Here is a 49,369-nt window from a genome sequence, read left to right on the forward strand (position 1 = left end):
GTACCAGTTCCTTCTCTAGACGCTCAAGGATGTTACGTGAAGTCACGAACTTACCTTCTTTACCTGCGAATGGAGACGTGTTTACTTGGAATGTCATGGTTACTGTTGGTTCGTCAACAGACAGTGCTGGTAGCGCTTCCACTTCACCCTGCGCACAGATAGTGTCAGAGATTTTTAGCTCGCCAAGACCAGTGATTGCGATGATATCGCCTGCAGTTGCTTGCTGAACTTCGTGACGCTCAAGGCCTAGGTAACCTAAAACTGTACCTACTTTACCGTTACGAGTCTTACCATCAGCACCGATAACCGTTACTTGTTGGTTCGGCTTAACCGTACCACGAGTCACACGGCCTACACCGATAACACCAACGTAAGAGCTATAGTCTAGCTGAGAGATCTGCATTTGCAGTGCACCCTCAGGGTCAACAGCAGGTGCTTCAACGTTATCAACGATAGCTTGGAACAATGGTTCCATGTTCTCGCCTTCTTCGCCTTCTTCCAACGTTGCCCAACCGTTTAGCGCTGATGCGTAAACTACTTGGAAGTCTAATTGTTCGTCAGATGCACCTAGGTTGTCGAACAAGTCAAATACTTGGTCCATAACCCAATCAGGGCGAGCACCTGGGCGGTCGATTTTGTTGATAACAACAATAGGCTTAAGGCCATGTGCAAATGCTTTTTGCGTTACAAAGCGAGTTTGCGGCATCGGACCATCTACAGCGTCAACGATCAGCAGTACAGAGTCTACCATCGACATAATGCGCTCAACTTCACCACCGAAGTCCGCGTGTCCCGGAGTATCTACGATGTTGATGCGGTGATCATTCCAGTTGATCGCTGTGTTTTTAGCAAGGATCGTGATACCACGTTCCTTTTCGATATCATTCGAGTCCATAACTCGCTCTTCAGTTTCACCGCGAGACTCTAGAGTACCGGATTGCTGAAGTAGCTTGTCAACAAGGGTAGTTTTACCGTGGTCAACGTGCGCGATAATCGCAATGTTTCTTAACTTATCAATCTGTGGAGTTGACATAGATTTCTTTCACTCAGTCAAGAGTCGCCGCACGATAGCCGCTGACTCGATTAAAAAAACGCCCGCAATATACCAGAAATTACGAGAGTTGTGATCTTCTTCGTTGAAATCTTGCTTAAACATAGTCGGTTTAAGCTAGTTTTGCCGTAAATATCGGGCGCTAGCGCCAAATTCACTATTTTAGCGCAGTCGATCTGCGCATCGTAGGATTGCAGTTGACACCGATTCAAAAACCATGCTGAATGTATGGCATCATTGATTCAACTTGGTGCAGAAATTTAACATTGCACCATAAAAGTGCATTCAATGATCATTTTGGTGCATCATCTTGCTCCATTATGATGAGTAATTTTGTAACAACATGAAAAATAACGGATTTATTTTTTGGCACGGTTTTAGCTTTAGTAAAATCAGCATCGATTAACGCACTTCAATAAGCAGACGTTAATCAATGCCGATTAACACTAATCGAGTACTTAACCGCTTTAATAACACTGGAGGTTTTCCAAGATGTCAGTAGAAAATGTTCTATCGCTGATCCAAGAGAACGAAGTTAAATTCGTAGATCTACGCTTTACAGACACTAAGGGTAAAGAGCAGCACGTTTCTATCCCTGCACACCAAGTAGATGCAGACTTCTTTGAAGAAGGCAAAATGTTCGACGGTTCATCAGTTGCTGGTTGGAAAGGCATCAACGAATCAGACATGGTAATGATGCCTGACGCGGCAAGCGCAGTTCTAGACCCATTCACTGAAGATGCAACTCTGAACATTCGTTGTGACATCCTTGAGCCTGCAACAATGCAAGGCTACGACCGTGACCCACGTTCAATCGCTAAGCGCGCAGAAGACTACCTACGTTCTACTGGCATTGCAGATACTGTACTTGTTGGTCCAGAGCCAGAGTTCTTCCTATTTGACGATGTTAAATTCGCAACAGACATGTCTGGTTCATTCTTCAAGATTGACGACGTAGAAGCGGCTTGGAACACAGGCACTGACTTCGAAGGTGGTAACAAAGGTCACCGTCCAGGCGTTAAAGGTGGTTACTTCCCAGTAGCTCCAGTTGACTCTTCTCAAGATATCCGTTCTGCAATGTGTCTAGTTCTAGAAGAAATGGGTCAAGTTGTTGAAGCTCACCACCACGAAGTAGCAACAGCGGGTCAGAACGAAATCGCTACTCGTTTCAACACGCTAACGGCTAAAGCGGACGAAATCCAAGTTTACAAGTACGTTGTACACAACGTTGCTCACGCATTTGGTAAGACAGCGACATTCATGCCTAAGCCTCTAGTAGGTGATAACGGTTCTGGTATGCACGTTCACCAATCTCTAGCGAAAGACGGTGTTAACCTATTCGCTGGCGACAAGTACGGCGGCCTATCTGAAATGGCGCTTTACTACATCGGTGGTGTTATCAAGCACGCTAAAGCAATCAACGCATTTGCCAACGCATCAACTAACTCGTACAAGCGTCTTGTACCAGGCTTCGAAGCACCAGTTATGCTTGCTTACTCTGCACGTAACCGTTCTGCTTCTATCCGTATCCCAGTGGTACCAAGCCCGAAAGCGCGTCGTATCGAGCTACGTTTCGGTGACCCATCAGCAAACCCATACCTATGCTTTGCTGCAATGCTTATGGCTGGTCTTGACGGTATCAAGAACAAGATTCACCCAGGTGAAGCAATGGACAAAGACCTTTACGATCTACCAGCTGAAGAAGCTGCAGAGATCCCAACAGTGGCTTACTCACTAAAAGAAGCGCTAGAGTGTCTAGACGCTGACCGTGAGTTCCTAACTTCTGGCGGTGTATTCTCTGATGACTTTATCGATTCTTACATCGATCTTAAGTCTCAAGACGTAGAGAAAGTAAACATGACAACTCACCCACTTGAGTTCGAACTATACTACTCAGTATAATTCAAAGGTTTACAACCAATTATTAGGCTCGCCTCGCAGGCGGGCCTTTTTTATGTCCGTGTTATTTCTTGCAGCATTACCATCAGGACTCTTAAGTAACGCAAGGTTCCGCTAACATGAAATCTGCCCTGATATTGATACTGTGTATCCTGAGTCCCCTATCTTGGAGTATAGAGATCTACACCTGGGTCGATGAAAAAGGTGTGCAGCACTTCAGTGATCATCCTACTAACCCTCAATCGTCGTTAATTGTGTTGCCTGAGCCTCCCGCCCCTTACCCCAGCAATGAAGTTTCCCCAGCAACAAGTTCTTTCTCAGAAACTCCAACACCCAAGCCTATCAGGCTAAAAGTCAGCATCCGCACTCCCACTCACGATGCCACCATTCGCAACAACGCTGGTAATTTCGATGTTATTGGTCACATAGATGGCAGACTTCACGTCGCAGCCAAGCTGCAACTTCTTCTCGATGGCAAGGTATATGGTGCACCGAAAACTACTCCTTATTGGTCATTAACCGCAATTGACCGAGGAACTCACACCCTAACCATTCAAGCGCAACAAAACGGCAAGGTTATTGCATCGTCCAATACGATAACAGTGCATTTACATCGTGCATCGGTGCAATCGCCATAGCCATCAGCGTTTACGCTTTTACTCTATAAAAAATTGCGCCATACTTGGAATTATCAATGCACCATTTTAGTGCATAAACAAAAGACATTGCGTGCAACGCACCATAATAAAGCAACGCAATGCAAAACCGATTAAGGATAGCGTGTGGCAAACTGTGAACTCACCAGTGCAATACTCAATAATGTGGTAACGGCGACCTTAATGCTCAATGAGGGATTAACAGTTCAATACGCTAACCCTGCCGCAGAGCAATTGTTCTCGCAAAGTTCCAAGAGACTGCTTAATTGCCACCTTTCTCAATTTATTCAACACGCTTCTCTAGACTTGGCTTTACTTACTCAGCCTCTACAAAGTGGCCAAAGTATTACCGATAGTGATGTCACTTTAGTTGTTGATGGCAAACCGCTGTTATTAGAGGTGACTGTTAGCCCCTTATCTTGGAATAAGGAACTGATGCTTTTGGTGGAAATGCGTAAGATTGGTCAGCAAAAAAGGCTGACTCAGGAGCTCAACCAGCATGCCCAACAACAAGCTGCAAAGTTGCTGGTAAGAGGCCTCGCTCATGAGATAAAGAACCCGCTTGGGGGCCTGCGAGGTGCGGCACAACTTTTATCAAAGATGTTGCCTGACCCCTCACTTAATGAGTACACCAATATCATCATTGAACAAGCAGACCGATTAAGAGCGCTGGTCGATAGGCTTCTTGGACCACAACGTCCAGGAACGAAAAAAGAAGAAAATCTACACCTCATTTTAGAAAAGGTACGTCAGTTGGTAGAGCTTGATGCAGGAACCAGCCTGACCATAGAGCGAGACTATGACCCTAGTCTACCGCCGATCTTGATGGATACCGACCAAATCGAACAAGCGTTATTGAACATTACCAGTAATGCCGCGCAAATATTAAAACAACAAGATAATGGGCAAATCACCTTGCGCACGCGCACTGTGCATCAAGCCAATATTCATGGACAGCGCCATAAACTCGCTGCTCGGATAGAGATTATTGACAATGGCCCCGGCATTCCGGCCGAACTCCAAGATACGCTGTTCTACCCCATGGTAAGTGGCAGAGAAGGCGGAACGGGTCTTGGGCTGTCCATTTCGCAAAATTTGATCGACCAACATAATGGAAAAATAGATGTAGAAAGTTGGCCCGGTCGCACCATTTTTACTATTTATCTGCCTATTTAGCCTCAAGGAGAAAGAGGACTTAATATGGCTTGCTGTAAGGAAGTTTGGCTATGAGTAAAGGATATGTATGGGTCGTCGACGACGACAGCTCAATACGATGGGTAATGGATAAAACCCTTTCATCAGCAAATATCAAATGCGAGACATTTGCCGATGCAGAAAGCGTGCTAATGGCATTGGAGCGGGAAACACCGGATGTATTGGTGTCCGATATCCGTATGCCCGGTATTGACGGCATTGAACTGCTAAATCGAGTTCAAGAAAGCGCCCCAGATTTACCAGTCATCATAATGACCGCACACTCTGATCTCGATGCGGCGGTAAACGCCTACCAAAAAGGCGCCTTTGAGTATCTACCTAAGCCTTTTGATATCGATGAGACCCTCACTCTGGTCGAGCGCGCTATTACTCACAGCCTAGAGCAGAAAAGTGCTCTTTCACAGGAAGAGGTGATCGCAGCTGATGCACCGGAAATTATTGGTGAAGCGCCCGCTATGCAAGAAGTGTTTCGAGCGATTGGCCGTTTATCTCGTTCCTCCATTTCTGTACTCATTAATGGTGAATCAGGTACGGGTAAAGAGCTTGTCGCGCACGCCTTACATCGCCACAGCCCTCGCTCTAGCAAACCTTTTATCGCACTCAATATGGCGGCAATTCCCAAAGACCTTATCGAGTCAGAGCTATTTGGCCATGAGAAAGGTGCATTTACTGGTGCAAATAGCGTGCGCCAAGGACGTTTTGAACAAGCCAACGGCGGGACCTTATTCTTAGATGAGATTGGTGACATGCCATTGGATATTCAGACTCGATTGCTACGCGTCTTAGCCGATGGGCAGTTCTATCGTGTCGGTGGGCACTCTGCAGTCAAAGTGGATGTACGTATCGTCGCCGCGACTCACCAAAACCTCGAAAAGCTGGTGACCGAAGGCGAATTCCGTGAGGATTTATTCCATCGTCTTAACGTCATTCGTATCCATATCCCATCTCTTCGAGAACGTAAACAGGATATTGAAAAGCTGACATTGCATTTCTTGTCTTTAGCAGCAGAAGAACTCGGTGTGGAGACCAAGTCTCTTAATCCGGACACAGTGGATATCTTAAATAAGCTCGACTGGCCGGGAAATGTGCGCCAGCTTGAGAATACCTGTCGATGGCTCACGGTGATGGCCAGCGGCAGTGAAATTCTACCAAGTGATTTGCCTACCGAGTTATTAGAAGAGCCAAGACGCATTACTGATATCGGTGCTGGGGATTGGCAGTCACTACTCTCTTCATGGGCTCAGCAGGCCCTTGAGTCTGGTGAGACAGAAATACTTAACCATGCACAACCGCAATTCGAGCGTATATTGCTTGAAGCAGCTCTTAGCCACACCAATGGCCATAAGCAAGATGCAGCGAAAGTGCTCGGCTGGGGACGGAATACTCTTACTAGAAAGCTAAAAGAACTCTACTAACAAAGTTCTTATTAGATCATCGACTTGCCTAACGCACCGCCATTATTTAGGTCATTTAGTCTCAAATGACCTAAATAATTCTATCAATCGGCCGATTTATAACTATTGATTATTAATACGTTACGGCAAAGCCTCAGGCCTATCTGCGAGCTCGTTGCCACACAACATCAGAGCATATGCCAGGTTTACTGAAAATCTCCTTCAAGAAAGCCCTAATCACACCATTTATTTTGGTGTTTCTGTGCTCGATCGGCACCATTTTATGGCTACAGAAAGAGCACTACGACGACCTTGCGTTGGAGATAAGTGAAAAGCAGCTTACTAGCTTAAGCTACAACGTGATTCAGAGCTTAGATATCTATCTTGAAAGGCCGATGGCAGTGGCCGACGCATTAGCTCATGCGATTGAATACCATCAGCTGTATTCCGCCAATGATGCTCTAGCTATCGAAGATTATTTGCTGTCCAGTTTTAAATCCCTTCATACTGAGTTTTCGCAAATTGACTTATTGGGTTTTGGCGGCGAGTTAGGTGAATTCCTTGCCATACGAGATGCAAAGTCCATTCATACCCCAAACGGTTACTCTTTGATGGTAAAGGACGCGAATACTGGTGAGCAGCTTAATATCTACCAAGGTGAAAACCGACAGTCTCAAGTCATCGATACCATAAAACCTTATGACCCAAGATTGCGCCCTTGGTACCAGCCGGTCAAAGAAAACCCCGTGGCTATGTGGTCAAAGCTGTATGCCAACGCCGACGCGGAACAAGAAGTGACAATTTCTGCTCTCGCTCCGGTATTTAGCTCAGACGGAGACATTCGAACCTTCGTTGGAGTGGCTGCTGTTGATGTACAGATCGATACTTTTAGTCTCTTTCTCAATGAATTAAAACACGCCCATAACGCGCAAGTCTTTATTATTGATAACCAGCGTCAGCTCATCGCACAAGCCGATGATGAATCGATTCTCGATGCTAACGGACAAAGGCTATCAATGGCTGACCGCTTGCATCCTGCTTTGACCTTTCTTGATCAAACTTTAGATAATACCGAACTGACTGAACCTCACTTATTCGCCTTTCCTTACCGGGGAGACACCCATTATGTGATGGTTAGTCATTATCAAACTAATACCAATTTAAGTTGGTACGTTGTGGTATCTATCTCCAATCACGCTCTGCTTGGCGATATACCCATGATTAGCAACCAAACGCTAATCGCGGGCTTGATTTTAGGCGTGCTGGGGTTACTTGTCGGTATCGTCATCATCAACCGACTGATTCTGCCTATGTCTGAAACCGCTGAGGCGGCAAAACAGATTTCTAATGGCTCTTGGGACTACCCATTACCCAAAAACAATCGTATCAAAGAGATCTCGCTGCTCGTAGAAAGCTTCTCCGCCATGCGCTCACACTTGCAAGCATCGTTTCATACTTTGCGAGAACAGCTCACCCGTGACAGCTTGACCAAGCTGTATAGCCGACAAGGCTTTATTGAGACCTGCAATGCAATGAAAAGCAACAGCGGCTGTATGATGCTGCTCGGTATTAATCAATTTAGAGATATCAATGACAGCTTAGGTCACCATCAAGGTGATATTTTACTCTCCGTCATTGCAGAGAGACTCAAAGCGTGGGTGTTGCTTGAAAATGGTGTGCTAGGGCGAGTTGCCGGTGACGAGTTTGCCATCTACCTACCTGATGTGAAGCCACAGCAACAGATGTGTTATCAACATCGAATTAGACAGATATTCAGCGCCCCCTTCGTGATGCAAGGTGAGCCATTAATGTTACAGGTCTCTATTGGTATCGCACCTATTACCGAAGAGGATACCACAGACACAACGCTGCGAAATGCAGGCATTGCCCATAGCCACGCAAAGTTTGATTGTCAGCGCTGCTGCATTTATACCCCCGACATGGCAGAGAGTTCGAAAAAGAAAACACGCTTGTTAGCGACATTACGTCATGCCATTGATAACAAGAAGTTTGAGGTGCATTTCCAACCCATTATTGAACTCGACAATGGCCAAATTTTAGGTGCTGAAGCTCTACTGCGACTTCGTGATGATGAAGGACAATTCATTTCACCTTTGGATTTCATTCCTATTGCTGAAGGTTCGGGACTGATTAGCAGTATTGGTCGGATTATGGCAGAGAAAAGCCTCGAAACCGTTGTCAAAGCCATCAAACAACAACAGTTACCTGCGCACTTTCAATTGCACATTAATGTCTCAGTCATTGAACTAGCGAGCGCAAGCTATGTGGATGAATTGTCAGGACTGCTCAAACGAGCAGGTTTTCCGGCAAGTCAGCTTACTGTCGAAGTGACGGAATCGCGACTGGCTGACAATGATCCAATCACCCTTGGCAACCTCAGCAAAATTAGAGCGCTTGGCGTTAATATTGCTATCGACGATTTTGGTACTGGCTATTCTTCCCTCGCCTATCTCCACAAGCTGCCATTTAATAGCCTGAAGGTCGATAAAGCCTTTGTAGATAGACTGACTCCAGACAATGCTGAGCAGAGTGTTGTTGCAGCAATCACTAAGCTATCAAGCAGCTTTAGGTTTACGCTTGTGGCTGAAGGGATAGAAACACCACTGCAAGCTAAGCTCGTTCATGACCTTGGCTGTCATCATGCACAGGGGTATTTGTATGGTCGACCGACACCGTTAGAACAATGGCCGCAGCTGGCTGCTGCGACCAATATGAAAAATACGGTAGATATTAAATAACGCGGGAGAACTGTTGCTGACGCGCTTTTTGACGCAGATATTTGTCAAAACACATGCAGATATTACGAATCAATAAACGACCACGCAGTGTCACTTCAATTGAATCGTCTGACACTGCAACTAATTCATCATCAATAAACGTTTGCAGCAATTTCATATCTTCAGCGAAATAGCTTGAGAAGCTAATGCCAAAGGTCTTTTCTATAAATGTTTTGTCGAGCTTGAAGTTACAGATAAGCTGCTTGATCACTTCACGGCGAATCAAGTCATCTTTATCAAGGACTACACCTTTCCACAGTGCATGTCTCAAATCATTCACTTGAGCGTAGTACTTTTTCAGCTCTTTCTGGTTTTGTGCGTAGCTGTCGCCAATCATAGAAATCGCAGAAACACCAAAACCAACTAGGTCGCAATCACCTTGCGTCGTGTAACCTTGGAAGTTTCGATGCAGCTCACCCGCACGCTGTGCAACCGCTAATTCATCTTCAGGAAGAGCGAAGTGGTCCATACCGATAAACTGATAGCCTGCGCCAGTCAACGTCGCAATAGTATCTTGCAAGATCGCCATTTTTTCTTCAGCTTGAGGAAGATCCTCGTCTTTAATCTTACGCTGCGCGGCAAATAAGTTTGGCATGTGAGCATAATTAAACACCGATAAACGCCCTGGACGCATGGTCAGAACCTGCTCAAGTGTCTCGGCAAAACGCTGTTTCGTTTGCTTCGGTAAACCATAGATAAGGTCGAGGTTGGTTGAACGGAAACCTAGTTGTTTGGCACGCTCAGCCATGGCAAAGATAAACTCTTCATCTTGCTCACGATTCACCAGCTTTTGCACTTCTTTATTGAAGTCTTGAACGCCGATACTCAGGCGGTTAAAGCCTTCTGAGCGCAGATGGTCCAACATATCCAACTCAATTTCACGCGGATCAACTTCGATACTAATCTCAGCACCTTCTTGGAAGAAGAACTCACCACGAAGAATTGCCATCAATCGACTGATCTGGCTTTTGGTTAGGAAGGTTGGCGTACCGCCACCAAAATGCAACTGAGTCACTTTACGACCCTGAAGCAATGATGCACGCTGACGAATTTCGTGTTCGATAACATCGAGATACTCATCGGCTTTGTGTGCATGACGGGTAATCACTTTATTACAGCCACAGTAATAGCAAAGCTTATGGCAGAACGGAATATGAACGTACAGCGATAGTGGACGTTCTGGATATTGAGTACACGCCATGTCGTAATCAGAGATGGTATAAGCTTCGTGGAACTCGACAGCGGTCGGATATGAGGTATAACGAGGACCCGAGTAGTTATACTTATCGAGAATCGCTTGATCCCAGACTATCTGTTGCTTAGTTTCTGATTGACTTTGAGACATGGTAATACTTCCAATAAACATGTGTTTCTTGACGCCCCAATCGCAACCTAACGAACGCAGATTGGCGGTGCGTCAACTAGGCGCTATTTTGCCACAGGAATATGACAGGGAGCGCCGTTAACTGCATTTTTGCTCAAATCGTCAACAAAAATGCTAGCTTGATCACTAGTCATGACCAACGAAACGAAAAGGCTATCCTACAAGCTTAATATCAATGGCATTGTTCAGTGGCTTAACCTTCTGCTGAAGGTTTTTGAGCTCTTCGATAATTGCGTCATTCAAACGCGCTTCTGCCTTCTGACGTGTAAGGTTATCCCGCATTCGGTCTTGCTTTTTCATCTCTTGTCGCGCATCACCGCGTGGCATATCTTTAACGATATGATATAGCTCAGAAGTCGCGGGGTAGCTCTCATCAAAATCGACACGGTCATTACCTTGAACGTAGTCCATGATGTTGTAGAGTCTAATCGCCGCTTCTGATACATCACATTGCCCTTGAATCGTCGCTAAACAAATCGTATCGACGCTTTCAAAAATGTTGGCATTTCGCTTTTGGATAGCCAAGTCGCGATGCTGCTGTTGCAACTCCTTTTGCTTTTTAAGTTGCAGTAGCAAATAGCCCGCATAACTAGCCAAGCCGACAATAATGATGGCACCAGCAATAGCTAACAGTGTGAAGGTATTCATCTACTCTACCCTTATTAATCCTTGAATTGGTCGATGTCTAGCTCTTCAAATTGAGACAACAAATCAGCATCGCTGCTTGCTTTGCCCTTTGTCTGACGAGGTTCTTCAGCCATAGATGATTCAAACTCATCTTCGATCTCTGGCTCCATTAGGCCAAGACGGTTCATCAGTACTTCAATTCGGTCAAGTTTCTCGTCAACGTATTTTTGCAGACCTGCACCCAAGTTTTCACCGCTTTCAATACGATCAAGCAATACGTTAAGCTGTGCATCATTTTCGAGCATTTCAAGTTCTTGCTCAGCAGATAAACGACGCTCTTGTTTACTTGGCTTTTTCTTATCATCAACGATAAGTGGGATTTTTTTCTTGCTACCTAAACGCGGGTCTAGCTTTGCTGCGCTGCCTGCCTGTTTGGTTTTTGAACCTTCTGAATGACGACTGCCAGACTTCTGGCCTTTGCGCTTTTTCAAACGCTTGCGTAAGCGACCTTCCACATCCGATTCAGTGCGGTTGCGTGTAACAATTACAGGCTCTGGATTCGCGCCTGGCTTTCTCGATTTTTTCTTACGACTCATTACGTAAGCTTCCTCAGTAAAATGACATCATTACCAATGAATTCTAACTCCAGCCCATCTCTTTGTGCCAAATACACAAAGGTGGCTCGACTAAAGAATACAACGTGGGTTTGGTCGTTCTTGTAGTGCCATTTGGCAAAGGCATCCACATCAACCACCATTTTAGTCATTAAGCCTAACCATCCCGCAGGCTTAATGAGCGATAACCATTGTTGCCAAACTAAGTCTGGCTCATACAAGTGCTCAATAACTTCCGTTGCTGTGACGAAGTCATAGCTATTATCTAATACCGAACTCTCTGGATAATAGTACAAATCATACAGCGACATGTCATAGCCTTGCTCTTCGAACATCAAAGACAAGGTTGGGCCCGGGCCACAGCCAAAATCGAGACCTTTTGAGCCTTGTGATAATCGTTCTTGTAGTGGTGAGACTAGTCGAGATAAAAAACGTCGATAGCCAGCATCACTAGGATCATTGATATGAAGGTCATAAATCGCTTTTTCCGCGCTCGCATCAAGTCGTTGCTGCCTTGGTACAAACACCAACTGACAGGAACCACATTGCAAGTAATCTCGCTTCTTATCGCTGTGATAATGGTGTACAGAAAGTCCCGCACACAGTGGGCAAGCTTCCACAATTTATCTCCTGAACGATACAAGGGTGCGAAACATACCAGAAAGTGAGCACGGTGGGGAGTGGAGACGGGTATTTTTTCTACAATTTCATCAAAAACGCGTAGAATTTAAGGCAGAGAAGTCGTTTGCTTATCTGCCTTAGTGCTATTACATCCAATCAGTGTTGCGAATAATACCAACCGCAACCCCTTCAATAGCAAGGTGCTGAGCAGTTAGATCGACTTCAATCGGAGAAAATTCTTCGTTTTCTGCATGCAGCAATACGGTCGCGCCTTTGCGCTCGAGTCGTTTTACCGTCACATCGTCATCGACACGTGCAACCACCACTTGTCCATCACGAACATCCTGCGTTTTATGTACTGCAAGTAGGTCGCCGTCCATAATACCGATGTCCTTCATACTTTCGCCATTAACACGCAGCAGAAAATCAGCTTGTGGTTTAAACATGCTCGGATCAACTTGGTAGTGTGCTTCAACATGCTCTTGCGCCAAAATAGGCTCACCCGCAGCAACTTGACCAATCAATGGCAGGCCAGCGTCTTCGTTCGCTGCATCTTCAAGCAGAATACGAATGCCTCGAGATGCACCAGGGATAATTTCAATGGCTTTTTTACGTGCTAGAGCTTTTAGGTGTTCTTCTGCCGCATTCGCAGAGCGGAAACCCAACTCTTTCGCGATCTCGGCACGAGTAGGTGGCATACCTACATCGTCTATTTTGCTTTTGATTAAATCAAAAACTTGCTGTTGTCGTGGCGTTAGCGGCTTCATAATTCACCTGTCTGTTTATACAGTTAACTGTGAGTATATCCAGTAATGGTTTAATTGCAAAGACAATTGGTTGTTTTTTTAGCGGCTTAACACCATATCTAACTCAGACAGAGCAAAAAACACCGAATTAGGATGTAACGAGTTTTTTCATTAAAAGGTAAGACCAGTTTCTGGTATGCTTGCACCGCTCTAAATATAGTGCCTAGGATTAACACACTACAATTCATAGTATGTGTGCTTCTCAGGCATTGTTTCTTTCGAACAAATTGAGGCTGTGAACCTTTATGTCTTCAGGACAATCACTGTTCCGTTCCTTTCTTAAACTGCCAATGTCGGTATTGGTAAAAGGGACGGCGATTCCATCTAACCCTATCGAAGACCACAATATCGATGCAACGAAACCTGTGGTGTACGCCCTTCCGTTTAGCTCCAATGTCGATCTGCTCGCATTACAAGAGCAAGCCTTGGCCGTTGGGTTACCGGATCCATTAGAGCCTATCGTGCTCAATGGAGAAGAGCGTAGTCGCTTTGTCTTCATCGCCTCAAGACCAACTCTCATTAGTAGCGACCAGAACGTTCCGAACGAATCCATCGCACTGTTTTCTGACTTGCTTAAAGAGCACGAGAAAGACCGTGAACTTGATGTTCAGGTTATTCCGACCACCGTTCTTTGGGGCCGTAAACCTGGTAAAGAAGAAACACCAAAGCCTTACCTGCAACCGATGAACGGTCTGCAAAAAGCCTTCGCGGTTATTGCTTCAGGTCGGGACTGCATGGTGCGCTTTAGCCCAGTAGTGTCGCTACGCTATATGGCAGATTCACATGGCACGGATGAATCTATCGCTCACAAACTGGCGCGTGTAGCCCGTATCCACTTCTCAAGACAGAAGTTCGCTGCCTCTGGTCCTAACCTGCCAAACCGCCAAGTACTATTCCATCGTTTACTCAACTCCCAAGTGATTGAGCAAGCGATCACAGACTACGCGAAAGCTAACGATATTAGTGAACAAAAAGCACGCAAAGAAGCTCATCAAATCATGGATGAAATTGCTGCTGACTTCTCATATAAGCTGATAAAAAGTGGCGACCATATCCTTCATTGGCTGTGGAACAAACTCTATCAAGGCATCAACGTCAATAACGCTTCTACCGTGCGCCGTTTAGCGCAAGACGGTCATGAAATTGTTTATGTACCTTGTCACCGTAGTCATATGGACTATCTATTATTGTCCTATGTTCTTTACCGTGAAGGCATGGTACCACCGCACATTGCTGCGGGTATTAACCTCAATTTCTTCCCAGCAGGGCCTATTTTCCGTCGTGGTGGCGCGTTCTTTATTCGCCGCAGTTTCAAGGGAAATAAGCTTTATTCGACGATTTTCCGCGAATATTTGGCAGAGTTATTTGCCAAAGGCTATTCCGTTGAATATTTCAGCGAAGGCGGTCGTTCACGTACTGGCCGTTTACTGCAAGCAAAAACCGGCATGCTGGCAATGACGATTCAAGCGATGTTGCGCGGCCTCAACCGCCCTGTCACTCTAGTTCCCGTGTACATTGGTTATGAACATGTGATGGAAGTGAGCACCTACGCCAAAGAGCTACGTGGTAAGCGCAAAGAAAAAGAGAATGCAGGCCAAGTAATCAAGACCATTCGTAAACTGCGCAACTTTGGTCAAGGCTATGTGAACTTTGGTGAGCCAATTCCACTCAATCAATATCTCAATGAAGCCGCGCCAAACTGGACGCAAGACATTGATCCAATGGGCACCAGTAAACCACAGTGGTTGGTACCTGCAGTAAACGATCTTGCGACCAAGATGATGACTAACATTAACGATGCTGCGGCAACTAATGCATTAACGCTGTGTGCCACAGCCTTGCTTGCCTCACGTCAACGGGCGTTATCTCGTGACAGCTTGGTGTCACAGATTGATTGTTATCTGTCGCTGCTTAAGCATGTTCCTTATTCACAAACTAGCACGCTGCCTAACGATTCAGCAGAAGAATTGGTAGCTCACGCCGAGTCATTGGACAAGTTTGTCATTGAATCTGATACCTTAGGTGACATTATTTCCCTAGATCGTCACCAGTCGATTCTGATGACCTACTATCGCAACAACATCATCCACTTGTTTGCATTGCCATCTTTGATCGCACAAATGTTAATCCGCCAACATAAATTGTCACTTGAAGCTATCAAGTACAATGTGGAAAAGCTTTATCCTTTCCTCAAGAAAGAGCTGTTCTTGAATCTAGACCAGGCAGAGTTGGAACAGGCCGTCGACGGCATCGTTGCAGAACTTGAGCGCCAGCAACTGGTCGTGGTGGAACAAGGTTTTGTCTCAATGAACCAATCCAACACTCAAACCTTGATGTTACTAGGTAGAACGATTTCCGAGACGCTTCAACGTTATGCGATTTCACTTAATCTACTGGCCAGCTACCCTGAACTAGGCAAGAGTGACTTGGAACAGAAGAGCCAAGAAATTGCCCAGCGTCTTGGTCGTCTTCATGGCATTAATGCTCCGGAGTTCTTTGATAAAGGAGCCTTTGCAGCTCTGTTCAGCACCCTGAAAGAACAAGGCTACCTTGATGTAGAAGGTAACTGTGATAGCGCCGCTACCGAAACGTTAGCTAGCCTACTATACAGCTTGCTCTACCCTGAGGTGAGATTAACTATTCAGGAGAGTGTGCATCAAAGCGATGTAGAAAATGCTATAGAACAAGCACCTACTTCTGAGTAAATCCCATAAATAACAAAGGCGCTATTCAATAGCGCCTTTGTTTTATTCTCTATCTTGCTACGGCCAAAATGCTACTAGCAAACCGATCGTCACCACCATGCCTACATAGTTGTTATTGAGGAAAGCTTGGAAGCACGGCATTCGCTCACGCTGTCTAATGAGCCATTGTTGATAAACAAACAATGCCCCAGCCACCAGCAAGCTCCAATAATAACTCGCACCGAGTTCATACCATCCACCCAATGTGTACAGCATAAGTAACGTGGCAAACTGCAATAAACCAATGATGAGTTTGTCACGGCGACCAAACAAGATTGCCGTCGATTTGATCCCTACTTTTAAGTCATCGTCACGATCAACCATGGCGTATTGAGTATCATAGCCAATGGTCCAAAGGGCATTAATCACAAAGACAAACCAAACCATAGGTGGCAGCTCATTTGCTTGTGCAGCCCACGCCATCGGAATAGACCAACTGAAAGCCAGTCCTAAAAACAATTGCGGTAGATGGGTATAGCGCTTCATAAATGGATAAATAAACGCTAAAAATAGTCCAACAAACGACAGCTGTATCGTCAGAGTATTCATCGTCAATACAAGGATAAACGACGCAATAGCGAGGAAAAGGAACAGCGCTATGGCTTCTCTTGATGACACCAAACCTGCTGGAAGCGGTCTAAGTTTGGTGCGTTCTACATGACCATCCACCTTGCGATCTGCAAAGTCGTTAATCACACAACCCGCACTGCGCATCATGATCACCCCCAATGAGAAAACCACTAATACATGCAAATCTGGTATCCCTTCGGCCGCAAGAATCAGTGCCCAAAGTGTTGGCCAGAGCAGCAGTAACGAGCCGATGGGTTTGTCCATTCGCATTAACTGCCAATAGGCTTTTGCCTTTGCCGAGGTCATTATTCACTCTCCATGTTATAGACCGGCGAATCGGGAAGAAAAAGCTCCGCGACCAATATTGGATGTCCTGAGACCCACAAACGAGAACGACGAGCAAACAAGTCCCCTTGCGGAGTCGAGATCATAGCCACTTGCAGTGCATCACGCTTAGTATCTGAGCTTGAAAACACGGTGACCCCAATAGGTACAGTTCCTTGTTGTGAAATGTCGTATTGGCTTCTATCCATGGCATCGAGCGACATCAATGTGCGACCGATGACCCAAGGCACATCATCGCCTGATAGCACCACCTCTCGTAGCCAGCAGGCTTCGTGATCAAGTAACTCCACTTCTTCATGTGACATGCATTGTGGAGTACTGGCTTCGTTGCGCACCACTTCTACTGCGAAGTGATCACAATGAGCACTTAATTTATGTGACAAAGAGCCCTGCTCTGTTAACCATTGCAAGACATTATCATTGGTAAATCGAAACTGTTCTGGAGATTGCCATTGAGCGTGGCTTAATACTTTCAGATAATCGAAAACTGAATCATTCATTTTGCTATTCAATAACACGCGCTTAAGGCGTACAATCATTATTCTTCTGAATGGCGTATTGTACCACTCGAAGAGGCCATAAACTCTAGTTGTATCGTGCTATTGTAACAAAATTAGGCTTATGGAATATCGGCTAAATGGAGTTAGAAAGAGAGAAATATGCGTAAACGTTACCTAAGCCAGTTTTTCCTTATCATGGGCTTGACTGTCACATTCCCTGCTCTTTCGGCAGATCCTACTGCTCCTAGCCTCGCTTATTTCACTTTAGAACCAGAGTTGACGACGAACTTTTATACTGAAGGCAAGCGACTCGGTTATGTTCAAGTACGAATCGACGTTATGGTCGCAGATGCCAGCGACCTTGTTATTATTGAACACCATCAACCACTTATTCGTGATGCGGTTGTAGAGCTACTCGGTCGTCAAAATGCAGATGTCATCAAATCTCTGGCTGGTCGAGAAGAAATTCGTCACGCCTTAGTTGAGAATCTCAATAACCTACTGTTAGCAGAAACCGGTAAGGCCGTCATCGCCGACCTTTTATTTACCAAATACTTATACCAATAGGAAGCGCAACCTAACGCGCTTTCAAACGCTGGCTGTCCACCAATCCTAATACGATACCGCTTACTAGACCAGTTAAGTGCGCCATATTGGCAATCGCCAAGAAAGGTTGAAAGAAACCGAGAATAAGCCAAACTAACATAAAGCCTACGATCGGCTTTTGAATGATGAGACCAAGCTCAGGTCGTTTCCAAGTGAGCATCCAAAGATATCCCACCAACGCATAAACTACGCCTGACAGACCGCCAAAGTTTGCTCCCTCAACCCAGTATTGTCCGGTTCCAGACACCGCAGCCGATATCAAAAATATCTCAATAAGCTTCACAGAGCCAAGACGTTTCTCAATATCGCCTCCGAGCTGCCACCACCACAATAAGTTAAAGATGATATGTAATGCCGAGAAATGCAGCAGTGCGTGAGTAAACCAACGCCAGATTTGCCATTGCTGTCCGTCGAGAGCAGGGAAATGCAAAGATGCAAAGATCGCTTCCCCCCAACCAAGCTGCTGCAAGATAAAAATCACTGAACAGATGAGCATGATACTCAAAGTCACCACGCCGGCTTTTGCCTTAAGCAGCGACATAAAGCTGGGTGTCTGATAATGGAATTTATTCTGACGCGTCTCTGCCATGTCCCAAGAAGAGGCTTGGTACTTCGGATGATTAGGTTCGGTCAGGAATTGCTTGAGTTCGGCCTCCGCCTCGACTTGGTCTTCACTATGTATCAGCCACAAGGCAAATTGACCACTTCCTTCAGGCATCATTTGTACATCAATCTTTCTCGATGCCATATAATCGATAAATGCCTGACCCATTCTCGGGTTTTGAATCGTGATCAATCTAATCATAGTTATTTCTCTATTGGTAATTCGGCGCGCTGCCAAGCCTCAAAGCCACCATCAACACTATATACCTGCTCAAAACCTTGGTTTAGCAAATATTGCGCCGCACCTTGGCTACTGATGCCGTGATAGCACATAACCAACACTGGCGACTCAAACTCCACTTGCTGCATGAAATCAACAATGCTGTCGTTGGTAAGATGAAATGCACCCGAGGCATGTGCCACGGTAAATGCCTGAATATCACGAATGTCCACCAATCGTGCTTCTGAGTCACTGCTCAGTAGTTGATGTGCGTTGACCACATCGATGTGTTGAAACTGCTCCATAGAGTCTAAACCTTCACTTTCTTTGTGCACCAATCAATATCAAATTTAGTTTGGATTCGATGCTTTTTATACGTTGTTATTTCACGTCTGATAGTATCACTATTCAGTGTTGTCAAAGTACCGATAATCAATAAGGTTATCCACTTAAGCTTAAAAAACCACCATCTGTGTGTAACTCTGTGGATTGCGTTGATAAGGTGCTTTTAGATCCAACGATCCACAACATCTAGGTATGATCTTGATCTATCTGTGTGTAAAGCAAAAGGTATCCCCAGTACCAAAAGCGCTTCAATCGACCGTTTATCGCTGCTTTCTGACAGTTGGTAAATAATTTTGTCACAGACTTATCCACAGACCACAAGTGAAAAATGTGATCACATAATTCGATCGTTTTGATTCTCAGATCAAAAGTAAAAAGGCCGAGATCTCTCGATCTCGGCCTTAATCATTTATTCTGCTTTAAATTAAGCTTAAAACTCGCCGACGGCTGCCTTAAGTTTCTTCATTGCGTTCTTTTCTAACTGGCGAATACGCTCCGCAGACACACCGTAGGTATCGGCTAAATCTTGCAACGTAGATTTGTTGTCATCCAACCAACGAGAACGCACGATATGTTGGCTACGCTCATCAAGCGTCGCAAGCGCGTGGCCTAAACGGTTATTGGTGTGAGTTTCCCAGTTCTGAGCTTCAAAGTCTTCTGCGAGATCTGAGCTCTTATCTTCAAGATAAAGCGCAGGTGCAGTGTATGAACCGGTATCGTCATCATCGTTTTGCATTTCAAACGTTGAATCTTGAGCCGCGAGACGTGATTCCATCTCTCTGACTTCTGATGGCTCGACTCCCAGCTCTTTTGCTACCGTTTCTACTTCACCATTGTTGAACCAACCTAAGCGTTTTTTCGACTTACGTAGGTTAAAAAACAGTTTGCGCTGAGCTTTAGTCGTCGCAATCTTCACGATACGCCAGTTACGTAATACGTATTCATGGATTTCCGCTTTAATCCAATGCACCGCGAAAGATACCAGTCTTACCCCTACTTCAGGGTTGAAGCGCTTCACAGCTTTCATCAGACCAATATTGCCTTCTTGAACTAAGTCAGCCATAGGAAGCCCATAGCCAGAATAGCCACGAGCAACATGAACAACAAATCGTAGATGAGACAAAATCAGCCCTTTCGCTGCCTCTATTTCACCATCATAGTGTAATCGCTCTGCTAGTTCACGCTCCTCATCAGCCGTCAGCATTGGGTAGCTGTTGACTGAGCGGATGTAGCCATCGAGGCTATCTTGTGTCACTAATGCCATTGGATACGCTTGGTTTGCCATTCACTTCCTCATTCGTGTCGAGTGGGATTAACGCCTTCTCAATCCATCAATACTGAACCTTAATAGGCTGAGATTCAAGAAGGGGTTTGTAATTATGCATAATCAATTGGTCTAAACAAGGGTAAATGCCGATTAAATTTCATTCATTAATAGGTATTTTCTGCCCAGATGGGACTGAGCTCCCAATATCTCACTGAATAACTACATAATTATTAATAGTAACGTACAAGCGAACAATTGTTACACTCTGCGTCAGGATTGAGCAGCTTTGCCGCTCAATCAATATTCTGACCTGAGTTTTCTAGACCGGTTCAATTTCTTTTAAGTGACGCTTAGCTGAAATTCTTGCTGCGCCTGTCCCCAAGAATAGTCCGAGCATCAGGATTAGCAAGGTCTCGTCCCAGCCGAGGCCAAGGAGTCGGAAATCACTATCATACAGAGTAGCAAGGTCGGTCACAGCGCTATTGAGTAGGACTGTAATCAACGCCGTCAACAACCAAGCAACAACCGCACCTAACAACCCAAACCACATACCTGAATAGAGATACGGCCTCAAAATATAAGCATCGGTCGCACCAATCAATTTCATGGTTTGAATGGCTTCTTTATTGGCTAATACGTTAAAGCGCAATGTATTGCCCACAATCAAAAATACAGAAACCAACATCAGCACCGATAACGTCACGACTAATGTTGAGGCTAAGGTTTTGATTGCATCAAATCGACTCAACCAATCTTCATCGCGGCGAATATCGGTAATCTCTTCTTGAGTACGCAGTTTAGCTACTAAGTCTCGGTCAGTCTGTACGTCGGCATTCACTGGAATAATGGTAAGCACCCCAGGAAGCGCATAACCGTCAAGCAAACTCAGAGCCTGATCCAGACCAGAGTGCTCACTGAGATCAGCTAAACCCTCTTGCGGCGTAATGTACTTAACCGAACTGACCTCTTCCCAACCTTCAATTGCGTCTTTAAGTACCAACACTCTTGCATCTGGCACACCGACGGAAATAAACGCGGTGACTTGCGATTGGCTCGCCACGTTAGAGGTCACTGCCACGACGTTCTTACCTAGCAGGTAAAGACAAGCTGGCATGGTTAGCGCCATAGAAATAACCGCCAGAGTTAGAATGTTACCCAATGGACGCTGCCACATCTCTACTAAAGACGCTTTTGCCTGCTTCCAATGCACAGTAAAGAAATTATCCGACTTTAAACGGTGCTTCTTTGGCTTGCTATTTTTACGCTTAAACACCATCACTGACCTCACTTAAGAATCCTTGGTTCAGTTCAAGGTAACGATATTGAGGTCTGGAGCGAACCAAATGGATATCGTGCGTCGCCAACAAAATGGACACGCCTGCGCGGTTAAACTCTTCAAATAGCTTTAACACTTTGTTGGACAATTCAGGGTCTAAGTTACCAGTAGGCTCATCTGCTAATAGCATAGTGGGTCGGTTCACAACCGCTCGCGCGATACCCACACGCTGCTGCTCACCACCGGACAACTGACTCGGCAGACATTTGGCCTTATCCAATAAACCCGTTTTATCTAGTGCTGCGGAAACTCGACGCTTGATTTCATTTTCAGAGATAGACTCGATACGCATTGGCAACGCCACGTTATCAAATACACTGCGATCCATTAGTAATCGATGATCTTGAAATACGATACCAATGTTACGACGAAGGAAAGGGATATCCTTTGATGGCAAACGGCTGATGTCGTGATCGTTAAATAGGATACGACCATCGGTTGGTCGTTCAATCGCACAGATCAGTTTTAGTAGCGTACTTTTACCTGCGCCAGAGTGGCCGCCTAAAAACGCCATTTCGCCGCGTCGAAGGTGAAAATCCACTTTTTGCAACGCTTGTCTACCACCGCGGTAAGCCTTGCTCACTTGCTCAAATTTGATCACCGAATCATTCCCCTGATTGGATGCCTATTTTTGACAAGGGATGCTGCGCATCCCTTGAGTTTTACTTAGTCTTCTCGGCTAAACAGTGCGTCGATAAAGTCTTGTGTTTCAAATGGTCTCAAATCGTCAATACCTTCGCCCACACCAATATAGCGGATTGGGATTTGGAACTGGTCAGCTAAGGCAAAGATAACCCCACCTTTCGCGGTTCCGTCTAGCTTCGTCAGCGTAATGCCCGTCAGCGGTGCTACGTCGCTAAACAGTTTCGCCTGGCTAATCGCATTTTGACCGGTGCCAGCATCTAGCGTTAGCATGATTTCATGCGGTGCCGACTCGTCAATCTTCTTCATAACACGGACGATCTTGCGCAATTCTTCCATTAGGTTGGCTTTGTTTTGTAAGCGACCTGCGGTGTCAGCAATCACAACGTCAACGCCGCGCGCTTTTGCGGCTTCAATAGCATCATAAATTACTGACGCACTATCCGCGCCAGTATGCTGAGCAATAACCGGTACGTCATTGCGCTCACCCCATACTTGAAGCTGCTCAACAGCTGCAGCACGGAAGGTATCACCCGCAGCCAGCATGACTTTCTTACCTTGGGCTTGATACTGCTTAGCAAGCTTACCAATGGTGGTTGTTTTGCCAACACCATTAACCCCTACCATCAGTATAACGAAAGGCATCTTAGTACTATCAACTTCAAGAGGCTTCTCTACATGGCTTAGAATCTCTGCCATTTCCTCTTTAAGCAGACCATACAGAGCTTCACCGTCTTTAAGATCAGCGCGAGAGGCTTTTTCAGTTAAGCTATCAATAATCTTAACCGTGGTGTTCATACCAACGTCAGCAATTAACAGCTGCTCTTCAAGCTCTTCAAACAGCTCATCGTCGATCTCTTTGCCTTTGAATAAGCCAAAGAAACCTGCACCAATATTGGCTTTTGTACGACTTAGGCTACGCTTTAGGCGCGCAAAGAAACTCTCAGTTGGCTTCTCTTGCTCTTGAACTCGAGCAATCACTTCTGCTTCTGCTTCTGCTTCTGCTTCTGCTTCTGCTTCTGCTTCTGCTTCTGCTTCTGCTTCTGCTTCTGCTTCTGCTTCTGCTTCTGCTTCTGCTTCTGCTTCTGCTTCTGCTTTTTCAGTGTTGATTTCCGCTTCAGGTATTGCAACCTCTTCCGCAGTTGTTGGTTCCTGCTCTACCGTTTCAGGGGCTGCTTCTGCGGTGACCTCAACATCACTACTTTCTTGCTGCGGTTGTTCGGTTTCAACGTCAGCAGATGTCTCTTGTTGTTTTTGCGGTGCTTGCTCTTCATCACCAAAGCCAAGCCACGAGAGTAACCCGCGTTTTTTCTTTTCTGTCATCTGAAACTATCCTGAATACTGTCTTTTCAAATGGTCTTAAATTCGGATTTGCTTAAAACGCTATCTATTTACGACAAGCGATGCAAAAAATAATTGCGACAAAGCAGTGAAAACTTTTGTCAGAGATTGGTACACTTCGTCACTTATCCAATTAAGCTCTTTAATGAGCCCGTTATAGTAACACTTAATTGTCGGTCAAAAAATCTATGGTTAGACGTCGCAAGCAAACTCCATCACAAAAACCGTCCCAGAAGACGACATCTCGTTCAGGCGCCACTCGCGGGGGTAAGGCACCAATGGGGAGTGTGCGCATTATTAGCGGACTGTGGCGCGGACGAAAACTGCCGGTTCACGATGCAGAAGGACTCCGTCCAACCACCGATCGAGTCAAAGAAACGGTGTTTAACTGGTTAGCGCAAGATATTCCACACGCTAAGGTATTAGATCTTTTTGCTGGCTCAGGCAGTTTAGGATTTGAAGCGGCTTCTCGGCAAGCCGCGCAAGTTACTATGATTGAGCTCAACGACAAAGCTTACCAACAAATTATCAGCAATGTAGCGCTTGTTAAGGCAGACAATATCGTCACCCATCACGGCAATGCACTTAGCTTTTTAGACCAACCAGGACAACCACACGATGTGGTGTTTATTGATCCTCCATTTCGTCAAGGCTTGCTACCAGAAGTGATTCAAAAACTTGAAGATAATGGTTGGCTTGCCGACAATGCGTTAATCTATATTGAAACGGAAAAAGAATTACAAATCGACGTCATCCCAGAGCACTGGGATCCATTAAAAGAAAAAACGGCGGGTCAGGTTTGTTATCGATTATTTGAGAGGGAAACAAAATGAAAGCACTGTTAATGCTGGCGAAGATCGCCTTTGGATTTGTTTGGTTTGTATTGATACTAAATATTTTCCATCCATTCCCAGGAAAAGGTGCGATAGCGCTGTATATCATGACAGCCTTTCTGTTCTTAATGCATGGTGTGCAGATGGCCATTTTCCTTGGCGCCTTTGGTGACAAGCTCAAGCTAGGCACATGGGAAAAATACTCTATTCTAGCGTTCGGTATTTTCGCTCTGCTCGATATTAGACAAAAACACATGATGGGACCTACTCCCGATAAAGCAGAAGATACTGAAAACAAATAAAAGAAAAGCCGCGAATGCGGCTTTTCTTTTTTAACTTCCCAAGTAGCTCTTTATCCCATCTAAGAACATCTGTGTCGAAATCATAACGAGCAGTAAGCCCATCAATCGCTCGACCGCTTTCAGACCTCTTTCTCCTAACAACTTATGGAAGAAGCTATAGAACATCAAAATAAAGAAAGTAGCGCCCCAAGCGATGAGAACTGCAAACGACAGGTCCGTCAGACTGTCGGGGTTTTGTGTTGATAACAACAGAATGGAGGCGATCACTGAAGGCCCAGCAATCATCGGGATAGCCATAGGAACAATAAACGGTTCGTCACCCGCCGCCAAGCCAGCCACACTGCCCGTCTGTGGGAAGATCATTCTTATCGCAATGATAAATAGAATGATACCACCAGAGATACTCAATGTTTCTGGTTTAACATGAAGGAAAGTCAGTATGCTCTGCCCCGCAAAAAGGAACAACATCAGAATGAGTAGAGCGAAGCATAACTCGCGTACTAGAACTTTCCGCCTTCGTTTCGGATCTAGATGTTTTAAGATGGAAAGAATAATAGGGAGATTGCCGAGCGGGTCCATGATGAGGAACAACATGGTCGCCGCGGAGAGTATATCCATGAATACAGCCTGCTAACGATAGATTTTCGTGAAGTATAGCAGGCTTAGTTGTCGTCTTTTAGTCGAAACAATCTCGTCTAATGAGAACAAACTCTCTCTATGTTTAGCTCCCATACTCCCTGATTCTCAATCACTTTCTGCTTTTCAACAAAAAAGGCCAACAGCGAATCAAGGTCAAAGCCTTCACGGCTGCAAGTGCGGAAACGAGCTTCAGTTCCAAATTGCTCGATAACGGTTTGTTCTAACTGTTCGCGTGTCATTGGTTGTTCACGTAACAGATTAAGCACTTTATGAGCATGGATAGCAGCGGTCATTTGGTAATCCTCATTAAATCAACGATTGAATATTAACGTTAAAGTGGTCCCTTCCGTGATGATCTACCTCAATCGCACACTTTTTTTGTGCTAGCTAATCGCAGAAGCCACGATTAACGCATGAGCTAAATAATAGCTGCCAGAGATGGCATAGCGCGCACGGCGCGAGTGAAAACGATATTTATCTAACGCCAATAACATGGCAGATAGGGCCATGGTGAGCGCTCCCAAGAAGCCTAATATAGATGACATGCCACTTTGTGCTAACCAGGCTTCACCTGCTGCACATACTAAATGCACTAAAGAAATGCCCATCACGGTCACTGGAACCAGAAATGAGTCAAGGCGAGGTAACAGTAGAAAAAAGGTGACTATAGCGATACATAGCATCAAAGCGGGCAACCACAGCACAAATTGGCTATTCACCTGTCCCCACATCGCCCAGCCATAGAGAGATTGAGCAATTAGATACCCAACAAAACTAAGCTTGGCAAACCGAGTGTATTGACCAGAAGCATCACTAAATAAGAAGACAACTAACCCCAGTAGCACCAAAAGCTCATACTTGGTTTCTAAACCTGAGGTCGCCAACAGCACAATTAGTAAACTATGAGTCAAAGCGCTAAAAAGCACACTTCGAGACTTATCGCCTTTTTCTACAGCAAAAATAAACAGCAAACACGATAAAGCTATCGCCAGCCAACTCCACATACACACACCTAATTCTTGTTATCCACGCCAGTGTATGGAGCTCACTTTTGCTGTCCAGTAGTAAGGTTGAAAAGTTGGACTTGCTTTAAATTAAATAAGATTGCCGTTGACAGTGGGCCAGATCATCGAAAATGAACTGACTCTTGTTAATCATTAGCTAAAAAACAAAAGCAAACGTTTTCCCTTTAACATAGAGATCGGAAGTCAGTTTCCACTAATGAACTAAAACCAGCGAAGAGAACTACGAAACAAAAAGTCACTAATATCTTTATATTTCAATACTTAAAAGATTACAACCAAGAGTCCACTGCACTTAGACTATAGTTCAAATTGCAACTTTTCTTCTCTTATACTAAGAATTTTTTGCCCCTCACTCTCACTGAACAAGATTTTCTTCAACATCCTGACCACTTACCAACACAAAGCTCACTTAGACCAAACAAAGCGATCGAAGACAATATAATCCAAAGCTTTAATAATAATCAATTTTGTGATCTATATTTTTTCTTTAATATCATTAAGTTAAAAACAACAAACCATCAAAAACACAACATTGAACAGATTTAAAGCTACGAAAATACACTGTTTTATTGACCATTAATCGCTAGTTAATGGAAAGAAAACTGCAAAAAATAGAAGATATTCACTTTCTAACTTGCCAAACATTAAAAAACAGTGCTATTCTGTTTAACAAGATAGGAATTCAAGAAAGGAGCAGTGTTATGATTTCATCTTCTCAGAAGCAGGGTCTAGTGATGATAGCCGTCGTGGTTGGATTAATGACACTGCCGATTCTTTACTAGCCAACGCTAGAAAGACAAAAAAAGGGACGCTTTCGCGTCCCTTTTTCATTTTAACTATTTACTTAGATAAGATATGGAGCACTTTTTCCCAGTGCACATAGTAAAAGCCCATCGCAAGCAATGTGATCAGTGCCATCAGCCACATGGCTGTGCGCCAAATAAATCGGCTGCTCCTCGGGGTTAACTCCTGTTCACACTCATCACAAGCTCTCATGAAACCAGATTTATCATCTAGCTCATAATCATCTTCATGGACTATTTTATTGCGGATAGTGGCAATATATCTCAGTTTGCTAATGACATCATGCGGCAGCCGTTCTTCACAGCTTGAGACAAGTTGATGCAAACCTTTTCCATCAGCACGATATTGCTGCCTCAATAACTTCTCTAAGCGTCTCGTTCGCAACACTACACTTTCAATGTCAGACATAAGCATCCCTCCCACAACCAGCAAAAATGTGAAAATAGGTGCGCTGGCTACTATCCAAAGATTTCATTCACTCCATTGTTAACTATCTGTATTAAGAATTCGACAATTGTTAGGTAAATTCAAGTAAAGATTTAAGCCTAAAAATGCGATTTTTTGTGTGATATGACCCTAAAATTGACTCGATGGTCGGGAGTTGCAGATTATTTTCTTCTGAATATGTGCGATCTTAGTTCCAGGCCACTTAGACATACGAGGTTTACATGCCTATATCACTGGTTATTATTCTCATCGTTTTGATCATCCTTGCTGGCTATCTTTTTGTTTATGTACAAAAAAAACACACTGTGGGTGTTAATGCTCCAGAGAGAAAAGCGGCAGTCACTATCTTAGATAAACAAGTCGTCGTTACCGACGATCCTACCCAAGAAGATGAATATTGGATTTACATCCAGAAAGGAACATTTGGTCCTAAACGCGAATTTCAAATTGGTGTTCATTACTATCACCACCTCAACCCAGGTGATAAAGGAGAGTTAACCTATCAAGGGGACAAATTCCTACACTTCTCACTAACTCGCTAATTTATTTAGCTTTGCTAGTAAGACTCATGCTAGCTTTAATTATCTAACTAAACATGGAAGTGACTCATGGATCTGCGAGTAAAGCTAGGTCAGCATTTATCTGTTGCGCTTATCACCATTTTGTCGGCTGGTTGCAGCGCAGCCTATCAAGGAAGAGTCAACGACGCTGAAGTCCATCTTGTCGACTACTTTCAGCGTTCAGAAGGCGCTCAAGCTCTGATAGATAACATGGATAAGCTAAATATCGATCACGCCTATGTTATGGGGCTACCTGTTATTAAGAAGTGGGATGCCTCTGCTCCTAAAGCACCGCGTTTTGTCTATGGCGATGATACCCCGGTCTACTATTATTCGCACACAGACGAATTGATTGCCCGCGAAGTTGAAGCGTTACCCGCGGTAAGCCAAGCCAGATTACATCCTTTCCTGAGCGGCTTTAATACTACCGATCTCAATGCCGCAGAGCTTATTGAAAAGGAACTCAAGTATCGACCTGGTTTCTGGCAAGGTATTGGCGAAGTGATTACTAGACATGATCATTTAACAGCTTTGACTGCCGACGAGAAACCGCGCGCTAATCACCCTGCGTTGCAAAAAGTGTATCACCTCGCCGCACAATACGACTTGCCCGTGCTGTTGCACACCAATATCACGTCGCAAAGAGAAGATAATCCACTTTATTTACAAGAACTCGAGCAAGCATTAAGCACCAATCCAGACACCCGCTTTCTATGGGCTCACGCAGGTACCACGTCCACTCTAACTCGCACTATTAAAATGAAGTTTCTCTATGAAACCGTCTCAGATTTACTCAGCGAGCATGACAATCTCTATATTTTGGCGTCGTGGACTCTGATCGACGTCATGATGCCAGAGGGCAAATTGGATCGACGCTGGCTAGCACTGATAGAGGCTTACCCAGATCGATTTATGGTTGGCAGCGACGTAGTTGGAGCATTTGGTTATCAGCAAACCGCACTAAGCACTTGGCATCCCATTTTGTCAGCGCTGCCTAAGAACATCGCAGACAAAATGGCCTACCAAAATATGTTGGACGTACTTCCCAAGACTCGCTAGCTAAGCGATTGCATTTTTTGACTCCAGCGCTGCGCATCTGCCAGCGCTGAGAACACCTCATTTTGCGACAAACCTAAATGCGCTCGATGACGCTCCACACCTTGCCAGTCTGCCATTTCAAAGCACTCTCCTAGAGACAATAAACAGCCATACGGACCTTCACGCTCCAAAAGTGCGCCTTTAATCTCATTAGAGAGAGGAAGCTGATGCAGCAACTTATCTAAGGAGAGGTCCATCAAAGCATCTAAGATAGAAAACAAACCAATCATAAAGGCTTGATCCCGGTGCTGTTTGAATTGAGGGTGTTTGGTCATCAAACGGCAAAATTGAGCTCGTTGCAATGAAAGTTCATACAGTGCCTTCGGCTTATTACTAGAAATAAAGGATGCAACCGTAAGAGAGACAAACAATTTAAGCTTCTCTTGACCGAGATAAATAAGTGCCTGGCGAAAAGAGGAAATTTCAGAATCTAAGCGAGGACTGAGCGTATTCACAAATTGCAGCAGCTTATAAGAGAGCGTCACGTCTTTAGAAACAATTTGCTCAACCTTATCAAAGTCGACTTCAGGTACACACACTTGCTGGAAAAGCTCCATGGCCACCAACTGCTCAGAGCTGATGTAAACTTGCTTCTCCATAATAGGCTTACTAAAAAAGAAACCTTGGAAAAACTTAAAGCCCGCTTGTTTAGTCAGTAGAAACTCTTCTTCAGTCTCAACACGTTCAGCAAGGTAGTGACGAGGGCTTCCTTTCGCCTTTTGTTGTATAACAAAAGCACACGCTTTCTCTACACCCATCGCCATAATGTCTAGCTTTACAATCTGCACAAACGGCAAGAATCGCTCCCAAGCCTCTCTGTAGACAAAATCATCAAGCGCTATCATATAGCCCAGTTGATGCAGTTCTTTGACAACCTGATAGAGCTCGTCGTTAGGCTGGCAAGTCTCTAGGATCTCAATCACCACGTTCTGCTTGGGCAAAATTAACGGCAAGCGACGTATAAGGCTCTGGTGTGGAAAGTTAATAAAACATCGCGACGCAGTGATGCTAGGGTTGGTCCCTAATGACAGATAGTTCTCTGCTATCAGTCGATAGGTCGCCCTATTCGCTTCAACGTGTGCAGGAAACGCGTTTTTTTCGCCGTCTCGAAAAAGAAGCTCGTAGCCTAGTGTATGACGACGAGCATTAAAAATGGGTTGGCGAGCAACGTAAGTAGCGTACATATCTAAGCCAATCAGGCTATGATTTTGCGGCGGCCAGCAGCGCACCACAACCGACAAACATCGAACCAAACACCTTGTTTATCTTCGCCATGATACGGTCAGAACGAATAAAACGCCCCATTTGTGACGCTAGGGAGGTATAGCCAAGCATGACCATTGCATCAATCGCCACCGTGGTCACACCCAGAATAGCTAGCTGTGTTACTTGATCACCATTCGGATCAATAAACTGAGGAAATAACGCCACCAAAAACACAATAGATTTGGGATTAGTCAGGTTGATAAAAACCGCACTGCGCATCAAATTCCATGCACTGCGATTATCCTGCTCTGCCATTGCGGTAACCGACGACGTATCACGCCATTTTTGAATGCCCAACCAAATCAAGTAGACCACGCCAATCCATTTAATCACGCTAAAGGCAATCGCCGATTGAGCCACTAGTGCTCCAATGCCCGCGCCAACGAGCACGATATGTATCGCCAAGCCTATCTGCAGTCCAGCAATCGCGGCTAACGACTTACGCGTCCCATAACTGATACCATTGCTAATCGAGTTCACCGTACCAGAGCCCGGCGCTAAACTAAAAACAATCGCAGTTACGACGTACGCTAACCAAACATGATAATCCATTGTATTTCCTTACCACTGATTTATTCGTATCCTAGTAATGAGGATAGTGGGCAAAAAGCATTCTATTCGATTCAAAAATATCGAAAAAACAGCATATTACACATAATGCACCAGATAGGCTAATTTATGAGCAAATTAAACGCTACCGATGTCACTTATACTCAAGAGCCACAATTTGAGCAAGCTATAAACTCACAAATTGCTCAATTATGGGAGAACCGACAGGAAGGTACGCTAAAAGCAAAAGACGGCACCAAGCTCTTTTGGTGTAAGCTAACTCGCCCGGAGCATCAAAAAGCACTCGTTGTTGTGAATGGCCGCATTGAATCGGCTTGGAAATACCAGGAGCTGTTCTATGACTTCTTTCAGCAAGGCTACGACATCTATTCCTTTGATCATCGTGGACAAGGACTCTCTACTCACCTAGCACCAAATCCTGAAATGGGCCATGTCCATGAGTTTGACGACTATCTTGACGATATGCAGATGATACTGGATACGTTCGAACTTGAGCGCTATCAGCAACGTCACCTACTTGCCCACTCAATGGGCGGAAACATCGCCACACGTTTTATTCAAACTCGCCCTCATCATTCATTCGATAAAATAGCGCTTAGCGCTCCTATGTATGGCGTGAGTGTGCCATGGTACCTCAAGCCCATAGCGACCATAGTCGCGCAGATTATGACGGCTATATACCCGAAACCAACGTTTGCACCAGGGTATCAAGGTTATGTCGCTAAACCCTTCGATATCAACCCTCTTTCACAAAGTGAAGTACGCTATCACTGGTTCCGAGACCTGTACGAGAAAATGCCAGAACTGAAGATTGGTGGACCAAGCACTCGCTGGGTTTGGCAGGGTTTAATGGCTGCAAAGCAGTGCATTCAACAAACTCGACAAGTAAAAATACCGCTTCTCCTCGTACAAGCAGGCGCGGATCAAATTGTTAGCAATCAGGACCAAAGTAAGTTCATCAATAAGCTTTCACGTACCAATCACCAAGCTCAAATGATCACGGTTCAAGGGGCTAAACACGAAGTACTATTTGAAAAAGATGAATATCGCAATCAAGCAATGGATGCAATTCGCCATTTCTTTAGCGCCGAGAAGCGATAACGCAATTGGTAACAGTTTGGGTAAATGAGGAAATATTTCTGTAACCCATTTACCCTCTTTTTCTGGTTTAATATCCCCTACAATAGAGCCATTCCACAATGCTGCGAATTCACCCTATCCTCCAATGACAAAGAGAGAACTATGACCCTTAACCGCGATTCCATCAAAATTGTTGCTTCTGATTTAGACGGTACACTGCTGGCAACAAACCACCAGCTTAGTGATAACTCCAAACAAACACTTAAGGAACTTCACGCGAAGGGATATACGTTTATTTTTGCCACTGGTCGTCACCATGTGGACGTGGCTGGGATTCGTGAATCAGTGGGTATTCCTGCTTACATGATCACATCAAATGGTGCGCGTGTTCACGACCAAAATGATCAATTGCTGTATAGCCAAAACGTGCCAGAGGAACTGGTACAACCGATTGTTGACGTGCTAAGCACAGACAGCGAACTATTTGTTCATATGTATCAGGATGAAAAGTGGCTACTCAATCAAGAAGATGAGTACTTACGTAAATTCCATACTGAAACTGGATTTACTTACCACTTGTTCGATGCGACCCAAGCACCAACTTCTGGTATTGCAAAAATCTTCATTACTCATCCAAAGCAAGACCATGAACATTTAGTGGAATTTGAAGATGCTTTACGCGCCAAGTTTGGTGATTCCCTAAACATCGCTTTCTCCACTCCTTGGTGTTTAGAAGTCATGGCAAAAGAGGTGTCGAAAGGTGACGCTCTGCAAGCCGTGGCAGAAAAACTTGGCTTTGGCTTAGAAAACTGCATCGCTTTTGGTGATGGGATGAACGATGTGGAAATGCTAACAATGGCAGGCCATGGTTACATTATGGAAAATGCGCACGACAAAGTGAAACGTGCTCTACCTAACAATGAAGTCATTGGTAGTAATGCCGATGATGCCGTCGCTGAGTTTTTAAAACAAAACCTTATCTAACGCGACGATTCCAACCGTCAAATACTCCCATTCTCATCCCTATGTAGCGCATATCCTAGCTATCGAGAATGGGAGTTTTGTTATCTGGCGACTCGGCTTAAGATGGCTTGCCATTCAGATTCAGTAACGGGCATCACAGAAAGTCGGTTACCTCTTTTCACCAAAGGCATCTCCATTAACTCCGGCATAGTTTTCAGTACGCTCAACGGCAACACGCGCTTAAACTTTTCGCCAAATTCAATGTCTACCATTAGCCAGCGAGGATTTTCGGGATCAGACTTCGCATCGTAATAATCGCTTTCAATATCAAACTGAAAATGATCGACATAAGCCTCTTTGGTGATCGTCGCTAAGCCAGCTATACCAATTTGCTTACATGAAGAGTGGTAGATCAATACCGAATCACCCACCTTCATCTCATCACGAATCATGTTTCGAGCTTGATAGTTGCGAACGCCCTCCCAACAGGCTGTACCTTTGACACGTAATGTATCAATCGAAAATTCGTCCGGCTCTGTTTTAAATAACCAATATGCCATAATGGTCCTTGTATCTGTGTTTCTTGTAACTTCGACTGACTAAGGAAGAGATTAATGAAAATGTCGCGTTTACCGCTCGCATTTGCTCCACTCATATTGCTTCAAGCGTGTTCTTCTTTCAACACTACTGATTCAAGCAAGGACAGTCAGGTTCCTCAAGCTGAACTGTCTCGCCCAGAAACTATCACACCGCAAACCTATGTGATGCGTGGCCAAGCGGTTATCGGGCACGAAACTCGCACTATTCAGCCGTGTGGTAGCCAACATCAATATTGGCTTCAATTACCGAAAGAAGTGCGAGAACAAGCAGAAAAACTCACACAAAGGCCCTACCAACCAGTTTATGCTGAAGTCATTGGTTATTTAGAACCACCAAGTCATCGTGGGTTTGATTCTGATTACACGGGTCGTTTTGTCGTGAAACAGGTCAATATGATCACTGCAGAAAACCCAAAACGCTGCGAGCAGCCACTTCGTTCCACGCAAGTGTTAGGGAACGAACCATTTTGGTCACTAAAGTTTGATAATGCGCAACAAGCCAGCTTCACCTTATTAGGTGAAGATAAGCAAACCCTAAAGCTGAAAGACACCGCCATTACTCAAACCACACGTCGCTATGAATTTGATAATGCTAATCTGCAAATGAGCAGTAAGCCGTGCAGCGATACCATGAGTGACACCATCTATGGATGGAGTGCGGCGCTCACCATGGGTGAACAGACAAGACAAGGCTGTGGCACCTTATCGAATAGTGACAACACCCTTAAATGGACAGGCGAGTATCTTGCGCAATCCACAGAGACCGCCGGTTTTACAGTCTCTATGACGCTACTTCCTGATCATACAGCCATTACCCGCTATGAATACCCAGACAACTCACCCGCAACGGAAGAACGCGGATTTTGGCAGCAACTCAACAACCAACAGGTTCAAGTCATCATGACTCGCCACCAACAGCAGTACCTTGTGTCACAGCGAATTTTCACGCTGTCAGATAACCAGTTAACAGCAACTCAAGAAAAAGTTGGTGATGTACTCTATCCGATCGCTAATGGCGGCTTGGTGTTGTTCAAGAGTAATTAACCATGACGCAAGTGTGCACAACTTGTGGTTTTATCCACAATTGCTACTGTGAAGCGATCCCGACGATCGCTTCAGATCTTTGTTTTACCCTACTAACTCATCCTAATGAATTTCAGCGAGAAACTAATACTGGCAAGCTTGTTGCGCGGGTAATCAAACAGGTCAATATCCGTGAATGGCAGCGTAAGCAGCCTGACCCATACTGCCTACCTGAAAGCAGTGTATTAACACCAGTCTTGGTGTTTCCTGATCAAGACAGCATGCCACTGACACAGTGGCAAACGCTGCATCCCTCAGCAAGTAATTTCATCGTACTGGACGGAACGTGGCAAGAAGCGAAGAAAATGTTGAATCGCAGCCAGTGGCTACAAAACTTACCTAAAGTTCATCTTGAAGCGACGCAAAGCTCTCAATATCAACTAAGACGTAATCAGGAAGTGGGTAACCTGTGCACGTTTGAAGTGTGTGCACAAATGGTCAGAGAGCTAGAAAGCAGTGATGACGCCAACGCAATGCTGACGTTCTTTGAACAGTATTTGCAGTGGTTTCAAGCAGAGCGCAGTGGGCACGCTCTGTCTAGTTGTTCTCAATAAAGCACGTTATAACTTAAGCTCAAGTAACTGTTGGATATGATTAATTTCAATATCTGGCAGTTGTTTGAGACGCACCGTCTGCCTTGGCGATTTTGCTTTGTCGTTAAACCAGCAAGCACTGAAGCCATTACGTATCGCTCCAGCAACATCAGTGATCACATGATCTCCAACATGCAGGATATGACGACGTGGCATGGCTAGGTGTTGTGCCGCTTTATCAAACATATCGGGGTAAGGCTTAGCTCGTCCATCGGGACCCGCTTTAAGGATCAGATCGAAATACTGACTGAGCCCTATCTTCTCCACGTCTACATTACCATTGGTGATAGCTACTAATGGGATCTGTTTACTCAACGCGGACAGCACGTCATGTGTTTCATGTGGAACATCGAAATCGCTACGCCAAATCAATACCTTTTCTATCAGCGTTTGTGCAGCCTTGGTTGCTTTTAGATCATCGTAACCCAAATGCTCCAAACCCTGTTTAATCTGCTGATATCGCCATTGGGTCACGTCGTGTTTTAACGCAGGATCCGCTTTAACCAATGCCATCTTAAACTCATGCCACTGCTTTTTATCCCAACGCTGACTAATTGGGTGCTGTTGATATAACCATTGTGCCGCTTGCTGTTCTACGCGGATTATCACCGGGAAGTTATCGTAAAGCGTATCATCAAGATCGAATGTCATGGCCTCGATAGGGGCAAAGCTACGATAAAAGCGCATTTACTCGTCCTCTTTCTTTTTGGGCGTACCATTCTTATGGGCACGAGGGTGTGCCTGATCATAAGCTTGAGCCAAATGTTGAAAGTCGAGGTGAGTATAAATCTGAGTGGTCGAGATATTTTCGTGGCCAAGCAGTTCTTGCACTGCTCTCAGGTTATTACTCGACTCGAGCATGTGCGTAGCAAATGAATGACGCAGTTTATGTGGACTAACATGGCTAGCAAGAGACTGCTTCTGCCCCCATTCCGCCATACGCTTTTGCACACTGCGATGAGAGATCCTAGTACCAAGCTTAGACACAAATAACGCTACCTCACCTGGCTTGGCTAGTTCTCCACGAACTTTGAGCCATTTCTTCGCCCACTCAGTGGCGTAGCCTGAAAATGGCACCTTGCGTTCTTTGTTACCCTTACCAATAACGCGAAGCTCGCCGCTGGATAAGTTCAGGTGTTTGACATCAATACTGACCATTTCTGCCAAACGCAGTCCAGCACCGTACATCATTTCCATCATGGCGCGATCACGTACCGCCAGTGGATCATCTTCATCAACCTCAAGCAGTTGGTTCACTTCATCAACATCGAGGTTTTTCGGCAATGGACGTTGCTTACGCGGTGCACTTACACCCTTCGCTGGGTTTGCTGTGAGCTCGCCACGTAAAATCAGAAAATCAAAGAAGCTTCGCAGCGATGAAAGCCTCGTGGCGATGCTGCTGGCTTTCATGCCCTCACGCATGCCTTTACCCGCAAGCTGCCTTACCCAGCCTGCATCGACTTGCGTCCACGCACCAATACCCATTTCATGCAAGTGCATGCCCATGGTTTCTAACTGTTGACGGTAGTTACGTTGCGTGTGGAGACTTAACCCTTTCTCACTACGAAGGTACTCGTAGAAACGCTCTAGCGGCTTTTGCAACCCGCTAGGCAGTACTTGGTCTGACATCGTCTTCCTCTTGCGCCTGCCACTCTAAACTTTCACAAAGATAGGAGACCACCAGCGCTAAGTGTCTTAAAAATAAGGTATCCATCTCCGGCTGAAAATGACCGCCATCCTCACTAGAAAAAATCAATAAACCTTGGGCGAATTGACGCTTTAATGGCAATACTACATACGAACCGAGTTCAGGAACTTTTCCGTTGGCAATCTGCTGCTCAGTAAACAGCATGGTTCTATCGGCTTGACGAAGACGACCTAGATAAGCGTCTTTTCCATTGAGATGATTGGTAGTAAAACGCTGCCAACTTTCCATAGAAAGCGGGTCGGCACTTTGTTCATCAATTAGCTTCAAGTACCCATTAAGGTTAAGCCCTTGAGCCGTTTGCTTAATCGCATTTACAACACTTTGCAGATCTCGGCACTTGAGTAGATTCTCTTGCAGTGACATAAACTCATAAAAGGTTTTGTCATTGCGAGCGGCCAGAGACATCAAGGCAGTAATTTCTTCTTCCAGCGCTTCAATACGTTCGCGCTGTCGTTGTAATTGGATACCTACGAGAGAAACAGCACCTTGCTGTTGGTGCGGTAGGGAAAGGGATTCAACTAGCGACTCTCTACCCTTAAAAAAATCTGGATGATCAGAAAGATATTGTGCTACCACTTCTGCTGTAAGGTGGTTCGCTTCAAACTCAGACAAAATGTTTCCCTTTATTCCCTGTCAGTAGATAAAAATGGCGGGCCTATTTCTAGGACCCGCCATTAGTATATACCCAAGTGACCTCAAGGTGCATTGACTAGCAAGAAATCTGCCCATCAAACACGTGAGTTGCAGGTCCCGTCATAGTTAACGGGTGGCCTTCACCTTTCCAGCTAATCTTTAAGTCGCCACCCGGCAGGTGCACTGTAACATTCTCATCCAGTAACCCTTGGACAATACCAACTGCGACAGCACCACAAGCGCCACTACCGCAAGCTTGAGTTTCTCCCGATCCACGCTCGTACACACGAAGGTTCACTTCATGGCGGCTCAGTATCTGCATGAAGCCTGCGTTAACGCGTTCAGGGAAACGTTCATGCGACTCAAGCAATGGACCGAGTCTATCAACATCAGCTTCTTCAGTGCTATCGACCACCGTTACAACATGTGGATTACCCATACTCACCGCACCACAGAACAGCGTATGCTCCCCAGCGCGTAAGATATAGGTTTTCTCTTTTTGCTTCGCTTTGAAAGGAATCTTGTTTGGCTCAAACTCAGGTTGTCCCATGTTCACAGTCACTAAGTCGTTCTCTTCCAACTTCAAGACCATTTTGCCTTTCTTGGTGCTAACACTCACGCTGTACTTATTGGTCAAACCCTTCATCTGCACGAAACGCGCAAAGCAACGCGCACCATTTCCACACTGCTCAACTTCACTGCCATCGGCATTAAAAATGCGATAGTGGAAGTCAGTTTCTGGATCATACGGCGCTTCAACAATCAAAAGCTGATCGAAACCCACACCAGTATGCCTATCCGCCAAGCGACGAATGAGATCGGGTGAGAAAAATACGTTCTGGGTAATACAATCAACAACCATAAAGTCGTTACCCAAACCGTGCATTTTAGAAAAGTGGAAATGCATAGTGGTTCTATTACTCCGGTAAGATGCTTTCTAATTCCCAAAGACTTTGCAGAGATTCGCGCTGACGCACGACATGCGCCTTATCTCCATCGACAATGATTTCTGCAACACGTGGACGCGTGTTGTAGTTCGAAGACATAACGAATCCATAAGCACCTGCTGAGCGAACGGCGAGTAAGTCGTTTTGCTCTAAGACCAAAGAACGGTCTTTACCGATAAAGTCACCCGTTTCGCAAATAGGGCCAACGAGGTCGTACGTTATCGCTTCACCCTCTCGTGGTGAAACCGGAATAATGTCTTGCCACGCTTGATACAATGCAGGTCGCATCAAGTCATTCATCGCCGCATCAACAATCGCAAAGTTCTTATGTTCGGTATGTTTTAGGAACTCAACTTTGGTCAACAGCACACCAGCATTCGCCGCTATAGCGCGACCTGGTTCGAAGATAAGCTCAAGCTCTGGGTGATTCTCTAATCGAGCTAATAGCGCTTTCGCATAATCTGAAGGCTGTGGCGGTAATTCATCACGATAAACCACACCTAGGCCACCACCAACATCAAGGTGCTTAATATTGACACCATCAGCACGCAACTGGTCAATAAGAGCAAGCAGACGATCTGTCGCATCAATAAACGGTTCAATATCAGTAAGCTGTGAACCGATATGACAATCGATACCATGGACTGCAAGGTTTGGCAGGCTTTGAGCAAACTTGTACACTGCTGGAGCGCGATCAAATGCGATACCAAACTTATTGTCACGCAGACCCGTCGAGATATAAGGGTGCGTGTTAGCATCTACATCCGGGTTAATTCGCAATGAAATCGGCGCAACTACACCCATTTCACCGGCGACTTGATTAAGTCGTTCTAATTCAGGTTCAGATTCAACGTTAAAACACTTAATGCCTAGCTCTAGAGCACGGCGCATCTCTTGTGCCGTTTTGCCCACACCAGAGAATACTACTTTGCTTGGCTCACCACCTGCTGCCACAACGCGTTCTAGCTCACCGCCAGAAACGATATCAAAGCCAGAACCAAGACGTGCTAGCGTATTTAACACACCTATATTGGAGTTCGCTTTTACCGCGTAGCACACGAGATGTGGGTGGTCGCCCACCGATTTATCAAACGCATTCCAGTGACGTTCTAGCGTCGCTCGTGAATAGACGTATAGCGGAGTGCCGTATTGCTCGGCAAGTTGCGTAAGTGACGTTTCCTCGGCCCAAAGCTGGCCATCGTCCTGATAGTTGAAATAATCCAAATCCTGTATCCCTTTACACTGTATCGATGGCGGTGATTATTGAGCTTGCTCGTTTGCTGGTGCGTCATCAGCAGGAAGGTAAAGTGGTCCCGTTTGGCCACATCCCGCTAATGTCACTACGACGAGCATAAAAAATGCGGTAATCGTCTTTTTCATTTTGCATATCGTGATTATTGAATCAATGCCCCCTATAATCGCACCACGAATTAGAAAAGCAATAGGATTACAAAATGAACGACACGGAATTTCACCAATTAGTCGATGAGCAGATGCAAAACATCGAAGAAGCAATTGATGATTCAGGTGCAGATATCGACTATGAAGTGTCTGGCAATGTCATGACTTTGGAATTTGAAGACCGTAGCCAGATCATCATTAACCGCCAAGAGCCGATGCACGAGATTTGGCTCGCGTCTAAATCCGGTGGATTTCATTTCAAACTGATTGATGGCGCTTGGACCTGTTCAAAAACCAATGTTGAACTTATGGACATGGTCAAAGCCGAGTGTGTGAAACATGCCGGCGAAGACATTGACTGGGTTTAAGCGTTCACCGCTTTAGACGTTTTAGAGTTAGGAGAGCCATCATTACGATAAGGAATGATATAAGGTTCTCCCTCTTCAGGATGAATCAGTTGGTAATACTGCGGTAAGTTGAAGTTAATTAACTTCGATGACATTTCACTATCAACGTTAGACGTGTAGAAGCTGTTTACACTCGCAATCATCTCATCTTTGCTACCACGCATCTGATGATACACTTCTACCTGGTTAGATTCGTCAAGCACGTAGATGTTGAAACCATTATCGGTATCTTCAAAGAAGAACTGAATCAAGCCTTCACTCGCAAAGCCATCCACTACATCGGGTAGTTGGAACTCTTCTTCACGATCCAGCATAAGAAGTGGTGAGCCCTGCAATTTGTTGGTCGAGATACTACGATAGAAATCTACTGAGTTTTCCAGTTTTTGTACTGACACGCCGCGACGCTCAAAGAACAAGCCATACATTTGGTTCGCCACTTTAATCGCTTTAAAACGACGACGTTTCTCTTGATCAACAGGTTTTAAGCGTAGCTCAATACACTCTGCAAGTAGTTGATAGACGGTATTTCGTAGGACACCACGCAAGTTTTTGCTGTAGCAGAACACATCCACAGACTCAGGTGGTAACGCATCTTGGTGCATCTTACCTAACACTGTTTTTAATGCGTCAAGCATCGCCGTTTCCCCTTCAAAATGAAGAGTACGAACTTCATGCCACGAATTACGGTAAACCAGATCTACTGAACCGATAAGACTTTTTCCTTCCTGTCCAAAACTCAATATATCAACGTTTTTCAGGTCGACTTTGGACGTTTTGGCGGATAGTTCAGAAGTTGGGTCATTTTCAAAGTTGATAAACATCGCCAACTGGCTGATTTCACAAGGACTACCAAGCGCTTGCATACTTGGACGACGTTTACGTAATGAGAAAGTATTACGCAGATCACTCACCATCTGATAGAACTTATCGATGTCGATATGCGCTTCACGCACCACAGAGTTGAGGTGAGTCGATTCGGTAATCAAGCCGTTGAAAAACGCCCACGCCACCAACTTACTCAGGTATTCATTATGCTCAAGAGCAGGTTGCCCTAAGATTCGATGCGGAATGAGTGGCTGCTTATAAAGGTACCAGCCGGACTTGTAGCTCTTGCCCTCTTTAACCTCGATAAAGGTCAAATCTGGTTCGTGCAAATCAGGAGAAATCTGGGGATTGAGCAGTGTCACCTTACCAGGCAGAACCTCAAAAGCAGCGTAAAGCTTACGCGCTAGAATACTGATGTCTTGAGGACTGATGGCAGAGGTAATGTCGTTACGACGAGCGAACTGAATCAAATTACGGTAACTGAGCATTAAGGCATCTAGCAATGCATTGTGCACCACCATCACTTGCTCTACCTTCCAGTTACGGCGACTGTCTAGCTCCTGCAATACTTCTTGTGACCACTGCCATTGAGCAGTCATTTCACTTAACGCTTCACGACGCCATGGCACAGAGCCTATACCAGGCTCACGAGATAGCTTCTCATGAGTTTTAAGGTAGAAGCAACGACGCACTAAATCTAGACGTGTCGTATCACCAATACGTTCTAGATAACGCGTGACCTTTTCAAGCATCAGGTAATACGCATCCATACCATAGAGATCGGGCGCATCGGCAAAGAAGCGTCGCTTAGTATCGATACTGAGTAACTGAGTATGTGGATATTCCCACGAGTACGCTTCCAACAGAATCGCTTTTAACACCGATTTGTAAGGCGAATCGATACTCTTGTATAGCTGCCATAAGCTTGAGCCAAAGTACTCTTCTGCAGGAATTCGATTGAGTCGACCGAAATCAATCCACTCCTCACAATTGATGTATCCATTTTGGCAAAGCTGCTCGACATAATCTTCGTAGCACTCTTCCATTTCCGGTGGCACGATTTGCCACAACAATCTTTGACCACCTAAGCGCACGGCTGAGCGGTAGAATTCATCCAGCAACAATAAGTGCTGCGATGAACCACAGTTATCACCGGTCATTTCTTCGGAAATATTGCTGCGAAAGCGCTCTTCATCCATTAGGAAGAAGTTTGCTTCAACACCCAAGCCTTTGGCCCAATCGGTGATCAACAAGCACTTATTGCTCAGCTTTTCACGAGCTTCGGTCGGCATATCTGGAGAGATACAAACCCAGATATCCAAATCACTTGATGTACTTTGGCCGATCGACGAAGTACTGCCCATGGTGTAAAGGCCTAGAATATCGTGTTGACGCGGCTCTGGCAGCGGTTGCCCCAAAGCTAATGCAATATCATCAAGGAACTGACGTTGAACGTCATTTGCTTCAAAACCGTAAAGACCACTTGGGCTGTCAGTTTCAAAGAAGCCGGGAATAATAGGATGGTTGAAGTGAAAAAGCGCTGGAATCAGTTGGAAAACACGTTGTCCTTGCATATCCATAAGCGCCAGCGCGCGTTCAATGCGCTGCTGGTTGAGATTATCAAGTCTCTGGATAAGGGTATGAGTGTATGCCTGCAAGGGTGATTCCTAGGTCTAATCTAACTGCTATATTGCGTAGGTTTTAAACAAACAAGCGTTCAAAACGTGATCAATGTATCATTTTTATTATAGGCGGTAAAGCAATACTCGGCACTACAGCCCCTCACAGCACAACATCGAGGATTTGGTTTTGCCTTCCAAATCATAGCGGACAATTCTAACAGTAGTCGCAATAACAAATGCGATTAACCTCACACTATTAACAATATTTGTGACAAGCAAAGTTGTCGTTTAGGAGAGCCCTAGGGAAATCACTAAGCTTTTCATAGAGACAGTGTTAGGATTGTGGCACGACCAAAAACAAAGAAATGCTTACGAGAACGATATGACGCAAACTCAGCCAATCCGAATCGCTACCCGAAAAAGTCCTCTTGCCCTGTGGCAGGCTCATTATGTCAAAGATGCCCTTATTGCGGCGCACCCAGGACTGGAAGTTGAGTTAGTCACTATGGTCACCAAAGGCGATATCATTTTAGATACCCCGTTGGCGAAAGTGGGCGGTAAAGGCTTATTTGTTAAGGAACTGGAAGTCGCCATGCTTGAAGGGCGCGCCGATCTTGCGGTGCACTCAATGAAGGACGTTCCTGTAGACTTTCCAGAAGGCCTAGGCCTTGTCACCATTTGCGAACGTGAAGACCCTCGTGACGCCTTCGTTTCCAATACTTACACTAACATTAGCGAACTGCCTCAAGGCGCTGTGGTAGGTACTTGTAGTCTTCGCAGACAATGTCAGTTAAAAGAACAGCGCCCTGACTTAGTCATTAAAGAGCTTCGAGGCAATGTAGGGACTCGTTTAGGAAAACTTGATAACGGTGAGTATGACGCCATTATCCTTGCTGCCGCAGGCCTGAAACGTCTAGAACTTGAATCACGTATTCGCAGCTTTATCGAACCTGAAGAATCCTTGCCTGCAGTTGGTCAAGGTGCGGTTGGCATTGAGTGTCGCCTTGATGATGAACGACTGATTAAATTACTCGAACCTCTTAATCACACTAACACAGCCGATCGTGTTCTGTGCGAGCGAGCCATGAACTTAACGTTAGAAGGCGGCTGCCAAGTGCCGATTGGTAGCTACTCACTGATCGATGGCGACGAGATTTGGTTACGAGCTCTTGTCGGTGAGCCAGATGGTTCAAAAATCGTGCGTGGTGAAATTCGTGGTAAACGCGCGGATGCAGAAGCCTTAGGCGTCCAATTAGCGAATCAACTGCTCAATGATGGCGCAAAAGAAATCCTAGAAAAGCTCTATCAAGAGCACGAGTAATGACTGATGAGAGTATTGGTTACACGCCCTGAAAATCAAGGCGAAGAACTTTGCAATCTCATAGAAAAAATGGGGGGCATTGCCCTCCATCAACCACTTATTGATATTCAGGACAATCTGCAGCTTTGTTTAGATGACGACCAACTGCAAAGTTCGGATATCATCATTGCCGTCAGCCAATACGCCGTCTATGCCTTCCATCATATTCTCTCTCATCAGCAACTCTCGTTACCTGACTCCTGTATTTATCTAGGGGTTGGTCAAAAAACAGCACATGAATTAAGCAAACTCAGCCAACAAAACGTAAACTATCCGACGGTAAGTGATAGTGAACACCTACTGGCATTACCAGAGTTGGCGAATGTGTCAGGAAAACATGTCATCATTCTTCGAGGCAACGGCGGCCGAGAGCTCATTTATGATCAGCTCTGTGCACTTGGTGCAGATGTTCAATACCTAGAAACCTACCAACGCAGATATCTGCCACTAAAAATAGACGCGATAAAACAATGGCGCTCAATGGGTATCGACACTCTGGTCGTTACCAGTGGTGAACAACTTGAGTTTTTATTGTCTCAAGTATCAGAACCAGAATTGAACTGGTTAACACAACAACAGCTATTGGTTCCGAGTGAACGAATTGCTACTTTAGCGATGACAAAGGGATTTAATAACGTTACCAATACCCAAGGTGCATCGAACTCTACAATATTTGCTGCTCTCCAGCGTCTAGAAATAGGACTTAACAATGACCAACAAAAATAAAGACGAGCAAATCCAGTCTGAAGAACAACAAGACGTTAAGGCTTTAGCCCCAGAAGCTGATACATCAAAAGCTGAACAAGAAACTTCTCAACACGAACAAGCTAAACCACCAACGGCGGTGCCAGAATTTGAAGAAAAACAGGGCAAACGTGGTGTTAAACTTGGTGCGGTAGCCATTGTTTTAGCGGTTATTTTTGGTGGCGGCCTCAGCTACCAAATGCAAAAGCAAGCCAGCGATTATGAAGCTCGCATCGCCAAGCTAGAGTCACAACTGAAAGCGACAACAAGCAGCTTAAGCAGCGAAATGCAGCAAGTGCAGTCGGAAACGCTTGAACAGGCAAAAACAGTGACACATAAAGCCGAAGTTGTGTTAGGCCAACAACAAAAAAGTATAGAAAGCCTGCAACTAGCGGTTGCTGACGTTAAAGGTCGTCGCCCTAACGATTGGCTTCTGGCTGAGGCCGACTATTTGGTTAAACTCGCGGGCCGAAAACTGTTCTTGGAGCACGATGTGGTAAGTGCGACACGTTTGATGGAAAGTGCTGACCAGCGTATCGCTGCACTCAACGATCCAAGCTTAGTGTCTCTGCGCCAGTCAATGGCAAATGACATCACCAAGCTACGTACTGTTCCACTTATTGACCGTGACGGACTCGTACTACGACTAACTTCGCTACAGCAAGAGGTTGATAAGCTACCTCTTGCCAACGCCATCCTTCCTGATGCACCTGCTGTCGAGAAACGCCAAGTTTCACAAGACATCTACGATTGGCAAGATAACCTGATGACGTCGTTAAAAGACTTCTCAGAAAACTTTATTACTTTCCGTACTCGCGATGGCAATGTAATCCCACTGCTTTCACCTGAGCAGCATTTCTATCTCAAAGAAAACATCAAATCTAAGATAGAAACTGCGATTCGTGCGGTATACAAAGAACAAGGCGAGATCTATAAGATGTCGTTAGAAACCGCAGAGAAATGGTCAGAATCGTTTTTTGATATGGACAACAATAGCGTTAAAGAGTTTAACGCTGCGCTAGGCAAACTGAGCCAACAAAACATTCAAGTTAACTATCCTGTCAAATTGGAAACTCAAGCTCAATTATCCGATGTCATCAACGAACGTCTGCGCCGTGAAGTCACCACCATCATCACGGAGGAGAAATAATGATTCGATTAATCTTTCTCTTCATCGTACTTGGTGCGGGTCTATTTGTTGGTACCCAGTTTTCGGGCCAGCAAGGTTATGTGCTGATCTCAATTGCCAATAAAACCATCGAGATGAGCGTTACAACTCTAGTCGTGTTTGTTATTGCGGCTTTGGCGGGGCTGTTTCTGCTCGAATACATCATCAAGAAAGTGCTTTACACCAGCGTCACGACATTTAATTACTTCAGCGTTCGTAAAATGCGTCGTTCACGCCGCTATACCAATGAGGGTATCGTTAAGCTGCTAGAAGGTGATTGGAAGCTTGCAGAGAAAAAGGTAACACGTTGGGCTAACTATCACGATATGCCGCTTTTATGTTATCTCGTCGCTTCTGAAGCTGCCTTAGGGCAAGGTGACAAAGCGAAGCGTGACCATTATCTAGCGCTGGCCGCTAAACAGGAAAACTCCGATCTTGCCGTTCAGCTAACTAGAGCGAAACAAGCGGTTCGAGAAGAGGAATGGGAAGTTGCCGCGAGTACTTTAGAAACTCTCAAAGCAGAACACCCAAACAATTCCATTGTTTTGAGCTTGCAAAAAACAACCTATCGAGAACTTGGCGAGTGGCAAGCCTTAATCGATTTACTGCCTAAACTCCATAAGGCAAAGCTCATCGATGAACTAGAGCAAAATGAACTGAACGAACGCGCTCAATGTGGATTGCTAGAAGATATTGCTAGTCAGCAAGGCAGTGAAGGTTTAATCAATCATTGGAATAAGTTGCCACGTAAAACACGCCAAAGCACCCACTTAGTGGGCTGTTTTAGTAAACAGCTTATCGCTCGAAAGGCTGATGCAGAAGCGTTTACTGTAATTAAAGAAACGTTGAAAAAACAGGGTCATGATGACTTGTATAAGGTATTACCAGAACTAAACCTTGCAGATACACACCCTGTTGTTGTGCTACTTGAAGATGTTGTTAAAAAGCAACCGGATACACCTGAAGCACAAAGTGCACTAGCGCAATTCTACTTCCGAGAAGAAAAGTGGCCAGAGGCGCAACGTCATTTCGAGCGTGCCCTATCGCTTCGTCCTGATGTTTCTGACTATGCCTATCTAGCTGATACTTTAGAAAAACAGAATTTATCTAAAGCAGCAAGTGAAGTGTCGAGAAAAGCGTTGACACTTATTGAGAGTAAGTAGGCACTATTACTGTTAAAAAAGCTCCTAACGGAGCTTTTTTTATAACTGAAAATCATCTAATGCTTGTTGAGTAAACTTGCTGGTAAATGCATTAATTCTATTGTGGTCTGGACTCCAGCCTAGCAAGAAACGTTGATAGTCAGCCCAGGCCAATCCAAATAGTGCGCGCCACTCCTTGCAAACACGGTTAGCATTAATTTCCGGTTTAAAATGTTCTATCGCTGAGTGCAGCTGTATGAAGTAATAGTCAAGGTAACCCGCTACGTTTAAGTCAGCCGTTGAAAAGTCTAATGTCGTGGTAAAGAACAAAGCGACATCTTTAACTCCTACACCACCCCCTACGTATTGAAAATCTACCGCAGATACAGCACTACCTTGTTTATTGAAGCAGAAGTTAGCCAACTTTGCATCCCCATGTACCAGCGTTTGGTATGGACACTCGTTTAACTTTTCATCAATGATGTGCGCAGCTTGTTTAAAGCGTTCATCTTGCATTGCTTGCCATTCGTCAGGACGAGTCGCTAAGTGCCAGTAAGTACCTTGTTTCCAAAGCCCATTCGTATTCGCTCCAAGCCAAAAAGCATGAAACTGAGCAAGCCACTTTAGAACGCTTTTTATCTCCATCTCTGTTGCGGTTTTCACAACTCTAGCGCGCTCTAATAACTTCAGATCCTCAAGAATGAGCTCAAGGTGAGATTGATACTTATGAGCAGAGAAACACTGTGGAGCCCAGCCTGAGGGCATTGTCGATACGAACTCCTGATACCAAGAAAACTCTACTTGATACGACTGGAGCTTTCTTTGATGTGAAAGTTGAGTATTCCACCCTTTAGGGTGGCTAGCTGGTACTTCATCAGGTAATTGAATCGCTTTGACAATAACACTAGATAAATGGGATTGTGCGAGCTCAAGTCTAACTAAATGCCCATAGCCACTCCATAGAGTCTGAATAAGCTCACAGGAGAAAACCTGAGCCTCATTACCAATAACTTCTCGAAGGGTTGGAGTGACCGTAAAGTCAGATAATATCAAAGTAGACTTCCTAGGTTGGCTGCCATAAAACGGACTCTTACTTTGACAGAGTTAATGATGAAACGAAAGATCAGCGTTTCTCAAGATGTAAAAAAGCCCGCTGATTACTCAGCGGGCTTTTTAATGTGGCGGAGAGATAGGGATTTGAACCCTAGATACGCTATTAACGTATGCCGGTTTTCAAGACCGGTGCTTTCAACCACTCAGCCATCTCTCCACAATATGTAATCGTCCTAAAGTCTTACTTTAATTTGCTTTAGTTCGATGTTGTTCAAAGCCTGGCGATGTCCTACTCTCACATGGGGAAGCCCCACACTACCATCGGCGCTATTGCGTTTCACTTCTGAGTTCGGCATGGGATCAGGTGGGTCCACAACGCTATGGTCGCCAAGCAAATTCTTAATTCGGAAAACTGTTTAAAAGTCTAAATACACATTCAAAGTTCTTGCTTTGAGTCCATCAAAACCCTTTGGGTGTTGTATGGTTAAGCCTCACGGGCAATTAGTACAGGTTAGCTCAACGCCTCACAACGCTTACACACCCTGCCTATCAACGTTCTAGTCTCCAACAACCCTTTAGGACGCTTAAAGCCCCAGGGAAGACTCACCTCCCGGCTCGCCTCCCGCTTAGCTGCTTTCAGCGGTTATCGATTCCCAACTTACCTACCGGGCAATTCGTCTGGCGACACAACCCGAACACCAGAGGTTCGTCCACTCCGGTCCTCTCGTACTAGGAGCAGCCCCCTTCAATCTTCCAACGCCCACGGCAGATAGGGACCGAACTGTCTCACGACGTTCTAAACCCAGCTCGCGTACCACTTTAAATGGCGAACAGCCATACCCTTGGGACCGACTTCAGCCCCAGGATGTGATGAGCCGACATCGAGGTGCCAAACACCGCCGTCGATATGAAC

General features: G+C 45.1%; 49 protein-coding genes, 1 tRNA gene and 2 rRNA genes (1 of these 52 cut by a window edge). 20 read left to right on the forward strand and 32 right to left on the reverse strand.

The window, feature by feature from the left end:
- Positions 1–1,033: the 5' portion of a translational GTPase TypA gene (gene typA, locus HOP38_RS15485; RefSeq protein ID WP_006074982.1), read on the reverse strand. It extends 800 nt beyond the left edge of the window; 1,033 of the gene's 1,833 nt are visible here — the first part of the coding sequence; it begins with the start codon at positions 1,031–1,033; its stop codon lies off the left edge, out of view.
- Between the two features lie 510 nt (positions 1,034–1,543).
- Between typA and glnA the strand changes: the two genes are divergently transcribed.
- From glnA to HOP38_RS15510, 5 genes are all read left to right on the forward strand, one after another.
- The gene (glnA, locus tag HOP38_RS15490; RefSeq protein ID WP_006074981.1) at positions 1,544–2,953 is read left to right on the forward strand and encodes a glutamate--ammonia ligase; all 1,410 of its coding nucleotides are present in this window, start codon (positions 1,544–1,546) and stop codon (positions 2,951–2,953) included.
- Between the two features lie 116 nt (positions 2,954–3,069).
- A complete protein-coding gene (locus HOP38_RS15495) occupies positions 3,070–3,588 on the forward strand; it encodes a DUF4124 domain-containing protein (RefSeq protein ID WP_198558440.1) in 519 nt (172 codons plus the stop codon).
- A 144-nt stretch (positions 3,589–3,732) separates the two neighbouring features.
- Entirely contained in the window at positions 3,733–4,782 is a 1,050-nt protein-coding gene (gene glnL, locus HOP38_RS15500; protein WP_062463174.1) for a nitrogen regulation protein NR(II), read from the forward strand.
- Positions 4,783–4,832: 50 nt separating this feature from the next.
- A complete protein-coding gene (glnG, locus tag HOP38_RS15505) occupies positions 4,833–6,236 on the forward strand; it encodes a nitrogen regulation protein NR(I) (protein WP_062463177.1) in 1,404 nt (467 codons plus the stop codon).
- A 176-nt stretch (positions 6,237–6,412) separates the two neighbouring features.
- A complete protein-coding gene (locus HOP38_RS15510; RefSeq protein WP_198558441.1) occupies positions 6,413–8,974 on the forward strand; it encodes a bifunctional diguanylate cyclase/phosphodiesterase in 2,562 nt (853 codons plus the stop codon).
- Here HOP38_RS15510 and hemN read toward each other — a convergent pair.
- The 5 genes from hemN to lexA all read right to left on the reverse strand — a co-directional run bounded on the left by hemN (position 8,967) and on the right by lexA (position 13,026).
- Positions 8,967–10,358: an oxygen-independent coproporphyrinogen III oxidase gene (gene hemN, locus HOP38_RS15515; RefSeq protein WP_038231134.1), complete on the reverse strand. Its 1,392-nt coding sequence runs from the start codon at positions 10,356–10,358 to the stop codon at positions 8,967–8,969. The genes HOP38_RS15510 and hemN overlap by 8 nt on opposite strands.
- Positions 10,359–10,550: 192 nt before the next feature.
- Positions 10,551–11,045 (reverse strand): DUF2489 domain-containing protein, encoded by a 495-nt coding sequence (locus HOP38_RS15520; protein WP_198558442.1) that lies wholly within the window; start codon positions 11,043–11,045, stop codon positions 10,551–10,553.
- Between the two features lie 14 nt (positions 11,046–11,059).
- Complete coding sequence (gene yihI / locus HOP38_RS15525) at positions 11,060–11,620, reverse strand: Der GTPase-activating protein YihI (RefSeq protein WP_006074973.1); 561 nt, start codon at positions 11,618–11,620, stop codon at positions 11,060–11,062.
- Complete coding sequence (locus HOP38_RS15530; RefSeq protein ID WP_031493661.1) at positions 11,620–12,258, reverse strand: class I SAM-dependent methyltransferase; 639 nt, start codon at positions 12,256–12,258, stop codon at positions 11,620–11,622. The genes yihI and HOP38_RS15530 overlap by 1 nt, the downstream gene beginning before the upstream one ends.
- A 147-nt stretch (positions 12,259–12,405) precedes the next feature.
- Entirely contained in the window at positions 12,406–13,026 is a 621-nt protein-coding gene (gene lexA, locus HOP38_RS15535; RefSeq protein WP_006074971.1) for a transcriptional repressor LexA, read from the reverse strand.
- Between the two features lie 284 nt (positions 13,027–13,310).
- Between lexA and plsB the strand changes: the two genes are divergently transcribed.
- A complete protein-coding gene (plsB, locus tag HOP38_RS15540; protein WP_198558443.1) occupies positions 13,311–15,770 on the forward strand; it encodes a glycerol-3-phosphate 1-O-acyltransferase PlsB in 2,460 nt (819 codons plus the stop codon).
- 57 nt (positions 15,771–15,827) lie between these two features.
- Here plsB and ubiA read toward each other — a convergent pair whose 3' ends face one another.
- Positions 15,828–16,685, reverse strand: coding sequence for a 4-hydroxybenzoate octaprenyltransferase (gene ubiA / locus HOP38_RS15545; RefSeq protein WP_006074968.1), 858 nt, complete (start codon positions 16,683–16,685; stop codon positions 15,828–15,830).
- The gene (locus HOP38_RS15550; RefSeq protein WP_031494467.1) at positions 16,685–17,224 is read right to left on the reverse strand and encodes a chorismate lyase; all 540 of its coding nucleotides are present in this window, start codon (positions 17,222–17,224) and stop codon (positions 16,685–16,687) included. Before HOP38_RS15550 ends, ubiA begins: the two co-directional genes overlap by 1 nt.
- A gap of 159 nt (positions 17,225–17,383) precedes the next feature.
- Between HOP38_RS15550 and HOP38_RS15555 the strand changes: the two genes are divergently transcribed.
- Positions 17,384–17,791 (forward strand): flagellar basal body-associated protein FliL, encoded by a 408-nt coding sequence (locus HOP38_RS15555; protein ID WP_038231123.1) that lies wholly within the window; start codon positions 17,384–17,386, stop codon positions 17,789–17,791.
- Positions 17,792–17,801: 10 nt separating this feature from the next.
- On the opposite strand, the gene glpG is transcribed toward HOP38_RS15555, so the two are convergent.
- The 6 genes from glpG to ftsY form a co-directional block, all read right to left on the reverse strand.
- A complete protein-coding gene (glpG, locus tag HOP38_RS15560; RefSeq protein WP_198558444.1) occupies positions 17,802–18,635 on the reverse strand; it encodes a rhomboid family intramembrane serine protease GlpG in 834 nt (277 codons plus the stop codon).
- Between the two features lie 2 nt (positions 18,636–18,637).
- Positions 18,638–18,958 carry a thiosulfate sulfurtransferase GlpE gene (gene glpE / locus HOP38_RS15565; protein ID WP_006074964.1) on the reverse strand — a complete coding sequence of 107 codons (321 nt, stop codon included), beginning with the start codon at positions 18,956–18,958 and terminating at the stop codon, positions 18,638–18,640.
- Between the two features lie 470 nt (positions 18,959–19,428).
- Positions 19,429–20,283: an RNA polymerase sigma factor RpoH gene (gene rpoH / locus HOP38_RS15570; RefSeq protein WP_038231119.1), complete on the reverse strand. Its 855-nt coding sequence runs from the start codon at positions 20,281–20,283 to the stop codon at positions 19,429–19,431.
- A 301-nt stretch (positions 20,284–20,584) separates the two neighbouring features.
- Positions 20,585–21,541 (reverse strand): permease-like cell division protein FtsX, encoded by a 957-nt coding sequence (gene ftsX / locus HOP38_RS15575; RefSeq protein ID WP_006074723.1) that lies wholly within the window; start codon positions 21,539–21,541, stop codon positions 20,585–20,587.
- Positions 21,531–22,202, reverse strand: a complete 672-nt coding sequence (gene ftsE, locus HOP38_RS15580; protein ID WP_038231118.1) for a cell division ATP-binding protein FtsE — start codon at positions 22,200–22,202, stop codon at positions 21,531–21,533. The genes ftsX and ftsE overlap by 11 nt, the downstream gene beginning before the upstream one ends.
- A 65-nt stretch (positions 22,203–22,267) precedes the next feature.
- The gene (gene ftsY, locus HOP38_RS15585; RefSeq protein ID WP_198558445.1) at positions 22,268–23,566 is read right to left on the reverse strand and encodes a signal recognition particle-docking protein FtsY; all 1,299 of its coding nucleotides are present in this window, start codon (positions 23,564–23,566) and stop codon (positions 22,268–22,270) included.
- 206 nt (positions 23,567–23,772) lie between these two features.
- Between ftsY and rsmD the strand changes: the two genes are divergently transcribed.
- Entirely contained in the window at positions 23,773–24,417 is a 645-nt protein-coding gene (gene rsmD, locus HOP38_RS15590; protein ID WP_006074719.1) for a 16S rRNA (guanine(966)-N(2))-methyltransferase RsmD, read from the forward strand.
- The gene (locus tag HOP38_RS15595; RefSeq protein WP_124940425.1) at positions 24,414–24,719 is read left to right on the forward strand and encodes a DUF1145 domain-containing protein; all 306 of its coding nucleotides are present in this window, start codon (positions 24,414–24,416) and stop codon (positions 24,717–24,719) included. The genes rsmD and HOP38_RS15595 overlap by 4 nt, the downstream gene beginning before the upstream one ends.
- A 30-nt stretch (positions 24,720–24,749) precedes the next feature.
- Here the strand turns inward: HOP38_RS15595 and HOP38_RS15600 are convergent, their stop codons facing one another.
- From HOP38_RS15600 to HOP38_RS15615, 4 genes are all read right to left on the reverse strand, one after another.
- Positions 24,750–25,337: a YhgN family NAAT transporter gene (locus HOP38_RS15600; RefSeq protein ID WP_124940426.1), complete on the reverse strand. Its 588-nt coding sequence runs from the start codon at positions 25,335–25,337 to the stop codon at positions 24,750–24,752.
- A 77-nt stretch (positions 25,338–25,414) separates the two neighbouring features.
- Positions 25,415–25,651, reverse strand: coding sequence for a YecH family metal-binding protein (locus tag HOP38_RS15605; protein WP_038231115.1), 237 nt, complete (start codon positions 25,649–25,651; stop codon positions 25,415–25,417).
- A 90-nt stretch (positions 25,652–25,741) separates the two neighbouring features.
- Positions 25,742–26,362 carry a lysoplasmalogenase gene (locus tag HOP38_RS15610; RefSeq protein WP_198558446.1) on the reverse strand — a complete coding sequence of 207 codons (621 nt, stop codon included), beginning with the start codon at positions 26,360–26,362 and terminating at the stop codon, positions 25,742–25,744.
- Positions 26,363–27,223: 861 nt separating this feature from the next.
- Positions 27,224–27,595, reverse strand: coding sequence for a hypothetical protein (locus HOP38_RS15615; protein ID WP_006074713.1), 372 nt, complete (start codon positions 27,593–27,595; stop codon positions 27,224–27,226).
- Positions 27,596–27,855: 260 nt separating this feature from the next.
- Here HOP38_RS15615 and HOP38_RS15620 point away from each other — a divergent pair, with 260 nt between their 5' ends.
- Together HOP38_RS15620 and HOP38_RS15625 are read left to right on the forward strand one after the other, a co-directional pair.
- The gene (locus HOP38_RS15620) at positions 27,856–28,176 is read left to right on the forward strand and encodes a DUF2500 domain-containing protein (RefSeq protein WP_031494782.1); all 321 of its coding nucleotides are present in this window, start codon (positions 27,856–27,858) and stop codon (positions 28,174–28,176) included.
- 66 nt (positions 28,177–28,242) lie between these two features.
- Positions 28,243–29,253, forward strand: a complete 1,011-nt coding sequence (locus tag HOP38_RS15625) for an amidohydrolase family protein (RefSeq protein ID WP_198558447.1) — start codon at positions 28,243–28,245, stop codon at positions 29,251–29,253.
- On the opposite strand, the gene HOP38_RS15630 is transcribed toward HOP38_RS15625, so the two are convergent.
- Both HOP38_RS15630 and rhtB read right to left on the reverse strand, forming a co-directional pair.
- The gene (locus tag HOP38_RS15630) at positions 29,250–30,476 is read right to left on the reverse strand and encodes an EAL and HDOD domain-containing protein (RefSeq protein WP_062463207.1); all 1,227 of its coding nucleotides are present in this window, start codon (positions 30,474–30,476) and stop codon (positions 29,250–29,252) included. The two genes, HOP38_RS15625 and HOP38_RS15630, sit on opposite strands and share 4 nt — an antisense overlap.
- A 16-nt stretch (positions 30,477–30,492) precedes the next feature.
- On the reverse strand, positions 30,493–31,110 hold the full coding sequence (gene rhtB, locus HOP38_RS15635) for a homoserine/homoserine lactone efflux protein (protein ID WP_063605188.1): 618 nt from the start codon (positions 31,108–31,110) through the stop codon (positions 30,493–30,495).
- A gap of 126 nt (positions 31,111–31,236) precedes the next feature.
- Here rhtB and HOP38_RS15640 point away from each other — a divergent pair, with 126 nt between their 5' ends.
- Both HOP38_RS15640 and HOP38_RS15645 read left to right on the forward strand, forming a co-directional pair.
- On the forward strand, positions 31,237–32,229 hold the full coding sequence (locus HOP38_RS15640) for an alpha/beta fold hydrolase (RefSeq protein WP_062463213.1): 993 nt from the start codon (positions 31,237–31,239) through the stop codon (positions 32,227–32,229).
- A gap of 141 nt (positions 32,230–32,370) precedes the next feature.
- Positions 32,371–33,192: a Cof-type HAD-IIB family hydrolase gene (locus HOP38_RS15645; protein ID WP_006074707.1), complete on the forward strand. Its 822-nt coding sequence runs from the start codon at positions 32,371–32,373 to the stop codon at positions 33,190–33,192.
- An 80-nt stretch (positions 33,193–33,272) separates the two neighbouring features.
- Here the strand turns inward: HOP38_RS15645 and HOP38_RS15650 are convergent, their stop codons facing one another.
- Positions 33,273–33,731: an EVE domain-containing protein gene (locus HOP38_RS15650; protein WP_198558448.1), complete on the reverse strand. Its 459-nt coding sequence runs from the start codon at positions 33,729–33,731 to the stop codon at positions 33,273–33,275.
- A gap of 54 nt (positions 33,732–33,785) precedes the next feature.
- On the opposite strand from HOP38_RS15650, the gene HOP38_RS15655 reads away from it, so the two are divergent.
- Together HOP38_RS15655 and HOP38_RS15660 are read left to right on the forward strand one after the other, a co-directional pair.
- Positions 33,786–34,814 (forward strand): COG3650 family protein, encoded by a 1,029-nt coding sequence (locus HOP38_RS15655; protein ID WP_031494387.1) that lies wholly within the window; start codon positions 33,786–33,788, stop codon positions 34,812–34,814.
- 2 nt (positions 34,815–34,816) lie between these two features.
- Positions 34,817–35,407, forward strand: a complete 591-nt coding sequence (locus HOP38_RS15660; RefSeq protein ID WP_198558449.1) for a tRNA-uridine aminocarboxypropyltransferase — start codon at positions 34,817–34,819, stop codon at positions 35,405–35,407.
- A 6-nt stretch (positions 35,408–35,413) separates the two neighbouring features.
- Here the strand turns inward: HOP38_RS15660 and yigB are convergent, their stop codons facing one another.
- From yigB to lptM, 6 genes are all read right to left on the reverse strand, one after another.
- On the reverse strand, positions 35,414–36,133 hold the full coding sequence (gene yigB, locus HOP38_RS15665) for a 5-amino-6-(5-phospho-D-ribitylamino)uracil phosphatase YigB (protein ID WP_198558450.1): 720 nt from the start codon (positions 36,131–36,133) through the stop codon (positions 35,414–35,416).
- Positions 36,134–37,075 (reverse strand): tyrosine recombinase XerC, encoded by a 942-nt coding sequence (gene xerC / locus HOP38_RS15670; RefSeq protein ID WP_006074702.1) that lies wholly within the window; start codon positions 37,073–37,075, stop codon positions 36,134–36,136.
- On the reverse strand, positions 37,053–37,766 hold the full coding sequence (locus tag HOP38_RS15675; RefSeq protein ID WP_006074701.1) for a DUF484 family protein: 714 nt from the start codon (positions 37,764–37,766) through the stop codon (positions 37,053–37,055). The genes xerC and HOP38_RS15675 overlap by 23 nt, the downstream gene beginning before the upstream one ends.
- Positions 37,767–37,863: 97 nt before the next feature.
- Positions 37,864–38,694, reverse strand: coding sequence for a diaminopimelate epimerase (dapF, locus tag HOP38_RS15680; protein ID WP_198558451.1), 831 nt, complete (start codon positions 38,692–38,694; stop codon positions 37,864–37,866).
- Positions 38,695–38,704: 10 nt separating this feature from the next.
- Complete coding sequence (gene lysA / locus HOP38_RS15685) at positions 38,705–39,958, reverse strand: diaminopimelate decarboxylase (protein WP_006074699.1); 1,254 nt, start codon at positions 39,956–39,958, stop codon at positions 38,705–38,707.
- 36 nt (positions 39,959–39,994) lie between these two features.
- Positions 39,995–40,114: an LPS translocon maturation chaperone LptM gene (gene lptM / locus HOP38_RS26245; protein ID WP_006074698.1), complete on the reverse strand. Its 120-nt coding sequence runs from the start codon at positions 40,112–40,114 to the stop codon at positions 39,995–39,997.
- A gap of 74 nt (positions 40,115–40,188) precedes the next feature.
- Here lptM and cyaY point away from each other — a divergent pair, with 74 nt between their 5' ends.
- Positions 40,189–40,503, forward strand: a complete 315-nt coding sequence (gene cyaY, locus HOP38_RS15695; RefSeq protein WP_006074697.1) for an iron donor protein CyaY — start codon at positions 40,189–40,191, stop codon at positions 40,501–40,503.
- On the opposite strand, the gene HOP38_RS15700 is transcribed toward cyaY, so the two are convergent.
- On the reverse strand, positions 40,500–43,025 hold the full coding sequence (locus tag HOP38_RS15700; RefSeq protein WP_038231092.1) for a class I adenylate cyclase: 2,526 nt from the start codon (positions 43,023–43,025) through the stop codon (positions 40,500–40,502). The two genes, cyaY and HOP38_RS15700, sit on opposite strands and share 4 nt — an antisense overlap.
- Before the next feature lie 346 nt (positions 43,026–43,371).
- On the opposite strand from HOP38_RS15700, the gene hemC reads away from it, so the two are divergent.
- From hemC to HOP38_RS15720, 4 genes are read left to right on the forward strand one after another with little or no spacing between them, the layout of a single operon-like run.
- Positions 43,372–44,310 (forward strand): hydroxymethylbilane synthase, encoded by a 939-nt coding sequence (hemC, locus tag HOP38_RS15705; RefSeq protein ID WP_038223051.1) that lies wholly within the window; start codon positions 43,372–43,374, stop codon positions 44,308–44,310.
- 6 nt (positions 44,311–44,316) lie between these two features.
- The gene (locus tag HOP38_RS15710) at positions 44,317–45,075 is read left to right on the forward strand and encodes a uroporphyrinogen-III synthase (protein WP_198558452.1); all 759 of its coding nucleotides are present in this window, start codon (positions 44,317–44,319) and stop codon (positions 45,073–45,075) included.
- Positions 45,059–46,243, forward strand: a complete 1,185-nt coding sequence (locus tag HOP38_RS15715) for a uroporphyrinogen-III C-methyltransferase (protein ID WP_198558453.1) — start codon at positions 45,059–45,061, stop codon at positions 46,241–46,243. The genes HOP38_RS15710 and HOP38_RS15715 overlap by 17 nt, the downstream gene beginning before the upstream one ends.
- Complete coding sequence (locus tag HOP38_RS15720; protein ID WP_038231087.1) at positions 46,243–47,424, forward strand: heme biosynthesis protein HemY; 1,182 nt, start codon at positions 46,243–46,245, stop codon at positions 47,422–47,424. The genes HOP38_RS15715 and HOP38_RS15720 overlap by 1 nt, the downstream gene beginning before the upstream one ends.
- A gap of 39 nt (positions 47,425–47,463) precedes the next feature.
- On the opposite strand, the gene HOP38_RS15725 is transcribed toward HOP38_RS15720, so the two are convergent.
- From HOP38_RS15725 to HOP38_RS15740, 4 genes are all read right to left on the reverse strand, one after another.
- Entirely contained in the window at positions 47,464–48,456 is a 993-nt protein-coding gene (locus HOP38_RS15725) for a phosphotransferase (RefSeq protein WP_198558454.1), read from the reverse strand.
- Positions 48,457–48,582: 126 nt separating this feature from the next.
- Positions 48,583–48,673: transfer RNA gene (locus tag HOP38_RS15730), tRNA-Ser, on the reverse strand.
- A 59-nt stretch (positions 48,674–48,732) separates the two neighbouring features.
- A 5S ribosomal RNA gene (gene rrf, locus HOP38_RS15735) occupies positions 48,733–48,848 on the reverse strand.
- Between the two features lie 88 nt (positions 48,849–48,936).
- Positions 48,937–49,369, reverse strand: a 23S ribosomal RNA gene (locus HOP38_RS15740); the annotation flags it as partial.

The sequence above is a fragment of the Vibrio mediterranei genome (assembly GCF_013364395.1).
In the GTDB taxonomy this organism is placed as follows: domain Bacteria; phylum Pseudomonadota; class Gammaproteobacteria; order Enterobacterales; family Vibrionaceae; genus Vibrio; species Vibrio mediterranei.

Excerpts from the sequence above, each read along its gene's own strand:
- glpG (WP_198558444.1), bottom strand. The coding sequence starts at position 18,635 with ATGATTAGATTGATCACGATTCAAAACCCGAGAATGGGTCAGGCATTT.
- HOP38_RS15595 (WP_124940425.1), top strand. The coding sequence starts at position 24,414 with ATGAAAGCACTGTTAATGCTGGCGAAGATCGCCTTTGGATTTGTTTGG.
- HOP38_RS15550 (WP_031494467.1), bottom strand. The coding sequence starts at position 17,224 with ATGAATGATTCAGTTTTCGATTATCTGAAAGTATTAAGCCACGCTCAA.
- HOP38_RS15615 (WP_006074713.1), bottom strand. The coding sequence starts at position 27,595 with ATGTCTGACATTGAAAGTGTAGTGTTGCGAACGAGACGCTTAGAGAAG.
- glnG (WP_062463177.1), top strand. The coding sequence starts at position 4,833 with ATGAGTAAAGGATATGTATGGGTCGTCGACGACGACAGCTCAATACGA.
- plsB (WP_198558443.1), top strand. The coding sequence starts at position 13,311 with ATGTCTTCAGGACAATCACTGTTCCGTTCCTTTCTTAAACTGCCAATG.
- HOP38_RS15655 (WP_031494387.1), top strand. The coding sequence starts at position 33,786 with ATGAAAATGTCGCGTTTACCGCTCGCATTTGCTCCACTCATATTGCTT.
- HOP38_RS15640 (WP_062463213.1), top strand. The coding sequence starts at position 31,237 with ATGAGCAAATTAAACGCTACCGATGTCACTTATACTCAAGAGCCACAA.
- HOP38_RS15510 (WP_198558441.1), top strand. The coding sequence starts at position 6,413 with ATGCCAGGTTTACTGAAAATCTCCTTCAAGAAAGCCCTAATCACACCA.
- hemC (WP_038223051.1), top strand. The coding sequence starts at position 43,372 with ATGACGCAAACTCAGCCAATCCGAATCGCTACCCGAAAAAGTCCTCTT.
- HOP38_RS15645 (WP_006074707.1), top strand. The coding sequence starts at position 32,371 with ATGACCCTTAACCGCGATTCCATCAAAATTGTTGCTTCTGATTTAGAC.
- HOP38_RS15710 (WP_198558452.1), top strand. The coding sequence starts at position 44,317 with ATGAGAGTATTGGTTACACGCCCTGAAAATCAAGGCGAAGAACTTTGC.
- HOP38_RS15495 (WP_198558440.1), top strand. The coding sequence starts at position 3,070 with ATGAAATCTGCCCTGATATTGATACTGTGTATCCTGAGTCCCCTATCT.
- hemN (WP_038231134.1), bottom strand. The coding sequence starts at position 10,358 with ATGTCTCAAAGTCAATCAGAAACTAAGCAACAGATAGTCTGGGATCAA.
- HOP38_RS15555 (WP_038231123.1), top strand. The coding sequence starts at position 17,384 with ATGCGTAAACGTTACCTAAGCCAGTTTTTCCTTATCATGGGCTTGACT.
- rhtB (WP_063605188.1), bottom strand. The coding sequence starts at position 31,110 with ATGGATTATCATGTTTGGTTAGCGTACGTCGTAACTGCGATTGTTTTT.
- HOP38_RS15630 (WP_062463207.1), bottom strand. The coding sequence starts at position 30,476 with ATGTACGCTACTTACGTTGCTCGCCAACCCATTTTTAATGCTCGTCGT.
- HOP38_RS15720 (WP_038231087.1), top strand. The coding sequence starts at position 46,243 with ATGATTCGATTAATCTTTCTCTTCATCGTACTTGGTGCGGGTCTATTT.
- HOP38_RS15660 (WP_198558449.1), top strand. The coding sequence starts at position 34,817 with ATGACGCAAGTGTGCACAACTTGTGGTTTTATCCACAATTGCTACTGT.
- HOP38_RS15520 (WP_198558442.1), bottom strand. The coding sequence starts at position 11,045 with ATGAATACCTTCACACTGTTAGCTATTGCTGGTGCCATCATTATTGTC.
- HOP38_RS15600 (WP_124940426.1), bottom strand. The coding sequence starts at position 25,337 with ATGGATATACTCTCCGCGGCGACCATGTTGTTCCTCATCATGGACCCG.
- HOP38_RS15625 (WP_198558447.1), top strand. The coding sequence starts at position 28,243 with ATGGATCTGCGAGTAAAGCTAGGTCAGCATTTATCTGTTGCGCTTATC.
- yigB (WP_198558450.1), bottom strand. The coding sequence starts at position 36,133 with ATGCGCTTTTATCGTAGCTTTGCCCCTATCGAGGCCATGACATTCGAT.
- dapF (WP_198558451.1), bottom strand. The coding sequence starts at position 38,694 with ATGCATTTCCACTTTTCTAAAATGCACGGTTTGGGTAACGACTTTATG.
- xerC (WP_006074702.1), bottom strand. The coding sequence starts at position 37,075 with ATGTCAGACCAAGTACTGCCTAGCGGGTTGCAAAAGCCGCTAGAGCGT.
- ftsX (WP_006074723.1), bottom strand. The coding sequence starts at position 21,541 with ATGGTGTTTAAGCGTAAAAATAGCAAGCCAAAGAAGCACCGTTTAAAG.
- rsmD (WP_006074719.1), top strand. The coding sequence starts at position 23,773 with ATGGTTAGACGTCGCAAGCAAACTCCATCACAAAAACCGTCCCAGAAG.
- yihI (WP_006074973.1), bottom strand. The coding sequence starts at position 11,620 with ATGAGTCGTAAGAAAAAATCGAGAAAGCCAGGCGCGAATCCAGAGCCT.
- HOP38_RS15610 (WP_198558446.1), bottom strand. The coding sequence starts at position 26,362 with ATGTGGAGTTGGCTGGCGATAGCTTTATCGTGTTTGCTGTTTATTTTT.
- rpoH (WP_038231119.1), bottom strand. The coding sequence starts at position 20,283 with ATGGCAAACCAAGCGTATCCAATGGCATTAGTGACACAAGATAGCCTC.
- ubiA (WP_006074968.1), bottom strand. The coding sequence starts at position 16,685 with ATGACCTCGGCAAAGGCAAAAGCCTATTGGCAGTTAATGCGAATGGAC.
- HOP38_RS15605 (WP_038231115.1), bottom strand. The coding sequence starts at position 25,651 with ATGACCGCTGCTATCCATGCTCATAAAGTGCTTAATCTGTTACGTGAA.
- glnA (WP_006074981.1), top strand. The coding sequence starts at position 1,544 with ATGTCAGTAGAAAATGTTCTATCGCTGATCCAAGAGAACGAAGTTAAA.
- HOP38_RS15650 (WP_198558448.1), bottom strand. The coding sequence starts at position 33,731 with ATGGCATATTGGTTATTTAAAACAGAGCCGGACGAATTTTCGATTGAT.
- ftsY (WP_198558445.1), bottom strand. The coding sequence starts at position 23,566 with ATGACAGAAAAGAAAAAACGCGGGTTACTCTCGTGGCTTGGCTTTGGT.
- HOP38_RS15715 (WP_198558453.1), top strand. The coding sequence starts at position 45,059 with ATGACCAACAAAAATAAAGACGAGCAAATCCAGTCTGAAGAACAACAA.
- lexA (WP_006074971.1), bottom strand. The coding sequence starts at position 13,026 with ATGAAGCCGCTAACGCCACGACAACAGCAAGTTTTTGATTTAATCAAA.
- glpE (WP_006074964.1), bottom strand. The coding sequence starts at position 18,958 with ATGGAGCAGTTTCAACACATCGATGTGGTCAACGCACATCAACTACTG.
- lptM (WP_006074698.1), bottom strand. The coding sequence starts at position 40,114 with ATGAAAAAGACGATTACCGCATTTTTTATGCTCGTCGTAGTGACATTA.
- cyaY (WP_006074697.1), top strand. The coding sequence starts at position 40,189 with ATGAACGACACGGAATTTCACCAATTAGTCGATGAGCAGATGCAAAAC.
- HOP38_RS15620 (WP_031494782.1), top strand. The coding sequence starts at position 27,856 with ATGCCTATATCACTGGTTATTATTCTCATCGTTTTGATCATCCTTGCT.